Annotated in this window: 36 protein-coding genes and 1 tRNA gene (1 of these 37 cut by a window edge); 24 read left to right on the forward strand and 13 right to left on the reverse strand. The window is 48.6% G+C overall.

Annotated elements, in window-relative coordinates:
* Nucleotides 1-680: the 3' end of a Na+/H+ antiporter NhaC gene (gene nhaC / locus NO559_RS12190; RefSeq protein WP_258332122.1), read on the forward strand. The gene continues 829 nt to the left of window position 1, outside the view; the window shows 680 of its 1,509 coding nt (coding positions 830-1,509); the start codon falls outside the window, past its left edge; its stop codon occupies nt 678-680.
* Nucleotides 681-896: 216 nt separating this feature from the next.
* Here the strand turns inward: nhaC and NO559_RS12195 are convergent, their stop codons facing one another.
* The 9 genes from NO559_RS12195 to NO559_RS12235 all read right to left on the reverse strand — a co-directional run bounded on the left by NO559_RS12195 (nt 897) and on the right by NO559_RS12235 (nt 11,967).
* Entirely contained in the window at nt 897-2,153 is a 1,257-nt protein-coding gene (locus tag NO559_RS12195; protein ID WP_258332123.1) for an aromatic ring-hydroxylating dioxygenase subunit alpha, read from the reverse strand.
* A gap of 416 nt (nt 2,154-2,569) precedes the next feature.
* Nucleotides 2,570-3,325, reverse strand: a complete 756-nt coding sequence (locus NO559_RS12200) for an ABC transporter substrate-binding protein (RefSeq protein ID WP_258332124.1) — start codon at nt 3,323-3,325, stop codon at nt 2,570-2,572.
* Between the two features lie 42 nt (nt 3,326-3,367).
* Nucleotides 3,368-3,727, reverse strand: coding sequence for a diacylglycerol kinase (locus tag NO559_RS12205; RefSeq protein WP_258332125.1), 360 nt, complete (start codon nt 3,725-3,727; stop codon nt 3,368-3,370).
* 114 nt (nt 3,728-3,841) lie between these two features.
* The gene (locus NO559_RS12210; protein ID WP_258332126.1) at nt 3,842-6,778 is read right to left on the reverse strand and encodes an insulinase family protein; all 2,937 of its coding nucleotides are present in this window, start codon (nt 6,776-6,778) and stop codon (nt 3,842-3,844) included.
* 126 nt (nt 6,779-6,904) lie between these two features.
* Entirely contained in the window at nt 6,905-7,684 is a 780-nt protein-coding gene (locus NO559_RS12215; protein ID WP_258332127.1) for a glutaminyl-peptide cyclotransferase, read from the reverse strand.
* Nucleotides 7,685-7,767: 83 nt separating this feature from the next.
* On the reverse strand, nt 7,768-8,076 hold the full coding sequence (locus NO559_RS12220; RefSeq protein WP_258332128.1) for a late competence development ComFB family protein: 309 nt from the start codon (nt 8,074-8,076) through the stop codon (nt 7,768-7,770).
* 38 nt (nt 8,077-8,114) lie between these two features.
* Nucleotides 8,115-10,175, reverse strand: a complete 2,061-nt coding sequence (mnmC, locus tag NO559_RS12225) for a bifunctional tRNA (5-methylaminomethyl-2-thiouridine)(34)-methyltransferase MnmD/FAD-dependent 5-carboxymethylaminomethyl-2-thiouridine(34) oxidoreductase MnmC (RefSeq protein WP_258332129.1) — start codon at nt 10,173-10,175, stop codon at nt 8,115-8,117.
* 83 nt (nt 10,176-10,258) lie between these two features.
* Nucleotides 10,259-11,299: a hypothetical protein gene (locus tag NO559_RS12230; RefSeq protein WP_258332130.1), complete on the reverse strand. Its 1,041-nt coding sequence runs from the start codon at nt 11,297-11,299 to the stop codon at nt 10,259-10,261.
* A gap of 194 nt (nt 11,300-11,493) precedes the next feature.
* Complete coding sequence (locus NO559_RS12235) at nt 11,494-11,967, reverse strand: MaoC/PaaZ C-terminal domain-containing protein (RefSeq protein WP_258332131.1); 474 nt, start codon at nt 11,965-11,967, stop codon at nt 11,494-11,496.
* Nucleotides 11,968-12,184: 217 nt separating this feature from the next.
* Between NO559_RS12235 and NO559_RS12240 the strand changes: the two genes are divergently transcribed.
* The 7 genes from NO559_RS12240 to NO559_RS12270 all read left to right on the forward strand — a co-directional run bounded on the left by NO559_RS12240 (nt 12,185) and on the right by NO559_RS12270 (nt 22,073).
* Nucleotides 12,185-13,870 carry an AMP-binding protein gene (locus NO559_RS12240; RefSeq protein ID WP_258332132.1) on the forward strand — a complete coding sequence of 562 codons (1,686 nt, stop codon included), beginning with the start codon at nt 12,185-12,187 and terminating at the stop codon, nt 13,868-13,870.
* Nucleotides 13,871-14,040: 170 nt separating this feature from the next.
* The gene (gene hrpA / locus NO559_RS12245) at nt 14,041-17,949 is read left to right on the forward strand and encodes an ATP-dependent RNA helicase HrpA (RefSeq protein ID WP_258332133.1); all 3,909 of its coding nucleotides are present in this window, start codon (nt 14,041-14,043) and stop codon (nt 17,947-17,949) included.
* Nucleotides 17,950-18,021: 72 nt separating this feature from the next.
* The gene (locus NO559_RS12250; RefSeq protein WP_258332134.1) at nt 18,022-18,954 is read left to right on the forward strand and encodes an alpha/beta fold hydrolase; all 933 of its coding nucleotides are present in this window, start codon (nt 18,022-18,024) and stop codon (nt 18,952-18,954) included.
* Nucleotides 18,955-19,175: 221 nt separating this feature from the next.
* The gene (locus NO559_RS12255) at nt 19,176-19,553 is read left to right on the forward strand and encodes a hypothetical protein (protein ID WP_258332135.1); all 378 of its coding nucleotides are present in this window, start codon (nt 19,176-19,178) and stop codon (nt 19,551-19,553) included.
* A 16-nt stretch (nt 19,554-19,569) separates the two neighbouring features.
* Nucleotides 19,570-20,427, forward strand: coding sequence for a DUF692 domain-containing protein (locus NO559_RS12260; RefSeq protein WP_258332136.1), 858 nt, complete (start codon nt 19,570-19,572; stop codon nt 20,425-20,427).
* Entirely contained in the window at nt 20,427-21,224 is a 798-nt protein-coding gene (locus NO559_RS12265; protein WP_258332137.1) for a DUF2063 domain-containing protein, read from the forward strand. Before NO559_RS12260 ends, NO559_RS12265 begins: the two co-directional genes overlap by 1 nt.
* Nucleotides 21,225-21,338: 114 nt before the next feature.
* On the forward strand, nt 21,339-22,073 hold the full coding sequence (locus tag NO559_RS12270; protein ID WP_258332138.1) for a VacJ family lipoprotein: 735 nt from the start codon (nt 21,339-21,341) through the stop codon (nt 22,071-22,073).
* Between the two features lie 42 nt (nt 22,074-22,115).
* On the opposite strand, the gene NO559_RS12275 is transcribed toward NO559_RS12270, so the two are convergent.
* Nucleotides 22,116-22,415, reverse strand: a complete 300-nt coding sequence (locus NO559_RS12275) for a PilZ domain-containing protein (RefSeq protein ID WP_258332139.1) — start codon at nt 22,413-22,415, stop codon at nt 22,116-22,118.
* Nucleotides 22,416-22,692: 277 nt separating this feature from the next.
* Between NO559_RS12275 and NO559_RS12280 the strand changes: the two genes are divergently transcribed.
* Both NO559_RS12280 and NO559_RS12285 read left to right on the forward strand, forming a co-directional pair.
* Nucleotides 22,693-23,877, forward strand: coding sequence for a PP2C family protein-serine/threonine phosphatase (locus tag NO559_RS12280; protein WP_258332140.1), 1,185 nt, complete (start codon nt 22,693-22,695; stop codon nt 23,875-23,877).
* 31 nt (nt 23,878-23,908) lie between these two features.
* Nucleotides 23,909-24,403, forward strand: coding sequence for an STAS domain-containing protein (locus tag NO559_RS12285; protein ID WP_258332141.1), 495 nt, complete (start codon nt 23,909-23,911; stop codon nt 24,401-24,403).
* Nucleotides 24,404-24,415: 12 nt separating this feature from the next.
* Here the strand turns inward: NO559_RS12285 and NO559_RS12290 are convergent, their stop codons facing one another.
* From NO559_RS12290 to dusA, 3 genes are read right to left on the reverse strand one after another with little or no spacing between them, the layout of a single operon-like run.
* Nucleotides 24,416-24,868 carry a TerB family tellurite resistance protein gene (locus tag NO559_RS12290; protein ID WP_258332142.1) on the reverse strand — a complete coding sequence of 151 codons (453 nt, stop codon included), beginning with the start codon at nt 24,866-24,868 and terminating at the stop codon, nt 24,416-24,418.
* 6 nt (nt 24,869-24,874) lie between these two features.
* The gene (tal, locus tag NO559_RS12295; protein WP_258332143.1) at nt 24,875-25,825 is read right to left on the reverse strand and encodes a transaldolase; all 951 of its coding nucleotides are present in this window, start codon (nt 25,823-25,825) and stop codon (nt 24,875-24,877) included.
* An 18-nt stretch (nt 25,826-25,843) separates the two neighbouring features.
* On the reverse strand, nt 25,844-26,878 hold the full coding sequence (gene dusA / locus NO559_RS12300) for a tRNA dihydrouridine(20/20a) synthase DusA (protein WP_258332144.1): 1,035 nt from the start codon (nt 26,876-26,878) through the stop codon (nt 25,844-25,846).
* A 221-nt stretch (nt 26,879-27,099) separates the two neighbouring features.
* On the opposite strand from dusA, the gene NO559_RS12305 reads away from it, so the two are divergent.
* The 14 genes from NO559_RS12305 (at nt 27,100) to NO559_RS12370 (ending at nt 42,965) form a co-directional block, all read left to right on the forward strand.
* Nucleotides 27,100-27,309, forward strand: coding sequence for a hypothetical protein (locus tag NO559_RS12305; protein ID WP_258332145.1), 210 nt, complete (start codon nt 27,100-27,102; stop codon nt 27,307-27,309).
* Between the two features lie 83 nt (nt 27,310-27,392).
* A complete protein-coding gene (locus tag NO559_RS12310; RefSeq protein WP_258332146.1) occupies nt 27,393-27,761 on the forward strand; it encodes a hypothetical protein in 369 nt (122 codons plus the stop codon).
* 156 nt (nt 27,762-27,917) lie between these two features.
* Nucleotides 27,918-29,813, forward strand: coding sequence for a copper resistance system multicopper oxidase (locus tag NO559_RS12315; protein WP_258332147.1), 1,896 nt, complete (start codon nt 27,918-27,920; stop codon nt 29,811-29,813).
* 12 nt (nt 29,814-29,825) lie between these two features.
* Nucleotides 29,826-30,578: a copper resistance protein B gene (locus tag NO559_RS12320; RefSeq protein WP_258332148.1), complete on the forward strand. Its 753-nt coding sequence runs from the start codon at nt 29,826-29,828 to the stop codon at nt 30,576-30,578.
* Between the two features lie 125 nt (nt 30,579-30,703).
* Entirely contained in the window at nt 30,704-31,150 is a 447-nt protein-coding gene (locus NO559_RS12325) for a MerR family DNA-binding protein (protein WP_258332149.1), read from the forward strand.
* Between the two features lie 9 nt (nt 31,151-31,159).
* Nucleotides 31,160-33,421 (forward strand): heavy metal translocating P-type ATPase, encoded by a 2,262-nt coding sequence (locus NO559_RS12330; protein WP_258332150.1) that lies wholly within the window; start codon nt 31,160-31,162, stop codon nt 33,419-33,421.
* 12 nt (nt 33,422-33,433) lie between these two features.
* Nucleotides 33,434-33,790: a cupredoxin domain-containing protein gene (locus tag NO559_RS12335; RefSeq protein ID WP_258332151.1), complete on the forward strand. Its 357-nt coding sequence runs from the start codon at nt 33,434-33,436 to the stop codon at nt 33,788-33,790.
* 179 nt (nt 33,791-33,969) lie between these two features.
* Nucleotides 33,970-34,728, forward strand: coding sequence for a hypothetical protein (locus NO559_RS12340; RefSeq protein WP_258332152.1), 759 nt, complete (start codon nt 33,970-33,972; stop codon nt 34,726-34,728).
* A 567-nt stretch (nt 34,729-35,295) separates the two neighbouring features.
* Entirely contained in the window at nt 35,296-35,871 is a 576-nt protein-coding gene (locus NO559_RS12345; protein WP_258332153.1) for a phosphoribosyltransferase, read from the forward strand.
* A 105-nt stretch (nt 35,872-35,976) separates the two neighbouring features.
* Nucleotides 35,977-37,470: a glutamate--tRNA ligase gene (gene gltX, locus NO559_RS12350; protein WP_258332154.1), complete on the forward strand. Its 1,494-nt coding sequence runs from the start codon at nt 35,977-35,979 to the stop codon at nt 37,468-37,470.
* Nucleotides 37,471-37,688: 218 nt separating this feature from the next.
* Nucleotides 37,689-39,446 (forward strand): FimV family protein, encoded by a 1,758-nt coding sequence (locus NO559_RS12355; RefSeq protein WP_258332155.1) that lies wholly within the window; start codon nt 37,689-37,691, stop codon nt 39,444-39,446.
* Nucleotides 39,447-39,513: 67 nt separating this feature from the next.
* Nucleotides 39,514-39,589, forward strand: a tRNA-Ala gene (locus NO559_RS12360).
* Nucleotides 39,590-39,682: 93 nt separating this feature from the next.
* Nucleotides 39,683-41,311 (forward strand): site-specific integrase, encoded by a 1,629-nt coding sequence (locus NO559_RS12365; RefSeq protein ID WP_258332156.1) that lies wholly within the window; start codon nt 39,683-39,685, stop codon nt 41,309-41,311.
* Nucleotides 41,312-41,357: 46 nt separating this feature from the next.
* The gene (locus tag NO559_RS12370) at nt 41,358-42,965 is read left to right on the forward strand and encodes a hypothetical protein (protein WP_258332157.1); all 1,608 of its coding nucleotides are present in this window, start codon (nt 41,358-41,360) and stop codon (nt 42,963-42,965) included.
* Nucleotides 42,966-43,088 lie beyond the last annotated feature (123 nt).

A 43,088-nucleotide genomic window follows, 5' to 3' on the forward strand; every position in this document is an offset into this window, starting at 1 on the left:
CGTTGGTGTTTCAGCCCGATGTTATTTATCAATTGGCCGGTAATACTGATATCCCCTTAGCGCTGGCCTTGTTTAAAGGTGTGTGGATGGTATTGTTTGATGGTTATGTGGCTAACACTGGCCATGCGGCTATCGATGATTTGCTGACCCGCGGTGGTATGTCGTCTATGTTGAATACGGTGTGGTTGGTATTAATGGCGATGATCTTTGGCGCGGTGTTGGATAAGGTGGGTTTATTAGCCCGCCTGGTACAAGGCATATTAAGCTCGGTAAAATCTACCGGTAGTTTAATCGCTGTGACTATAGCCTCGTGTATGGGGGCTAATATTATTACCGCTGATCAGTATATCTCTATTGTGTTACCCGGCCGTATGTACCGTTTGGAATTTGAGCGCCGCGGTTTGGCCCCGCAAAATCTATCGCGGGTGTTAGAAGACTCCGCCACCATTACCTCACCCTTAATCCCCTGGAATACATGCGGTGCTTTTATGGCAGGTACTTTAGGGGTGGCGACTTTTGCTTATTTACCTTACTGCTTTTTTAATTTAATTAACCCGGTGATTTCTTTAATTTATGGTTTTACGGGTTTTAAGTTAACGCCTTTACAGCCAGCTGTTAAAACAGAGGGGGGGAGCAAGGAACTTGATAGCCAAGATGTGGAGCTAACTGCGGCTAATTAACCGCTATTTTTTGTTGGCTAGGGGTTTAGGTAATGGATAGATCTGCTGTCTTAGCAAAATCAGCCTTGCTTCTGAAGTATTGCGCTTCGAAGCAAGGATAATAACTTTAGATGCTTATTTACTGCCTAGCTTTAGCACTGCTGCTTTGGGTGCAGGGATGTACTAGCAGCTGTCTTGTAAACAGCTGCCAGCTGACAATGCCCTAAAGCATTACAATCACGCCGACATATTATCCAAATACCATTGCAAAAATTTCATCTGCAATTCTTCAAACTCTGGGTGCAAAGGCCCTGGCTCATAAAAGTCTGACAAGGCACCTTCGGCGTTGCGGCTGATGATATAGGCATCTTCCATGGTGGTGTCATGCCATAGCGCGGTGAGTTCGGCTTTGTTGTAGTCTTTGCCTTCTTCGGCATCGCCATTCACAAACCACACTACGTCCATATCGGTTTTATGCTGGCCGCGGGGGATAAAACGATACAGCACTGCATGGTCACAATAGTTGAGCATAAAGGTGAAGGGGCCGATTTGAAAATCGCCTGCGCCACCATCGTAGCCGCCTATATCGCCCATGAGTGGTGCAACTGGCTGGCCATCTTTGCTGCCGGTTAAGTAGCCTTCGTATAAGCCATAGCGGTCGTGCCATATATCGCAGCCAAACGCTTCGGCATCGGTATATTCTTTACTAACGGTTTCACAAAAAGCGCTGCCCAAGCCAGTAATAGCGGGGGAGTTTTTATGAACTTCCTCAACGCGCTGTTTAACGTTTTCCCATTTCTCGCGCAGGGTGTGAATTTTTGCATATTGCCTATGGGAGGTGGCGCAGTGATAACACTCTAAATAATTCTCTATTACAAATTTCCAGTTGGCGCCTACGGTATAAGTTTCGCGGTCGGCTATTTTGGCATTCTCTAAGCGGTAGGGGCCTAAGCTGGGTTCCAGCTGGGCTAGATGCTTGCCCAAGTCGGGAGCGTCGGCATTGAAGTTAATAAAAATCATGCCGTGAAAAATAGTGTGGCTAACGGGTTTTAACGGGTAATGATCACAGGAGAAATTTTCTAAAGCTTCCATTTCGCGGGCGCGTTTTAATGTGCCGTTAGTGTCATAGGCCCAGCCGTGGTAGGGGCAAACAAAGGCTTTTTTATTACCGCATTGTTCTTCGGCTACTCGGGCACCGCGGTGGCGGCAGACATTTAAAAAACTATGTATGCTGTTATCTTCGTGGCGGCAAATAATGGCGGAGTCGTTGCCCACATCACATAAAAAGTAATCGCCGCTATTTGGGATTTCGCTAATATGGCCCGCGTATATCCAGCTATTAAAAAAAAGTTTTTTTAATTCGCGTTTATAAATTACATCGGATTGGTAAAAGTAAGTGGGTAGGCTGGTACCTTGTTTACTTTTTTGTTGCTCCACCATGCTGTTGGCGACGATGCTTGAATCGTCTTGATCTGTTGCAAATACCGCGGTCATACATCACTCCTGCTGATTTCATTGGCCTTTATAGTGCTAGGCTTTATTGTTCATCTGCCCCTGTTACTGGGCATGTGAGTTAGTAAGGGAAAGTGCTCCTTACTAAAGTTTATCGCTGTGCCGGGTAGGCCTTGCGATAAAGAGCTTAAGGTTCTGTAACCTTAGGCTGTGAATCAGGTGTTGTTGTTATTGCTTGAGTTTGTAAGCTTGTCGTCGCCTACTGGGGCTAAGCCCGCTACCGTGTATGGATAAAGTTTATACCATACTGCTATTTGAATGCTTATACAATAAGACTAAATTAAACGATTGTCTGTCATTATTTGTGTCAATCTTGTAAAGAAATATAGTGTTTCCGAGGTGGGATAATAGCGGTGAAATTACTTTGTTATTGATAGGGGGGGGTAAGGCGCGGGGGCTTAATCTAAAGAATAGGACAAGCCCAGTAATTGCTTAAGTTCGCCCTGTTGTTTGAGTTGTTGTAGGGCTAGGTTAAATTGTTTGATAAAGGCTTGGTTGCTAAGGGTGGCATGGCAAACTATGCGCTCGGGATGTTTTTGCATAGATTGGCTGGCATCGTAGTGTAGTTTTGCTAGCTCTTTGCTGTTGAGCAGGTTCCATATGTCGGGGGTGTAGGCGGCAAATGCATCGATGCGTTTGGCGATTAGCTTACGATAATTTAAGGCGAGATCTCTGACCGGCTCTACCTCAAAGTAACCGCTGTTGCGCATTTGCTCAAACTCAGCACTAAATCTCATGCCGGTGCGCACCCCCACTTTTTTGCCTTTTAAAGCTTGTAGGTCGCTAATAATTGCATCGTCGTGGCGGGTGAATATATAAGCCATGGCGTAGTTAAAAGGTAGGCTTTGTATGGTGGGAAAGTTAAAAATAGTGCCGTCCTCATCGGAGGGCGCAATGCAGTCAGCCAGCTGGTGATTAAAATTATGCTTGGCCCTGACTATGGGGCTGTATTGCAGAGTAAAGTTAACGCCTAAGCTCTGTATACGGCTGAGTACTTTATTGTAGCTGCCGGTTTGTTGCTGGTTGATGAGGCCAGTAAGTTGGTAGACGGCGATTTGTGGCGTTTCGCTAACTGCTTTTGCGCTAAAGAGTAGTGTGCAAGCGTATAGCGTAACAGCGGCAGGGAAACATCGATTTTGATACCAGCTATACATCTTGCAGGGCGCCTAATTAAATACTGTTGTTATAGGATAGCGTTAAAATAAGGTTATGCCCCAAGTAAGTGCCACAATGACTACTGCTAAAAAGACGGCCGCAGAGCCCATATCTTTGGCTTTGCCACTGAGTTCATGGCGCTCTTGCCCTATGCGATCTATGGCGGCTTCCACCGCAGAGTTAAGTAGCTCCACAATTAACAATAACAGCACGCTGCCTATCATCAAGATGCGCTCTACACTGCTAACGTCTAATAAGCAGGCTAAGGGGATAAGCACGGCGGCCAGGTAGACCTCTTCTCTAAACGCGGCTTCGCCATGAAAGGCTTGGAGAAAGCCTTGGCGTGAATAGTTAGCGGCGTTGAGTAAGCGTTTCAGGCTGCTGGGTTGTCTTTCGGCCACGGAGTTTCCTTCTTATAAGTAAAAAAGTTTGTTTAATATGAATGGCACTTACTTAAGCCATTGCCTGCATTGTCATACCGGCGAATGCCGGTATCCATAGCAACACAAGCGTTTTTAAAGCGTAATAATGTCAGCTTGTTGTTGCTGAGCAAAATCTTTGAGCTGCTCGCTATTACCCTGGTGTGTCACTATGGCCAGGCTGGCTAGCTCCGGTTTTAAATAGTTTTGGGTCACCCGCTTTAAGTCCTCTAGGGAGACTTTTAGTACATTGGCTCTAAAGGCGCGGCGCTGGGCCGGGGTGCGATCGAACAAGTTGTTGTGGAAAGCAGTTTTGGCCTCACCAGCAGGTGAGCTGGGTTTATCTAAGCTGCTAATGACCCCCAGTATGGCCTGCTCTAAATGCTCGCTATCGTGTGTGTTGTTGAGCATCCAGTCTATGGCGGCATCGAAATCGGTCAGGGTTTCGACTATGCGTGGGTCGCGGTAGGAGTAAAACCTAAAGGCTGCAATATTATTATCCTGGCTGGCACCGCCGCCGTAGGCACCGCCTTGCTCGCGGATGACTCGGTGTAAATAACCGTTGCGTAAATAACCGCCCAATACCGTGAGTGCTGCCGCATCGGGGTGGTTAGAGGTAACTGTGGGGTAAGCCTTGGCACAGAAGTTGACTTGGGTATTGGCCACCCAGATTTGTTTGCGCTGGGCTCTAATGGCGGGTAATTGCAGTGCTGGCTGGCCGGGGTTGGCTTGCTGGCCCCAAAGCTGCTCTAAGGTTTGCTGGCATTCGGCCAGCTTGTCGGCCTCGGCGATCAGCAGTAATTGCTTTTTGCCTGCCAATATCTGCTGGTGCAGGCTTTGTAGCTGCTGGGCATAGGCTTTTAAGGTGGCCTCGTCTTGGTTGGCTTGGTCCAGGCCTTTAAGCGTTTGTATGCCCTGTAGGCCGCTGAGCTTATGGCTAAGCTCGGCTTGCGGGCTCATGCCGCTGCTGGCGGCTGTCATGGCCAGGCTGTGGCCGTTGTTGGTCACGGATTGATCGCGTCTGGCGCGCTGCTGACTCATCAGTTCGCGCAGGCGGGGCAGTTCGTCAAAGCGTACCTGTAGCAGTGTATCTTGCATAAGCTGGGCTTGAGCGGCCTGGTTGCGGGCCAGGGCCTTGGAAGACAATACAAAATAGCTTTTGACGGCCTGTTCGTCATCGGGGCTGCCGCGCAGGGTGCTGAAGGCATTAATGCTGCCGCATACGCTGGCTTGGCGTGATTGGGTAGCTAGGTAGTCTTGCTCGCCTATACCCAGCTCGGTGAGGTTGCTGGTGTAGTAGGGCATCAGTGCCAGTAGCTCATCGCTGAGTTGTGGCAGCTCTATGATTAATTGCTGGTACACCAGGCCATTAGTGCCTTGGGCATAGCTGCTTAAGGGCAGTTCGCCTATGTGGCTGTGCTCACCATCGACTATGTGTATGTCTGTGGGTACATCGCTTAGGCCTACCTTGGGCAGTATGGACTCGTCGTCTTTTTGTTGCTGCCTGTCGGCTAGCGCTTTGGCCTGGGCTATGACTTGTTGTTTTTGCTGCTCGTCCATGGCTGCTTTAATAGCGGCTAGTTTAGTGGCCTCGGCGGCTTCTTTGCGCTGCGCTAGTTGCTGATCGGGGGTCATGACTAGGGTGACGCGGTGTTGGTTATTGAGCAGTAAGTCTTGAGCCAGCTGTTTGATAAAGTTGGGGTCTTTAATATCTTCATGCAGCTGCTCTAATACTGGGTCTAGGTTGAGCAGGGCAATAGGGTCGCCGCGATGGGTGGCGCTGCCCATGGCGGTGAGTATCAATTGCAGACCAAAGGGGTAGCCGTCGCCGCCTACTTCGCGTTGGTGTAGCTCTAATTGGTGCAATACCGCCTCGACCTGCTCTTGCGGTACACCGTTGTCGGCAACCTCTTGCAGGGTGTTGAGTATCAGTTGCTCCACCGCTTCGGCGTGCTTGGCCTCGGTGCCTTCTAAGCCGCAAACAAAGGTGAGTTCGCGCATAGACTCTTCCAAACCGCATAGCGGTGAGGGGGCGCTGCCCAAGTCGGTGGTTTCCAAGGCTTGTTGCAGGGGCGAGGCGCTGTTATCCAGCAACACGCTGGCCAGCAGCTGGGCGCGCAGCATGCCTTGTAGGTCGGCGCTTTCGCCAAATAGCCAGCCCATCACCACATGGGTTTTGTTGTCACTGCTGCCTTCTTCATTAAAGGCGTAGCTCTCTTGCACCCGCAGCGGTGCTAGGTAGCGTTTTTCGGGGGGCACGTGTATGTGTATATCCAGCGCGTCGAAGCGTTTCAGGGCTTGCTCTTCAAAACGGGCGTGGTGCTCGGCAGCGGGGATGTCGCCAAAGGTCATAAAGATGGCGTTGCTGGGGTGGTAGTGGCTGCGGTAAAAGTCTGTTAGCTCTTGGTAGCTCAAATCGGGTATATCCGCTGGCTCGCCACCGCTGTTGTAGTGGTAGGTGGTGGTGGGGTAGAGGTATTTGCACAGGGTTTGCCACAGGGTGCTGGGCACCGAGCTCATCGCCCCTTTCATTTCGTTAAAGACCACACCTTTGTATACCAGATCGCTGTCGCTGTTTTCGGCTTCGGCAAACTCTACTCGGTGGCCTTCTTGGGCAAAGTCCAATTCATCCAGGCGCGAGAAAAACACCGCGTCTAAGTAGACCTCTAATAGGTTGTTAAAGTCTTTGCGGTTTTGGCTAGCAAAGGGGTAGGCGGTCCAGTCGGAGCTGGTAAAGGCATTCATAAAGGTGTTGAGTGAGCGCCGTATCATCATAAAGAAGGGATCGCGCACGGGGAATTTTTCGCTGCCGCACAAGGCGGTGTGTTCTAGTATGTGGGCCACACCGGTGGAGTCGTGGGGCACGGTGCGCAGCGCCACTAAAAATACATTTTCATCGTTGTCGGCGGCCATGTGATAGTGCACGGCGCCGGTTTTTTTGTGTTGGTATTCTTCTACGGTGATATTCAGTGAATCTATAACCTGGCTGCGTACCAGTTCAAAGGCGGGGTGTTGCGGTGAGTTTGTTGGCATGTGTGGGTCGCTTATGATGACGGTGAATGTGAAGCAGTGGTTGCCTATGCTGCAGCCATTGTAGCGTCAAAAGGGCGCGCGGGTACAGGTCGGTAACAGCCTGTTTATAAGCAAACTAAGCCGGGCTTAAGAACTGCTTGGGCTAATCCGTATGTGGTAAAGCCTGGGCCAGTTTTTACCGGTAACAAACAGGCGCTGTTGGTGGCTGTCGTAGGCTATGCCATTGAGTACATCGGTGTTGGCTTTGCGTAGCGAGTCGGGCAATAGGCCGCTTAAGTCTATACTGCCTTCTACTGCGCCGCTTTGGGGATTGATAATGATAATGCGTGAGCTCTGCCAGATATTGGCATAGATTTTCCCCTCTACCCATTCTAGCTCATTGAGGTTTATTACCGGCTGGCCGTGTTCGCTCACGGTGATGCTGTGGCTGGTGGTAAAATTTTCGGGGTTGATAAAATGCAGCTGCGCACTGCCATCGCTCATTATTAATTGTTGGCCGTTAGTACATAGGCCCCAGCCTTGGCCTTTGTAGCGGAATTGGCTAATGGGTTTTAAATTGTCTTGTTGGTACACCAATGCCAAACCTGCGCGCCAGGTGAGCTGGTAAATTTTTTGATTGAGCAGGGTAATGCCTTCAGCAAATAAATGCCTAGGCAGGGCATGTTGTTGTTCGGGGGCGTAGTGGTTGAGTGTGCGTACGCTTAGCCGCGAATGGCCGTAACGGCCAGCGCTCTCGTAGAGTTTACCCTGTGCAAAGGCCAAACCTTGGGTGAACAGCTGGGGGTTGTGAGGGTATTCGGCAACCACAGTATAGCGGTAGTGGCTAACGGCTTTGGCCTGCGCACTGTCAGCCCAGGTGGCAACAGGCCACCACCAGGCGCTTATTAATAATAAAAAAATGGGCATAATTAATTAAAAAGGTAATGAGCAAGCAATTAAAAATTTGATTGCTGAAAAATAAGTTTCGTTATTATTAGTGGCCGTTTTTTTTAATCTTCTTGGCGAGTTCTTTCATTAACATAGGCGATAGCATCACTTACCGCTTTGGTAACTTTATGGTTAATTTCGCTGCGCTCACCCGAGGAGAGATAAAACATCATATCAACGTCGTGGCGTATATAGCGTGGTGGTAAGTTGTTAAGCGCCACGCAAGAGACGTCGGCTATATATTCGCCGTCTACATCTTTGCCCACCAAGACTCTTTGTAACTCTTGTAGTACTAGGGTTTCGTAGTAGTTATGTATGCTATCTATATCGCTGGGGCTGCCGCCGCGAAAATTAAAACCTGAAAGTAGCATAGGGGGCTCCTGTTATTTATTCGGTCAATAGTGGCAGTTTAGCAGGCTGGTTTTATCTTGCCGCGAATTATATCGCGTATCAAAAATCGGCCCGGGTTTAGGGCCTCTACTAACTGCCTGGGCAGTGGCAGCGGCTCCTGGCATAACATGGCAGCGATCAGCTCTGCGCATAATGGGCTGGAGCTTAGGCCTTTAGAGCCATGTGCAACATTGATATACAGGCCGGGGTAGTAGCTGCCTGCGATGGCAATAGGCTTTTTGGCGTCTTTGCTCAGGGCTATGTAGTCGCGGATAAAATCATCGTTGTTGGCCACCGGCCCTACCAAGGGCAGATAGTCGGGGCTGTTACAGCGCAGGTTGGCACGGCCGCTAAAATCTTCGGGGTTGAGCTGCTGCGGGTCACTGGCTAAGAGTTGAGGCAGCGCTTGTTGCAGGCTGGTGAGGTTGCGTTGGTGGTCAGCGGGGCGCAGGGTTTTGTCGCTGTCGGCAATATCAAACGTAGCCCCAAAATTTAGGCTGTTGCCTATGGCTGGAGTGATATAGCCCTCGTGGCAAATTACGCTGCGTGGTAATTGTTGAAAATGTTGCAGTGCTAATGCAGTCACTTGCCCGCGTATGCTTTTTAACGGTAGTTGCTGGCATTGCTGAAATTGTTGGGCATCTAAGCTATTAGCAATAACAACAGCGTCGGCGTTAACCATTGTTTGTTGCTGTGAGTTAACAATTTGCCAGCCCGCGCTGTGCTGCTGTAAGTGCATGGCTTGCTGCTGCTTGATAACAGTGATATTAGCTTGGCGGCTGAGTTGCAGGCATAGTTGGGTGGGGGAAATCCAGCCTGAACCTTTTAAGAAATAACCGGGGTAAGGGCAGTCCACCCCACTAAGTTCCGAGGCCCGCTGCGGGCTGACTATCTCTACCCAATCACTATGCGTTGCAAAATGCGGGGCCAGCTGTGCTAACCACTGCTGCTGTTTGTCACTGCCGCACAGCTGCAGTAAGCCGCAAAAACTGACATCTTGCGCTGTTAACAAACCTTGTTGTTGTAGCTGCTGGTAGTAGCGCAGGGCGTAGTGATAGCTGCTAAGCCCAAATTGGCTAAGTTTACCCGCCTCGGTTGAGAGCTTGGTGTAGAGCATAGCCTGCGCATTACCCGAGGCCTCTTGTGCCAGCTCGCCGTGTCGCTCTATCAAGCTCACCTGTATGCCGCGGCTAGCCAGTGCATAGGCCGTGGTGCAGCCAGCAACGCCGCCACCAATTACCGCCACATGTTGCGGGCGGGGGGACAGCGGCGGCAGCGCCCAAGGTGTTGTTTTGTGCGCGCGGGGTTGTTGCTCGTTGTTAACGGCGTTAAAGACCCCGCTAAGCATCTCTCGTTTGTGGCCATAACCTTTGGTTTTGCTAACGCTAAAGCCTACCTCTTGTAAGCCGCGGCGCACTATACCGGCGGCGGTAAAAGTGGCTAGCGTGCTGCCCGGCCTGCTGAGTTTGGCCAGGGTTTGAAACAGCGCTTGGCTCCACATAGAGGGGTTTTTAGCGGGGGCAAAACCATCTAAAAACCAAGCGTCGACTTTGGCACCGTGGCTAGTTACAAAGTCGGGGTGTGGCGTTGCCAGGCATTGTTCAAAGCTACTGCTGGCTTCGCCCAGTAGCAGGTGCAGGCTTATGCCCTGCTCAAAATGCAATACATGTTGGCCGGGTAGCAGGGGGGGATATTGTGCTAGCAGCGGTTGGCTATACGTTGCTAGATCAGGCCAGGCACTGAGGGCGCGTTGTAAATCGGCTGGCCTCAGTGGGTGTTTTTCTACGCTAATAAAATGCAGTCGCCAAGTACTGGGGGCCAGTTGCTGCCAGAGCTGGCAGGCCGCTAAAAAGTTGAGGCCGGTGCCAAAGCCGGTTTCGGCTATGGTAAAAACGCCGGGTTGTTGCGGGTCTAGTTGCTGCCAGCGCTGAGCTAGTTGATTGTGTTGTAAAAACACATAGTCGGTTTCGGCTAAGCCATGCTGTTTGGAAAAGTAGATGTCGTCGTAGTGGCTGGAGCTGGGTAGCTGGTCTTCCTGCCAGCTGATTTCGGCCGTGTCGAGTTGAAAGGGGGAGGGCATTTCACAGTCTCTAGGAGTGAGTCTCTAGTCTCTAGATAAAAAGTGCTAGAGACTCGGTGCTAGCAGTGGCGTATGGATGAGGCTTATTGCTCGGCTTTTACGTAAAACACCATGTAGGGAGTTTCAGCGTCCGATAAATCTAGCAAAAACTCCATGCGCTGGTATTTGTATTCTTTGGGTATTTCCGCTTTCCAGCGGTAGTCGTCCAAGGAGAAAGTGGCATTGCCATAGGCTACCTTGCTATCACCCTGATACTGGTTACCGCCTACTGCGTGTAACTTTAGCGAGCGGGTAAGCTGGTCGGGTATACGTATGGTCAAGGTTTTTTGTTCGCCAATCTGGCTGCCGTCACCGGCTGAGGCCGCTGCTTTTAGGCGCTCTTGCTCGGCGGCTATGGCTGTAGGGTCAGTTAAAAAAGTAACGGGCTCACGCTGGCTGCGATCTATAGGCGCTGGGGCAGCTAAGGCGGCGGCTTCAGCTTCTGCTTGTTGTTGTGCCTGCTGCTGAGCAAGCAGCGCAGCGGCTTCGGCGGCAGCAGCTTGTTCAGCGAGTTGTAGTGCTTTTAAACGTTCGTTTTCAGCTTTTAAGCGCGCTAGTTCTTGGCGTTGTTTTTCTATACGAGCGGCTTCGTTAGCCGCTTGTTGTTGCTGTAATTTGGCGATCAGTTGGCTGTGGCCGTTAATATTGTTTTGTAGCTTGGCAATCAATGCTGTACTGCTGGCGATTTTTTGCTCTAGATTTTGTTTTTGATCATCCAGCTCTGCCAGTTGTTTATTCGACTTTTTATATTTGCGTTCGGCTAAGGTGAGCTTAAATTGGGCGTTATTAAGTTCGCCATCTTTGCTGGGATCTTGCGCCGCTTCTAGGCTTAATTTTGCCACTTCGGCCTGGGCGGCTTCATAGATGTCTTTTTCAGGTGAGGGGGCGTTAGCGGCCTGCACCAGTGCTAGCTCGGTGGTTTGTAGTTGTTGGTTATAAGCTGCAAGTTCTGCTTGGGTGGCGATAAGCTGGTTTTTAAAGCTATCGAGTTCGGCTTGGGCTGCGCTGAGTGATTTAGCGTAGCCGTTAAGGCTGAGCATAAGGCTGAAAACGAGAACAGATGCAGTAAAACACTTGGCAAACATGGATGATAATCTCACTTGAATTTTTGCTATATGAGCTGTAATTGACAGCTTAATCCGTTAATGGCGTCAAAAATACACAGGCTTAAACCCGAAACTATGACAGATTTATTACGCTTTTTCAAAATCAACCCAGTGTTTGGGCTGAGTACGGGCAGGCTATGTTGTTATCGATTTTAAGCCGCCCGTGTTAGTCCTTAGCCTATGCTAATGCTGGGTAGCACAGGTTTGGGGATGTTTAGTTTAGTGTCTGGCGCCATGACTGTCGCCTCGCCTTGCGCCACAATTTTGTTGTCTTGGTTGCGGGCTACGCACTTTATCACAACGGTGCGACGTTTATCCTGTTTGTCGGTGACTTCCAAGTTGACGGTGATTTGGTCACCTAGCATTACCGGCTTGCGAAAGGATAGGCTTTGCCCCAAGTAAATGCTGCCAGGGCCGGGCAGGTGTAAGGCGATAGCTGCAGAAACCAGTCCGCCCGTCCACATACCATGAGCAATGCGACCCTGAAAAGGGGTACTGGCAGCAAAGGCTTCGTCCAAGTGTACTGGGTTGGTATCTCCCGAGGTGGCGGCAAACATCACTATGTCTTGCTCGGTGAGGGTCTTGCTATATTCAGCCGTTTGACCAATGCTTATTTCGTCGTAGGTGAAATTGCTTAATTGGCTCACAGGTAATCCTTACAAAGAAAAATAAAATAGAATGGTGAAATTGGCGGCTATTGTAGACTATTTAAATGGCTATGCGAAAACCTCTGCGCTATAAATGTGAGTGAAATAATAATGAGATTAAAAGCTGTTTGTTTAATGAGCAGTAAGCTTGCGGCGCTGGCTTTTTTATAGCTAGCTTGTAAACGGCACTAATACTACTGGTTTTAAGGATGTAATAATGATTAACCCCGCCACGCTAGCGGCTATGCAGCAATTAGGCTTACCTACGCAAATTGATTACACGCGCTACGATAGTTTACTGGATGTATTCGAGCATGTGATTAAGGAACACGGCGATAAGCCGGCCTTTAGTTGTTTGGGGCACACCTTGAGCTTTAAACAATTTGGCGAGCAGGCAAAACAGTTTGCTGCCTATTTACAGCAACATACTGAGCTGCAAGCTGGCGATAGAGTGGCCATACAGCTGCCTAATATTTTGCAATATCCCGTGCTGTTGTTTGGTGTGTTGTTAGCGGATTTAGTGGTGGTTAACACCAACCCTTTGTATACCGCTAGGGAGTTAAAGCATCAGCTCAATGACTCCGGTGCCAAGCTGTTAATTGTACTTAAAAACGTGGCCAGCGCGGCGCAAGAGGTAGTGCCGGAAACCGCTGTAGAGCAAGTGTTGCTTACCGAGTTGGCAGATTTTCATCCCGCCCCTAAGCGGCTACTGATTAATGCTGTGGTCAAATATATTAAGCGGCTGGTGCCTAAACTAGATTTTGCTAAGTCCATATCATTGCGTGAGGCCATGGCCTTGGGTAAGCGCGCTAGCTATAAACCGGTACAGGTCAGCAATGATCACTTAGCGGTGCTGCAATACACCGGTGGTACTACCGGTTTGGCGAAAGGGGCCATGCTTAGCCACGGTAATATTTTGGCTAATATTTTACAGTGCGAAGCCCTGTTCGGTAGCTATGGCATGACCAAAGGCCAAGAGACCGTGGTAGTGCCTTTACCGCTGTATCATATTTATTCATTTACAGTTTGTATGGTGATGGTAGAAGAAGGCAGTCACTGCATACTGATTCCCAACCCCCGCGATTTGTCGTCCCTAGTGAAAGCGATTAAGCGTTATGGCATGACATTCTTTTGCGGCTTGAATACATTGTTTGTGGCTCTGTGTCATGACCAGGGATTTAAGCAGCTGGATTTTTCTAGACTAAAACTCACCCTGTCGGGCGGCATGGCGCTAACCGAGGCGGTGGCCAAGCTGTGGCAGCAAACCACAGGCTGTGAGGTGCATCAGGGTTATGGCTTAACCGAAACATCACCGGTGATTTCGGCCAACCCCGGTGGCGGCAATAAAACTAACACCATAGGCTTGCCCCTGGCCGATACTGAATTAGTAGTAATGTCTGAGCAGGGTGAAATCCTACCCATAGGGGAGCAAGGTGAGCTGTGCATGCGCGGGCCGCAATTGATGAAAGGCTATTGGCAGCAGCCAGAAGAAACCGCCAAAGTGATAGATGCTCAGGGCTGGTTTCACACCGGCGATATAGGGATATTAGACCCCGATGGCTACCATAGGGTGGTGGATCGCAAAAAAGATATGATACTGGTGTCCGGCTTTAACGTTTACCCCAATGAAATAGAGGCCGTGCTTAGCGAGCATCCCGGGGTGTTGGAATGTGCGGCCATAGGCATACCGGATGACACCAAGGGCGAGCGCATACAAATGTATGTGGTACTAAAGGATAAAAGCCTTAAGGGCGAGCAACTAAAGGGTTTTTGCAAATCCAAGTTGGCGGGTTATAAAGTGCCCAGTGAGTTTATTATTAGCGAGGAGCTACCTAAATCCGCAGTCGGTAAAATACTGCGCCGCGAACTACGCGATAAGGCCATCGCAGCCGCCACTGGCTAACTGGTATTACCGCCGCTTACAGCTTAAAGCTTGCCACTGCCGACCATGTCGGCACTGTGGGGGTGCTTATTCTGCTCATGATTCATTATAATGCTGGGCTTTTCACTTCTCCTCTGGTGCTGTTATGGTAGCTACGCTGGGGGTGATGCTTAGCTGGCGACTCAATTTCTGTGCAAAACACCCTTAACAAACTTTCTCAAGCTATAGACCAGTGCTTATTAAAAGATCAGCACAGCCTGCGCCGTAAACTGCGTGCGGCGCAACAGCGCGCTAAGCAAAATCAGCCGGCGGGCCGCATGGTGGATGAACTGGTGGCGCGTATAGAGGCTTCGCTACTGGCCTACCAGCAAAAAAGTGCCGCCCTGCCGAAAATAGAATTCCCCGAAGAGCTACCTATAGCTGAAAAGCGCCAGCAAATTGCTGAGGCTATACGCGATAACCAAGTAGTGGTGATAGCCGGTGAAACGGGGTCGGGTAAAACCACCCAGCTGCCCAAGATTTGCCTAGAGCTGGGCCGCGGCGTAAAAGGCTTAATTGGCCACACCCAGCCGCGCCGTTTAGCGGCTCGTACCGTGGCGCAGCGCATAGCTGATGAACTGCATACGCCGCTGGGTGAGGGCGTGGGCTATCAGGTGCGTTTTACCGATAACACATCTGACGGCAGTTATATCAAGCTGATGACTGACGGTATTCTGCTAGCCGAAATCCAGCGCGACCGTTATTTATCTCAATACGATACCTTGATTATTGATGAGGCCCACGAGCGCAGCCTCAATATTGATTTTTTATTGGGCTACTTAAAACAGCTGCTACCTAAACGCCCCGATTTAAAAATCATCATTACCTCGGCCACCATAGATTTAGAAAGTTTTTCCAAGCACTTTGGTGATGCCCCAGTAATCGAAGTATCGGGCCGTACCTACCCGGTAGAAACACGCTATCGCCCCTTAGAGGAGTTAACCGAAGAGGGCGGTTTAGCCGAAGGCATAGCCGCAGCGCTAGAAGAACTAATGAGCGGCGATGGCCGGCAGGGTGGCGACGTACTGGTGTTTTTAAGTGGCGAGGCCGACATACGCGAGGTGTCGCGCTATTTACGCGACCAGCACGGCGGCAATCAGCGCCTGTGGCAAAACGTAGAGGTGTTGCCGCTGTACGCAAGGCTAAGCAATGCCGAGCAAAACAAAATATTCCAAATAGACAAACGCCGTGGCCGCCGCGTAGTGCTGGCCACCAATGTGGCTGAAACTTCGCTGACTGTGCCGGGCATACGCTATGTGATAGACCCAGGCTTTGCACGCATTAGCCGCTATAGCTATCGCACCAAGGTGCAGCGTTTACCTATAGAGGCCATCTCCCAGGCCAGTGCCAACCAGCGCAAAGGTCGCTGTGGCCGGGTGGCCGAAGGTATTTGTATACGTCTGTATAGCGAGGACGATTTTAATAGTCGCCCCGAGTTTACCGACCCCGAAATTAAGCGCACCAATTTAGCCTCGGTGATTTTGCAAATGCTGGCCATGCGCATAGGTGAGGTGCAAAGCTTCCCCTTTGTAGACCCACCCGATAGCCGCATGATTAATGACGGCTTTAAATTATTGGAAGAGCTGGGGGCAGTACACAAGCAGCAGCTTACTGAAACGGGCAAATTACTCGCCAGGTTTCCGGTAGACCCGCGCATGTCGCGTATGTTGATAGCCGCTAGCCAGCAAGGCTGTTTAAGCGAAATGCTGATTATTTGCAGCGCCCTAAGCGTGCAAGATCCCCGTGAGCGCCCCGCCGACAAGCGCCAAGCCGCTGATGAAAAACACCGCCGTTTTTGGCATGAGGACTCCGACTTTTTAAGCTATGTAAACCTGTGGCAGCACTACGAAGAGCAGCGTCAGGAGCTAAGCCAAAATCAATTGCGCAAATATTGCCTGCGTAATTATTTATCGTTTATGAAAATGCGCGAATGGCGCGATATACACCACCAGCTCAAGTTAGTGGCGAAAGAGCTGGGCTACAAACAAAACAGCGAGCCCGCCAGCTACGAAGCCGTACACCGCAGCTTGCTAAGTGGCTTGCTTAGCCATATTGCCAATTTAGAATTAGATAAGGTTTACCTGGGCGCACGCAATCGCAAGTTGCATATCTTCCCCGGCTCAGCCCTGTTTAAGAAAACCCCTAAGTGGATAGCCGCAGCTGAAATTGCCGAGACCACGCAAGTCTACGCCCGTTGTTGTGCTCGCATACAGCCGGAGTGGGTGCTGGGTATTAACGATGCGTTATTTAAACACCGCTATAGCGAGCCGCATTGGCAGCAGCGCACGGGCAGGGTAATGGCCTTTGAAACCCTAAGCCTGTATGGCTTAGTGATTAAAGATAAAATCAAAGTGCACTACGGCCCTATCGATGCCGAGGTGGCACGGGAAATTTTTATACGCGCAGGTTTAGTCGAGGGGCGTTATAAAACCAAAGCCAAGTTTTACCAGCACAACCAAAAACTGCTGCATGAAATTACCGAGCTGGAAGCCAAGTCCAGACGCCGCGATATTTTAATCGACGATGAGCAGCTGTTTCAGTTTTATCACGAACGCCTGCCGCCGCATATCACTACCGCCAAGCAGTTTGAACACTGGTATAAAACCGCGCAACAACAAGACCCACAGTGCCTGATGCTAAGCAAGGCTTTGCTGATGCAGCACAGCGCCAGTGAGGTAACGGAAGCGCAGTTCCCTACGGTGTTTAATTATGCTGATATGCGTTTTGCTCTTAGCTATGTGTTTGAACCCGGCCAGCCCAATGACGGCGTGACAGTGACGGTACCGCTGGCCTTGCTCAACCGCATTACAAAAGAACCTTTTCAGTGGCTGGTGCCGGGCATGCTGCGAGATAAGTGCATAGCCTTGGTAAAAATGTTACCTAAGCAAGTGCGCAAGCAGTTTGTACCCGTGCCCGACTATGTAGATAAGGCGCTGGCGCGCATCAGCGATAAGCAGCAGGGCATATTAGAGGGCTTGGCCGAAGCGCTGTACCGCATTGCCGGGGTAGAAATAGATATTAACCAGTGGCAAACCGCCGAGCTGGATAATTTTTATCGCATGAATTTTAAAGTAGTGGATGGCGACGGCAAATTACTCGCGCAAAGCCGCGATCTAGATCAGCTATTAGAAGATTTTAAAGGCAAGGTCAGTGAAAGCGTACAGCAGCAAAGCCAGCCCCAGTTTCAGCAGCTGGATATTAAACGCTGGGATTTCGGCGAACTGCCTGCGCAATACCAGTTTAAACAGGCGGGAGTGACTATCACCAGTTATCCCGCCATCGTCGATAAAGGCGATAGCGTGGCGGTGGAGTTAATGGATTACCCGCAGGAAGCGCAGCTACAAACCCAGCAGGGTTTAGTGCGGTTGCTTATGTTGCAGCTGCCCCAGCAACTGAAAACTTTGCGCAAAGACTTATTAAGCGGCAATCAAATTAGCTTGCAGCTGGCAGGCCTGTCTGAGCAGCGTAAAGAATGGTTGGAAGATTTGCTGCAAGCGGTATTCAAACGCGTGTTTTTATCCGATGGTGAATTACCCTGCAGCGAACAGGCGTTTAAGCACTGCCTGGAGCAGCATAAGGGCCAGTTAATGAGCGTGGCGCTAGAGGCCGAAAAACTATTGTTGGCTATAGCTGAGGCTTATACCAAGGTGCGCAAGGCGATTAAAAAAGCCAACCAGCTCAGCTGGGCAACGGCAGTGGCCGATATCAACCAGCAGCTAAACCTGTTATTTGCTAAGGGGTTTATTGCCGATACTCCTTGGCAGCATTTGCAGCAATACCCACGCTACCTAGCGGCTATAGAACAGCGCATAGATAAATTGCGCGGCGGCCTGCCTCGCGATAGGCAGTTAATGACAGGCTTAAGTGAGCTTAGCCAGCCGCTTATTAAAGTGTGGCAGGGCAATCAGGCGGCTCAGCCTGAGTTGTTAAATTATCGTTGGTTGTTAGAGGAGTACAGGGTATCCTTGTTTGCACAGCCCTTGGGCACCTTGCAGCCAGTGTCTGAAAAGCGCTTGCGCAAACAATTGGCCGAGCTGCGCCAGCAGCAGCTAGTGAAATAGATTATCGGCTACCATGGGTAATAAGCAGCGGTTAACGATAAGTGAATAACAATAAACTGATATTGATTAGCAATGACTGTTAGCGCACTTAATTATCAATCTTTAACGGTTACCGTACCCTGCGGTGAGCAGGTGCACCTCACGCGTTTTTATAAAAACAAAAAGCAACTGGGCATGCCGGTATTTATGCTGCACGGTCTATTAGAAGATGGCACCGCTTTTTATGATGAAAACGGCAAGGGCTTGGCCTGTTATATGGCGCAGCAAGGCTATGATGTGTATGTGGCAGACCTGCGCGGCAAGGGCCACAGTTGGCCTGCAATACAGGCTAATAGCCAAGTGGGGGTGCATCAGCACATCACTGAAGATATACCCGCACTATTAAAAAAAATACAGAGCATACGGGGAAATGCTCCCCAGATTTGGCTGGGCCATGGTTGGGGCAGTGTGTTACTAACGGCCTATTATGCCCGCAATACTCATTGCTTAGCCCCGGTTGCGCAGATGCTGCACCTAGGGGCGCGCAGGCAAACGCTGTTGTCCACACCGCTAAAACGCTTTGTGTTTAATACCTTGTGGCGTCGTTTGGGTGGCCTAGGCATAAGCTTAAATGGCTATTTGCCCAGCCGGTTTTTATGCCTGGGGGATTGCAAAGAATCCAGTAGCGATTATCAGGATTATTTAAGCTGGAGTCTTAGCGACGCCTGGCTGGACCCCAAAGATGGCTTTGATTATGGCGCCGCTATCACTAACAAGACTTTGCCCCCCAGCCTTTATGTGGCTTCGGTAGGGGACGCTATTTACGGTGATGTGGTGGATGCCCGCAGTTTTATGCGGCAGCTGGGGCCACACGATGGTCGTATGTTAATACTGGATAAAAAAGCCGGCAGCTTAAATAACTATAAGCACAATGAGCTGCTTAAACATGCCGATGCCGAACAGGATCACTTCCCGCATATACTGGCTTGGTTAAATGAGTATCAGCAGTCGGCACTGGCTGGTTGAGTACTCAATTTTATGTGGGCTAATGAAACTTGTTGTTGACCCTTGGGTCATAAGCAGCACAGAGCTGTAATGACTGTGCAATTAATGAGCGAGTGGCTAGGCTCAGTAGTTGAGCTGCGGTGTAGATAAGCTACACTGTGGCAACGATTACCTATGCTAAGTCGTGCGTTAAATCTTTAGTGTTAATACTGACAACTAGAAACACAATACTAGGAGATACTATGTCTACTTCAAACAAAAAACCATTAGCGGCTGCACTAGGTGCGGCATTTCTAGCCACTGCGATTGCGCCTTTAGCCTCTGCCGAAGCCAATCCATTTGCCGCTAACCAACTAGCCAGCGGTTACGATTTAGCCAATTATGCCGATCACGAAGGCAAATGCGGCGAAGGTAAGTGCGGCGAGAAGGGTAAAAAAGAAGGTAAGTGCGGCGAAGGTAAGTGCGGCGAGAAAGGTAAAAAAGAAGGCAAATGCGGCGAAGGTAAGTGCGGCGAGAAAGCTAAAAAAGAAGGTAAGTGCGGCGAAGGTAAATGCGGCGAGAAAGCCAGAGAAGGTAAGTGTGGTGAAAAAACTAAAGAAGGCAAGTGTGGCGAGCACTAAGTGCTAGCCAGTATGGATGTCTTTAGTGAATAAAGCCGTAGCACTAGCGGGTTTAGGTTTGCGCAGGGATATTATGTCCTCTTTGCAAAGCTTGCCCGCTGGTGAGTTAGATTTTTTTGAGGTGGCTCCCGAAAACTGGATAGGTTTGGGTGGTCGCTTGGGTAAGCAGTTTCAGGCCTTGGCCGAACGCTACCCTATATACCTACATGGTTTATCACTCAATATAGGCGGCACCGCCCCTTTAGATATTGAGTTGATTAACAACATCAAGCAGTTTATTAATCGTTTTAACTGCCCGCTCTACTCGGAGCATCTCACCTATTGTGGCGACAACGGCCATTTATACGATTTAATGCCCATCCCTTTTACCGAAGAGGCGGTTAAGCATGTGGCGGCCAGAATACGTGAAGTACAGGATAGGCTAGAGCAAAAGCTGGTGTTAGAAAACGCCTCCTATTATTGCGCACCCGATCAGCAGATGAGCGAGAGCGAATTTATTAACGCCGTCATGGCTGAGGCCGATTGCGAATTGTTGCTAGACGTTAATAATATTTATGTAAACAGCATTAATCACGGTTATGATCCCTATCAATTTTTAAGCGAGCTGCCTTTGCAGCGCGCCAGCTATATACATGTAGCTGGCCACTATGAAGAGGCCGAAGACCTGCGGGTAGATACCCATGGCGCCGATGTCATAGACCCCGTGTGGGATTTATTAAAAGCGGCTTATCAGCAGGTGGGGGTGTTACCCACATTACTGGAGCGGGATTTTAATTTCCCTCCTATGGCTGAGCTTTTGGCTGAGGTGGCAACCATCAAGCAGCTGCAGGCATTAGCTCAAAAAAACAGTGCAGCTGTTAAGGCGGCTGGCTAATGCCCTCTTTGCAACATACCACCGATCAATTTACCGCCTTTATACGCAACCCCGAGCAGCAGCCTGCGCCCGCCAATATAGAGGCACGTCGTTTAAAGATTTACCGCGACTTGTTTTATAACAATATAGAGGGCTTTGTGAGTGGCGCCTTTCCGGTGTTGCGCAGCTTGATTGCGGAGCAGCCCTGGCATGCGCTAGTGCGTGATTTTATGGTGACTCATCGTTGCCAGAGCCCCTATTTTTTAGAGATCAGCCAAGAGTTTCAGCACTATTTAGCTGGCCAGCCAGCCATATTAGCGACTGGGGATTATCCCGTATTTATACAGGCCCTGACCCATTATGAATGGGTGGAGCTGGCACTGGATGTGGCGGAAGATGATTTAGCCCAGTTTAAGCGCGAGCAGGGTCTTGCAGAGTTAAAGCATGAGCAGCACTGCGATTGGCTGCAGCAGCGGCCGCTGGCTTCGCCCTTAGCATGGTCCTTGGCTTATCAATACCCGGTGCACTTAATTGGCTTAGACTACCAGCCGCAACAAGCCAGCGAGCAACCCAGCTATTTGCTGGTGTATCGCAATCTGCAAGATCAAGTAGGTTTTATGGAGGCTAATGCTGTAACGGCTAGGTTGCTGGAGTTGGTTAATAATAACCCGCAGCAACTCAATGGCGAGCAATTGCTACTGCAGCTAGCGCAAGAAATGCAGCATCCCAACCCTGAGCAAATTATCAGCAGTGGCTTGACTATATATCAGCAGCTCTATGAGCTGGATATTTTATTAGGCACGGTAGCCGTGAGCTAAGTGTTAAGTTGTTGTTCTAGTGGGCGGCTGTCTAGTAGGCGATAGACCGCTAGATTATTATTGTCGTTTCCATTAATGTTCACAGCTGAAATTACGACTATTAATGGAATGCTTATGCGCGGGCTAATCTATAGCTGTCTCATCTCTTTTCTCACTCATTACAGTTTGGCCGCTAATGCCCAAGCTTTGGATATAGAAAACCCTCGCGACCCTTGGGAGGGCTTAAATCGTAAGGTCTTTGTTTTTAACGATAATGCTGATCACTATGTGTTAGCACCTGTGGCCCGTGGCTACAGGGCGGTAACGCCTGACCCAGTGGAAACCGGCATACGCAATGTGTTCTCAAATCTATTAGAAATCACCACCATCGCTAACGATTTATTACAGTTGGAATTTGCCCAGGCAGGTGCTGATACTGGCCGCTTTCTGATCAACAGTACTGTAGGCCTATTAGGTATTTTTGATGTGGCCAGTAAAGTGGGTCTGGAAAAACATGATCAAGATTTTGGTTTAACCCTAGCTAGCTGGGGCTTGGGCTCTGGCCCCTATGTGGTGTTGCCTTTGGTGGGGCCCTCTACTTTGCGCGATAGTGCTGGGATTGTGGTTGATAGCGCCAGCAGTGACTATATGAATGAGCTGGAGCATGTGCCCACTAGAAACCAGGTTAAAGCTTTGCAGATTGTTAATGTGCGCGCCGGCTTGCTAAAGGCAGAAGAGCTGGTGTCGGGTGATCGCTACGTTTTTATACGCGATGCCTACTTGCAGCGCAGAGATGCAGCAGCAGGCGTGGAGCCGCAAGATGATGGCTTTGGCGATGAGGATTTCGAGTCCTTTGATGACTGGGATTGATGACTGGGATTAGCCTTATATTTCAATGCCCTGGCAACCAAGCTAGAGTATTTGCTTGATGCTAAAGCCTATTAAATACTGCTGGTCAGCGTCTTGTTCAACACGGGTGACGGTGGCCAGAGCATTAAAAGAGTGCTGTCCGTGTGCGGTTGGTGCAATGGCAACCTCACACTCAGCCCCCATGGCCAAAGGCTCAGCGCAGCTAATCCTTAACCCCGTGCCACTTAGGTCTACACAGACCCCCTCATACTGGCTGCCCTCGTGGCTGATGCTAATGGGGGAGTTGACCTGCATGCGAATAAAGTCGCGTTTCTCATCATAACTACGGTTGCTTGCCGTCATTGCATTGCCTCAAAGTTTTTATTGTCAGTCTTTATATAATACGCCTACTCATTACCGTCAATGTTAGCGTCTATAAATTTGGTTTTCTGCTATTGAAGTCCCACTATTATAAGAGTATGTTCTGGCCACCTTGAATAAGCCGTTTTAATTGAACTATCTTAATTGAACTATCTTAATTAAACATTGCGGGCTTAATTAAACAACCTGGGCTTGATTAAGCGCCTCGGGCACAAAATAGCAGGTATGCGCTAATTACCGTGAAAAATTGGGTTTTACAATGACATCGGAGCAATACAGCCTCTTGGTGGTTGATGATGATGAGCAGGCGCTGCGTACTATCGTCAATTATCTGCAAGCTCAGCACTATATAACCTACCAGGCGGTTACGGGTGACGAAGCCTTGGCGCTATACCGTCAGCATAAGCCCGATGTCATACTCTGCGATTTAAATGTGCCCTATCAGGGCGAGGGCAAGCTGCAGCAGCATATACAGGCCTTGGCCGAGTCTACCCCTGTAGTGGTGCTATCCGAGACTAACGAAGTCAGTGATGTGGTAGAGGCTTTGCGCTTTGGCGCTAGTGATTATCTGTTTAAACCTATAGTGGATGTCACTATATTGGGGCATGCGGTCAAGCGCAGCTTGGAGTACGGCCAATTACAGCGTGAAAATGAAACCTATAAGCAACAGCTGGAACAGGCCAACCTAGAGTTGAAAAATAGCTTGGCCCTGCTGGAGCAAGATCAAAAAGCCGGCCGCCAGGTGCAATTTAAAATGCTGCCCGCTTCACCTTACCAGTTGGGTGAGTATCACTTTAGCCATCGTATTTTCCCCTCGCTATATCTTAGTGGCGACTTTGTTGAATATATTAGTGTGGGCAAAGAGCATTGTGTGTTCTTTATCGCCGATGTGTCTGGCCATGGCGCTTCCTCGGCTTTTGTGACGGTATTGCTAAAAAACCTGTTTGCTCGCAAGCGCTCAGACTTGCTGCATAAGCAAGATCAATCCATACTCTCGCCCCTAAGCATGCTGGCGCTGGCCAATAGCGTGATTTTTGATACCGGTGTGGGTAAGCACCTCACCATGTGTGTGGGGGTGATACATATCCCCAGCGGCGAGCTGCGTTATAGTAATGCTGGCCATTTGCCACAGCCTATCTTAAGTACCGACGGCAGCAGCCAGTTTTTAGCCGGGCAGGGTATGCCGGTAGGTCTGTTTGATGAGCCTGAGTTTAGTGAGCAGCTGATTAACTTGCCCGATAAGTTTGTATTGACCTTGTTTTCTGATGGCATATTAGAGATATTGCCCCGTACCGGCCTTCGCGCCCAAGAGGCTTTTTTATTGGAGCGTTTACAGCAGCCACAATTATCGGTGGAGGCTCTGGCAGAAAGCTTGGAGTTACAGCAAATTGTTGAGTTTCCCGATGATATAGCGGTGTTACTAATTTCTAAGGGTTATCACTAAAGGGGTGGCGCGTAAGCACTGAGATCTATTTATGCAGTCAGGTAAAATGCTAGTTGCCGATCATCAAGGCACATACATGATTAAGCTTATAGGCGACGTACGCTTAACGCTGTGTAATACCATAGATGATTATATAGAGCAGATGTTTAGCGCCGATAATTTTGCCGGGGTCACTATAGACCTGGCCGAAACCCTGGGTATAGATAGCACGTCTTTAGGCTTGCTGGCCAAGCTGGCCATACAGGCTAAACAGCGCGGCTTTGATAGGCCTACTATATTGTCACCTAACCCCGATATTACTAGGCTATTGCAGAGTATGGGCTTTGCAAAAGTCTTTAATATCTATAGTGATGAAATTACCAATGCCGAGGATTTAAAAGAGCTTCCTGTTAGGTGTGGCAGCGAGACGCAGGTGCGTAACAAAGTGCTAGAGGCCCATAAGGTTTTAATGGGGTTAAACGAACAAAACCGCGCCGACTTTCACGACCTGGTTTGTGCGTTGGAAACCCCTAAAGCTTCGCAGTAATTTATTTGCTGTTTAGTTGTTGATTACCGCTAATTTACTTTTAATAAAGTCACTGTGTGGCGCATAAATCAAGTCGGCAATTTTTCGTATCAAATGATCTTCGTACTTACTGATCTCGCCATCGGCAACTGCCACCTGCCACAAAGCTTTGAGTAGCTCAAATTTCTGCTCTGGGGTATAGGCCTCATTAATATGGCGGGTGAACTCATACAACGAAGTTGCCTGTTGATTCTCTGCTTCGGCCAAGGCGATTAATTCATTGAGTTCAGTTTGAGCCAGCCCCAAGGTTTTAACTAGAGCTTGCTCTATGGCTTGTTGCTCAATACTGCTAATGTCGAAATCAGCGCGGCTCAACTCAATTAACAAGGCAGCCGCAGCTAAATCAACTTTATGCTGCTGCGTGCTGCTATCGTTATTAGAAAGCTCTAGATTATCTTTAAAAAACTGCTGTATCTTTTTTAACATCGGGCGTTATTGCTTTAGTAATTGCTCTAATTTGATTTGGTCGGCTGTAAAGTTTCGTATGCCCTCAGCTAATTTTTCCGTAGCCATGGCGTCCTCATTCATATGCCAGCGGAAGCTGCTTTCGCTTAAATCGATTTTGCTAATAGCTTCGCCGGTATTATCGCGGCTAAGCTTTTGGGTTAGCAGGCCGGTATCCAGGCTTAACTCTTCTAATAGCTGTGGGCTAATGGTTAAACGGTCACAGCCTGCAAGCTGTTCAATTTCGCCGGTGTTTCTAAAGCTGGCACCCATTACCACGGTGTTGTAGTTGTGCTGCTTATAAAAATTATAAATACGGCTAACCGATTGCACGCCGGGGTCGGTAACGGCGTTGTAGCTGTTACCTGTGCTGGCCTTATACCAATCTAAAATACGGCCTACAAAAGGCGAAATTAAAAACACCCCGGCATCGGCACAGGCGGCGGCTTGGGCAAAACCAAACAACAGCGTGAGGTTACAGTTTATGCCTTCTTTTTCTAAAATTTCGGCGGCGCGTATACCTTCCCAGGTTGAGGCGATTTTGATTAACACCCGCTCTTTGCTAACACCGGCAGCTTGGTAGTGCTCGATTAAGCTGCGCGCCTTGGCAACAGTGGCCTGTGTATCAAAGGAGAGGCGGGCGTCTACTTCGGTAGAAATGCGACCGGGGATAATATTTAAAATTTCACAGCCTATGGCAACTGCTAATTTGTCGCAGCACAGGGCCAATTGTTCGGCTTGGCTAGCGGGTTGCTGTAGGGCCCAATCTTTGGCTTCAGTGACCAGCTGGCTGTATTGGGGCAGCTGGGCAGCTTTTAGCAGTAGCGAAGGGTTGGTGGTGGCATCTAGGGGCTTAAAGCGGGCGATGGCTTCTATATCACCAGTATCGGCAACGACATCGGTCATGCTTTTAAGTTGTTCTAATTTATTACTGCTCATGGTAAATCCTTATTGTTGTTATAAGCCTTGTTGGCTTTGTTCCTGCAGCCTGTCTAGTTGGTATTGTTCTGCGCGTTCGCGCTCGTCCACTATGAGTTGAAAGGCTTGTTGTAAAACGTCTATACCGGCGCCTTTAAGGTGTGCGTGTTGGCTGAGGTGGCGGCGAAATAATTTTGCCCCGGGCTGGCCTTGAAACAAACCTAAGATATGACGGGTAATATGATTTAAGTGTGCGCCTAAGCTTAATTGTTCCTCAACATAGGGCAAAAAGTCTAGTAGCACTTGATCGCGGCTTTTTACCGCTGCCTTAGAATCGTAAAAGCGTTGATCTACATCGGCTAATAGATAAGGGTTTTGGTAAGCTGCTCGGCCCAGCATAACACCATCGACATGTTGTAAGGGGGTGTCACAGCTGTCTAAATCGACTAGGCCGCCGTTGAGAATAATTTCTAAATCGGGAAAGTCTTTTTTAAGTTGGTACACCATATCGTATTGCAGTGGTGGTATCTCGCGGTTTTCCTTGGGACTTAAACCCTGCAGCCAGGCTTTGCGGGCGTGTACGATAAAAGTCTTACAGCCGGTGGCGGCTATAGGCTCTACAAAGGCCACCATGTCGCGATAGTCTTCCATATCGTCTATGCCTATACGGTGCTTAACGGTTACCGGTATAGAACAATTATCCTGCATGCTTTTTATACAGTCGGCTACTAGCTGTGGCTGCGCCATTAGACAGGCACCAAACATGCCATTTTGTACCCGGTCGGAGGGGCAGCCACAATTAAGGTTAACCTCATCATAGCCCCAATCCTCAGCAATCTTGGCGCAGCGCCCTAAGTCTTGCGGGTTGCTACCGCCCAGCTGTAAGGCCAGCGGGTTCTCGTGGTGATGAAAGGCTAAGAAACGCTCTGGCCCAGCATGTAATATTGCGCCGGTGGTTACCATCTCGGTATAGAGCACCGCCTGTTGGCTGAGTTGGCGCCAAAAGTACCGGCAGTGTCTATCTGACCACTCCATCATGGGGGCAACGGTGAGGGTTCTATTTATTTCTTTCATTTAAACTAGCAAAATCAGGGGGTTATAAGAAAGGTGAAATTGGATTGGGGATTATATAACGTTTGCCGTCGCTAGTGTCATATTTAGCAGGCCGTAATAAGGCTAGTGTTAAGGTTATTGGCAGTTAGGCTTTCAGCCCTTGGGTTTTAAACTGCGAGCAGGATTGTTAGTATGGCCAGCGTTAGCAAGAAAATCATTTCAGTAATGAAACGGAGAGATCTATGGCTAAGAATTTTTTGATATTACCTATACTGCTTATAGCCGCACTATTAAGCGCTTGTGAACAAGAGGGTAGCGCTGAGCGTGCCGGGGCAAAGCTGGATGACGCTGCCGAAGCCTTACGTGAAAAATCGACTGAGCTAGGTAATAAGGTTGAAGATGCCTGCGAACAGTTAAAAGCCAAGGCTGGTGCCGAAGATACTGATTGTTAATCCAAGTAACAGAATTGAACTTAGTTAAACTGTTAGGGTCTGCTTGCTAGTTTAGTTAAAGCTCAACGAATTGCCCCATGCTTATGGCAAAATATAAAACCTTAATCGTCATGTTACTGCTGCTGAGTCTGTTCGGCCAGGCTGCTGCGTCTGTTAATAACTCTTGTCTAGGCTTTTCTTATGCTAACGCCGGTCAAGATCAAATGGCCACAGCTATGGTAGACCATTCCCAGCATGCGGCGATGATGGCGCTTATCACCGACGAGCAAAACAATACTGATAATTGCTGCGGTTGTGATTGCCGTTTTGATGGCTGCGGCACTATGGCCGTTATTGACGCTGCTGCCCAGACGCTAGCGTCAACTTGGCCAGCAGCTAAACCTTGCTATAACAACAATAAGCTTAGTCACAGCTTAGTTGCCTCACTATTTCGCCCTCCCATTACTTCATAGACGGGATAGCTGCGCCTAAAATTTGGCGCCTTGCATCCCTAATTTGTGCTTAGACCTTTAATATTTTTAAAAAGCCTTAACGATTGATACGCATAGTCTGGTTTAAATAACTCGCTTAGCTGTGTGAGTTGGGGCTTGAATGAAGAGAGCCGAGTAATGAGTAAGCAAACAACAGATATACAATTATTAACATCGCCGCTGATGACCCGTCGACATTTTGTTAGCGGCATGGCGGCAGGTTCAGCCTTGCTGGGCTTGGGTTTGGGCTTGGGCTTGGAAGTAAACGCAGGCAGCGTTAATGCATCAGTATTGCCGCGCACGGGGCCTAGCACTTTGCGGGGTAAACAGTTTGACCTCACCATAGGCTACCAAGATGTTAACTTTACCGGCACACCGCGCGTGGCTACCACGGTTAACGGTTCGCTACCGGCACCGGTATTGCGTTGGCGTGAAGGGGATAGAGTAACCCTGCGAGTCAAAAATAATTTGTCAGTCGACACATCAATACATTGGCACGGGATGATTTTGCCTACCGAAATGGATGGTGTGCCAGGCTTAAGTTTTGGCGGGATTAAGCCCGGCGAAATCTTTGAATATCAATTTGATGTTAAGCAAAGCGGCACTTACTGGTATCACAGCCATTCGGGTTTTCAAGAGCCCACGGGCCTGTATGGGGCGATTATTATAGACCCCAAACTGCCAGACCCGGTGAGTTACGATCGAGAACATGTGGTAGTGCTATCGGATTGGTCAGACGAATCCCCCCACGATATTTATGCCAAGCTAAAAAAACTCAGCCATTACTATAATTTTCGAGAACGCACCGCAATTGACCTGTGGCGTGATATCAAAGAAAAAGGCCTAGCCCAAACTTGGAATGAGCGCGCCATGTGGAACCAAATGCGCATGAGCGAAACTGACATTGCCGATGTTACCGGCTACACCTACATCCATTTAATGAACGGCGTAACCCCAGCTGAGGGTTGGGTAGGGTTGTTTAAGCGTGGTGAAAAAGTACGGCTGCGTTTTATTAATGCTTCATCCATGACTATTTTTGATTTACGCATACCCGGTTTAACAATGACGGTAGTGGCGGCCGATGGCCAAAACGTACAGCCGGTTAGCGTCGATGAATTTCGCATAGGTGTCGCTGAAACCTACGACGTAATCGTTGAGCCCAGCGCCGCCAGAGCCTACACCGTATTTGCACAAAGCATAGATCGCAGCGGCTACGCCCGCGGCACACTTACGCCCGATGTTGGGCTAACCGCCGCAGTGCCCGCCATGGATGAGGCACCCGTATTAGGCCATGGCGATATGGGTATGGCTATGAACCATGGTGACCATAGTATGCACGGTATGGATCATAGTCAGCATGCTATGGCTGATATGAGGGGAATGGATCACAGCCAACATGGCATGTTTGCTATGAAAGGCATGGATCATAGCCAGCACGGCATTGTTGAAACGCCAACTCAAAGCGAAACACAAAAACTAGGCAAGGCCGGTTTGGGCAGCACTCGTGAAATCACTCATGTAGCTAGCGAGCTAGGCCCGCATGTGGATATGCGCGCCGAGGCCCCGCAAAGCGGCTTAAACGACCCAGGCTTAGGTTTGCGTAATCATCAGCAATTACACGGCAGGCGGGTATTAACTTATGCCGACCTTAAAAACCTCACGCCCACATTAGAGAAACGCGAACCCAGCCGTGAAATAGAGTTACATCTAACCGGCAATATGAGCCGTTATATGTGGTCCATGAACGGCATTAAGTTTGCTGATGCCGAGCCATTGCAACTCAAATACGGTGAGCGCGTACGCATCACTCTGGTTAACGACACTATGATGACACATCCCATGCACCTGCACGGTTTATGGAGTGAGTTGGAAACCGGTGACCCCGATTACATCCCTCGTAAACACACCGTACTAGTGCAGCCGGGTGCCAAAATCAGCTACTTAGTTAGCGCTGATGCCATAGGCCGCTGGGCTTACCACTGCCATCTGGTTTACCACATGCCAGGTATGTTTCGCGAAGTGCGGGTGAGTTAAGGAGCGCCAGTTATGAAAAAAAAGATGAACGAAAAAATCAAACAAATAATAAAAAACAAACACCGCCGCTTGATAGCCTACACCTTACTAACGGTGTTAGGCCTAGCGCAGCCAGTACTGGCTGGCGGTAAGGATGACCCACTGCTTAGCAAAGTGATGATAGACCAGCTAGAGCTACGCGATGCCGACGATAGCAATCCGCTAGTGTTAGAAGGGCAGGCGTGGTTGGGGAAAGACTTGCACAAGCTATGGCTAAAAGCCGACGTGGAGCGAGTCGCTGGCGAAACCGAAGAGCTGGAATTACAGGCGCTATACAGCCAGGCGATTGCGCCTTACTGGGATTTACAAGTTGGCCTGCGCCAAGATAGCAAACCCACACCTAGCCGCAGTTGGGCGGTTCTTGGCTTGCAAGGCTTAGCGCCTTACTTCTTTGAAGTGGATAGTGCCTTGTTTATAGGGGAGGGCGGCCGTACCGCTTTGCGTGTGCAGGTGGAATACGAGCTGCTATTTACCCAGCAGCTAATCCTAAGCTCAGAGCTAGAGGCTAATTTTTACGGCCAAAACGATAGCAACTTAGGCATAGGCTCAGGTTTGTCCGACCTACAAGCTGGCCTGCGCCTGCGCTATGAAATTCGCCGCGAGTTTGCGCCTTACATAGGCATAAACTGGCAAAAAAGCTATGGCAATAGCGCGGGCTATGCGCGTAAGGCTGGCCATGATGTGCAAGATACTCAGTGGGTACTGGGTATACGTGCCTGGTTTTAAAGCTAGTAAAAAAACCTTGACCTAGGTGTAACACCTAGCTTGTAAACTATAGGCTATAGATAAAACTCACCCGCAAAAATCGTATATGGGATCCTTGCTGGTGATCTAACCTTGGGATAAACATTATGAAAACGGTTACTGAGCTTGCCCGCCAGTTTAAGGTAAGCGCTGACAGCATAAGGCACTACAGCAAACTGGGATTGCTCAAGCCGCAACGCAATGCACAAAATGCTTACCGGCTGTATGATGGCCAACAAGAGCAGCGTTTACGCTTTGTGCTCTCGGCAAAAAAGTTGGGCTTTAGCTTAAAAGACATAGAGCAAATTTTAGCGACAGCCACGACGGGTGATACTCCTTGCCCCTTAGTTAGACAGCTTATTGAAAATCGTATAGCGACTATACGAGCCGAAATGGCCGAAGCACAAAAACTAATGACGCGTATGGAGGCCGCCTTAGCTAGCTGGTGCGAATTACCTGACCATATACCCTCGGGTGCCAGCATTTGCCACCTTATTGAAAACAGCGAGCAGCTTAGCCAGCCAATTGATAGTAAAAGTAGCAGCAGAGCTTAGGAGCGAACCATGAGCAGTGTCCCCCAAAAAAATGTTGCTAAACATACTTCATACTTACAGATTGAAGGTGCCTCCTGTGCGAGTTGCGTAGGAAAAATTGAAGGCGCACTCATGCAGCTGCCAGAGGTAGAGAGCGCTGCTATGAACTTAGCGCAAAGCACCGTGGCCATTACCGGTGATGCGCCTATAGCAACATTAATTAAAGCCGTTAACGCCGCCGGTTACGAGGCCAAAAGCATAGTTGATAGTTCGGATCAGCAGCTGATGGATGATAAAGAACAAGCCGATCAACAATATTTCCAGCGCCTTAAACGCGAGATGTGGCTAGCGCTGGGTTTGGGTGTGCCACTTATGCTTTACGGCATGTTGGGCGGCGACATGATGGTGGTAACAGACTTACAGCGCGGCCTGTGGTTATTGGTGGGGCTGCTCACCTTGGCGGTAATGGTATTCGCGGGTAGGCACTTTTATGTAGGCGCATGGAAATCTTTTGCAAACCACAATGCCAATATGGATACCCTAATCGCGTTAGGCACCGGCACGGCATGGTTGTATTCCATGGTCGTAGCGTTGTTTCCTTTAGCAGTACCCGAAATGGCTAGGCATGTATATTTTGAAGCCACCGCCATGATTATAGGTTTAATTAATTTAGGCTTGGCCTTAGAGATAAAAGCCCGTGGCCGTACCTCAGAGGCCATTAAACGCTTAATCGGTTTGCAAGCCAAAACCGCACGCTTATTGCGCAACGGTGAAGAAGTGGATATTGCCATAGAGCAGATTCAGCAAGGCGATATTTTGCGCGTGCGCCCCGGCGAAAAAATTGCCGTAGATGGCGTGGTGCAAGAAGGCAGCAGTGCGGTAGATGAATCTATGCTGACTGGCGAACCCATGCCGGTGGCAAAAAACGAAGGTGATGAACTGGCCGCCGGTACGCTTAATAAAAGCGGCAGTTTACTTTATAAAGTGACTAGAGTAGGTAAAGAAACTGCTTTAGCGCGCATTATAGAAATGGTAAAACGCGCGCAAAACTCTAAGCCACCTATAGGGCGTTTGGCTGATGTGATCGCGGCCTATTTTGTACCGGCCATCATGATTATTGCCGTAGTCAGCGCCTTGCTATGGTTAAACTTTGGGCCCAGCCCGCAGTTGGCGTTTGCCATAGTCTCCGCTACCACCGTGTTGATTATTGCCTGTCCCTGCGCTTTGGGTTTGGCTACCCCTATGTCAGTGATGGTGGGTGTAGGCAAGGCTGCCGAAGCCGGAGTATTAATCCGCAACGGCGCGGCTTTGCAAACGGCCTCAAAAATCACCGCCATGGTGTTAGATAAAACCGGCACCATTACCCTGGGCCAACCTAAAGTCAGCGGAATTGTTTTGGCGCAGGCCAAAGATGAAAATGAAGTTTTGCAATTAACCGCCAGTTTAGAATCAGGCTCTGAACACCCCCTAGCCTTATCGATTTTAGCCAGCGCTAAAGAGCGCGGCTTAAGCTTGGCTAGCGTGCAAAACTTTAATGCTATAGCCGGTCATGGTGTGGCAGGGCAGGTTAATGGCCGCCACTTATTATTGGGCAATGAAAAACTAATGCGTGATAACGGCGTGGCTATAGCCGATTATATTAGCACTGCCCAAACTATGGCCCAACGCGCAGAAACCCCTATGTATTTTGCGGTAGATCAGCAGTTGGCAGCGATTATCGCCGTAGCCGACCCCATTAAAGAAGAGGCTATTGCCGCCATACAACGCCTGCAAAAAAATGGCCTGCGTATAGTGATGCTAACCGGCGACAATCGCGCGACTGCCGCAGCGGTTGCTAAAAAAGTAGGCATTAGCGAATACTTTGCCGAAGTTTTACCCCAGCAAAAATCCGCTAAAGTGGCCGAGTTGCAAGCTCAGGGTGAAATTGTAGGCATGACCGGCGATGGCATTAACGATGCCCCGGCCTTGGCTTTGGCCAATGTGGGTTTTGCTATAGGCACAGGCACCGATGTGGCCATAGAAAGTGCCGATATCACCTTGATGCGCGGTTCCTTACACGGCTTGGCGGATGCCATAGCCGTGAGTAAGGCGACTTTGCGCAATATTAAACAAAACTTGTTTGGTGCATTTATTTATAACATCGCCGGTGTGCCTATCGCGGCTGGCATATTATTTCCGTTTACCGGCATGTTATTAAGCCCGGTAATAGCTGGTGCTGCCATGGCCTTTTCATCACTTACCGTGGTAACTAACGCCAACCGCTTGCGCTTATTTAACTTGCGCCAACATTAAGAGGACGCTGACATGCTAATGATTAACATATTGGGCCTGTTGTGCATTGCACTTATTGTGTGGTGGTTTTGGTTGTATAAACCTACTGCAGTAGTAGCCGCAGAGCAGGGGCCTTTCACCGTGCTGGTAGCAAACGGCAGCTACCAACCGGCGCGTATACAGTTGCCCGCAGGGCAGGCCACAACTCTGCGCTTTATACGCAAAGATGCCTCACCCTGCGCAAAAATGCTGGTGTTTAACGATTTAGATATCAGCGCCGAGTTGGCACTTAATCAAACTACCGATATTAGTTTACCTGCTATGGCGCCAGGGCATTATGGCTTTAGCTGTCAAATGCAAATGTATAGGGGGGAGCTAATAGTGCAGTAAGGCTGCGTAATAAGCGCACATATCCACACAAGTTATTTTTCAAAAATTTTTAAGGCGCGGTGTTTACAGATTCAGCACTGCGCCCCAATCCCCGTTATCGATTATCGTAGCCCTTTATTGCTGATCAGCGAGTATGCATCTATATTCAATAAGTCTCACTGCCTATAAAAAGGGTCGGCATGAAAAATATTGTTAGCATTTTAGTTGCTGTTATTGCGGCAGCATACACGCCGTTAGGCTATAGCAAACAGCTATGGTCAGATTTTAGTATTAGTTATTTGCAGGGTAATGATTACCTCAACCCGTTTGCCGACTACGAGTACAGCAGTAAAGTGGTGACCTTAGAGCATGCCTCGGGCCACACTTGGGGTGGCACGTTTATGTTTATGGATAGGCTAACCAGCGATGATGGCAGTGCTGATGAAACCTATGGTGAGATAGGCGCTACTATGAGTATGCCTAAGCTAATGGGTAAGCAGCGCAAAGATAGCTTTATTAAAGATTATTATCTAACTGCACAGCTTGAGCACCAATCTAAAGATAGAGGCTTTAATAATTACTTGTATGGCCTTGGGGTAAGCCTAACAGTACCTGCAGCCAAATATTTTAATGTCATTGTTTACCGTAGAAATCAAGATGATTTTGGTATAGGCAAAGAGGACAATAACCAGCTAACAATCACTTGGTGTTTTGATTTTGCTGAAAACTGGCGTATAGATGGCTTTTGGGATATTACCGATAGCTACGACACTATCTTTGGCGAAGCTAAAGGCGAGTCACATTTTACTCCGCAGATAAAATATAACCTAGGGCCTGCCATGGGTATGGACACCGGTCGTTTTGATGTGGGTATAGAATATACCTACTGGAAAAATAAATTTGGTGTAGATGGTGCCGATCAAAAGTCTGTAGACATGTTAATTAAGTGGCATTTTTAAATCATTGCCAGTTGTACGAATGGCTTAAGGTAGGCAGTACCCGTTATTCCGGAAAGCGCAGTTCGCTTATCCGGAATCCACCGATTTTGTTGCTGGCTAGATACCGGGTCGTGGCCCAGTATGACCGTGGTTTGAATTTGACTAGTTTTAAAACACAAACTTCACACCCGACCAACGTCATTCAGGAAAGCGCAGTTTGCTTATCCAGAATCTACCGGTTTTAGTTGCTGGCTGGATACTGGGTCGTGGCCTGGTATGACCGTGGTTAGAATTTAACTAGTTTCAAAACACAAACTTCACACCCGACCAACGTCATTCCGGAAAGCGCAGTTTGCTTATCCGGAATCTACCGGTTTTAGTTGCTGGCTGGATACCGGGTCCTGGCCCGGTATGACTGTGGTTAGAATTTAACTAGTATAAAAACACAACCCGCACTCACGATACCCGTCATTCCGGAAAGTGCAGTTTGCTTATCCGGAATCCACCGGTTTTAGTTGCTGGCTAGATCCCAGCCTGTGAGCTCTGCTATTCTGGCTAAAAATCCCCCCAAACTTATGAGCAACCACTGTGCCCAACAAACACTACATCACCGCCCAGCAATTGCTGGATGATTCTTTTCAGCTAGGGCTCAACATCCTCGAGAGTGGCTACATCCCCAATTTTATTGTTGCCATATGGCGCGGCGGTACCCCAGTAGGTATAGCCGTGCAAGAGCTGCTGGACTACTGCGGCCACCATGCCGACCATATTGCCATCCGTACTTCGCTATATACCGGTATAGAACAGCGTGCCAGCAAGGTGGCGGTGCATGGCCTGGCCTATGTGGTAGAGCGCATGCGCGCCGATGATAAGCTACTGATTGTTGATGATGTGCACGACACCGGCCTTAGTGTGCAGCAGGTTGTTAGTGATCTGCGCGAGCAGGGCGGCGCCAATACTCCAGAGATACGCATAGCCATGCCTTATTACAAGCCCGCTAACAACAAAACCGGTCGCGTCCCTGATTATTATTTGCACGAAACTGAGCAGTGGCTGGTGTTCCCCCATGAGTTGGTGGGGCTGAGTGCGCAAGAAGTGCTCAGCGATAAACCCGGTATTGCCACGCTGCGCAATAAGCTGCAGGCACTAACGGATCAGCCTTAAAGCACTTTTTGCTGCTTTAATAGCCGTTTAAGCCTAGTTTTTTACTGTGCATGGGCGGCTATTCCACTATAATTCGCCCCTTTATTGACTAGCTTTGGAAGACTCATGACCGCTGTTCGTACTCGTATTGCGCCTTCGCCTACCGGCGACCCACACGTAGGCACTGCCTATGTTGCCCTGTTTAATCTTTGCTTTGCCAAAAAACTAGGCGGCAAATTTATACTACGCATAGAAGATACCGACCAAACGCGCTCTACCAGTGAATCTGAGCAAGCTATATTCGACTCATTGCGTTGGATGGGCATAGAGTGGGATGAAGGCCCAGACGTAGGCGGCGAATACGGCCCTTACCGCCAAAGCGAGCGCCGCGATATTTACGGCCAATATGCCCAAGAGCTAATCGACAAAGGCCACGCCTTTCGCTGCTACCGCACGCCCGAAGAGTTAGACGAATTACGCGCAGGCTTAAAAGAGCAGGGCATTAACCGCGCCTTAAAACCCTGCGACCTAGCGTTGCCTGCCAGTGAAGTGGCTGCCCGTGAGGCCGCTAACGCCCCCTATGTAGTGCGCATGAAAGTGCCGGAAGAGGGCCGGGTAGAAGTTAAAGACATGCTGCGCGGCACCATGGAGCTGGACTGGGCCTTAGTAGATGCGCAAATTTTGCTCAAGTCCGATGGTATGCCCACCTACCACTTAGCCAATGTGGTGGATGATCACCTGATGAAAATTACCCACGTACTGCGTGGTGAAGAGTGGATCAACTCCGCCCCCAAACACCAGTTATTATACGAATACTTTGGTTGGGACATGCCCGAGTTGTGTCACTTACCGCTATTGCGCAACCCTGATAAATCCAAGCTCAGCAAGCGTAAAAACCCCACCAGCATTTTGTATTACCAGCGCATGGGTTATTTACCCGAAGCCTTATTAAACTACCTGGGCCGTATGGGCTGGTCTATGCCTGACGAGAGCGAAAAGTTCAGCTTAGCGCAAATGTTAGAGCACTTTGATATACAGCGCGTGAGCTTAGGCGGGCCTATTTTTGACATCGCCAAACTCAGCTGGCTAAACGGCCTGTGGATACGTGAAGACTTAAACGTAGAGCAGTTAGCGCAGCGCTTGCAGCAGTGGGCGTTTAATAAAGATTACTTAATGCAGATTTTACCTCTGGCGCAGCAGCGCATGGATACCCTTAGTGATTTTGCACCGCTGGCGGCGTTTTTTGCCTCGGGGCAATTGGCAATTAAGGAGCAAGACTTTGCTGATTGTAAATTACAAGGTGACGAGCTAACCCAAGCCTTGCAGTTTAGCCTGTGGTCGCTAGAGGCATTGCGCGATTGGCAGCGCGATAACATCTTTGCCACCATGAAAGCCTTGGCCGACAGCATGGGCATTAAGGTTAAAGACTTTTTTGCGCCACTGTTTATTGCTATATCAGGCAGCACAGCCTCGGTTTCGGTGATAGATGCTATGGCAATATTAGGCCCCGATATGTCACGGGCTCGTATACGGTACGCGCTTAACACCGTGGCAGGGGAGCTAGGTAAGAAAAAACTGAAAAAGTTGGAAAAGGCCTATAATGCCATTAGCCAAGGCTAATGCTGTAAAAATAGGCATATTCGGTTGATTCGGCTAAACTTAGCGGCAAAATAATAGGGTAGCGGCGCAGGGCCTTACCCATAAAACTGTTTCAACACATAACAAAAATGGAAGATGAGACAGCATCAATGATGGGGCGCATTGCGTTGAGCAAAAATACCGACACACTGTTAACTAAGCAAACAGCTTTACCAAAATTTGTAAGCAAGCGGCTGCCTATGGCGCTGCTAGTAAGTGCATTAGGCTCGCAGGCTGCAGCCTTGGGCTTGGGGGAGTTAAGTTATAGCTCCTATCTAGGGCAGCCCCTAGATGCGCGCATAACCTTAATTAGCCCAGAAAAAGACTACGATACCAACGAATTAAAAGTACGCCAGCTCAGTGCTGAGCAAGCCGCCACTATGGGGGTAGAACTGCTTAGCTATTTTCAGCGCTTTGAAATAGAGCCAGTACTTAACAACGGCCAGCTGTATATTAAGCTGCACTCCGAAGACCCAGTAACCGAGCCCTTTATCAACTTTTTTATAGAGCTCAAATGGCCGCAAGGTAAGGTCTACAGGGAATATACCCTGCTGCTAGACCCACCCGCCGTAGCGCCAGCGCAGCTAGAGCAAGCTAGCCCGCAAGCACAACAACGCCCACAAGCGGCTACGCGCGCCAAAGTTAATCCTCGCCCGGCAGCTGCTACGCGCCCAGCGATGAGCTTATCGCAAGACCAATACCGGGTGCGCAGCGGCGATAGCCTATCGCGTATCGCGCAGCGCTTAAGCCAGGGCAGCCAATACCATTACAGCGATATCATGAACTGGTTACTAGCCAATAACCCGCAGGCGTTTATTAAAGGTGACCCTAATCGCCTAAAAGCCGCAGTGGTGCTTAATTTACCCAACGAGGCCAACTGGTCCACGGTAGCTAAGCCCGCCCCTAAAACGCTGGCAGAGCCAGCCAAGCCTGCGCAAAGCCCCGTGCGTAAACTGACTCCCTTGCCGGCAACTAAGCAGCAAGCGGTAAGTGTGGCGCAACAGCAGCCGCAAGCCGCTGAGCAAAATCTGAGCAGCGAGCCCCGTTTAAGCCTGCAAACCACCGCCACAACGGGGCAAGCAGAGACGGTAAATGACGTGGCGTTGCTTAACGAAGAGCAGCTGCGTGAGCGCATACGCCGCAGCAAAGAGCAAAACGACCAGCTGCAGCGCGAAAACAAGGCCATAGAGGCACGCTTAAAGCGTCTAGAGGGCTCTGACTATATAAAATCCCTAGAGCGCCTAGTGCAATTGCGCGAGCAAGAGTTGGCTGAGCTACGTGCCCTAAATCAAAATCAAGAGCTTCTTAAAAGCACCGCTATGGCAACGGCCAACCAAGCTGCTAGCGGCAACAAAGCCGCCCTTAATATTGACTCTAAGCTAAACCAAAATAAGCCTGCTGATACAGCAAATAGCGAGCCCGCAGCTGGCCCTAGCCGCTTGTGGTTATGGTTGCTACTACTAGCGGGGGTGGCGGGTAGTGTGTATTTTTTCATCACCTCGCGCCGCAAACAGCCCGAGTTGAATACAGAAACACCCGAGTTTGACGAAGGCGTAGAGCTGGCCCGCTTGGACGAGGCCCTGGCCAGCCAAGACCAATCCATAGGCTACGAAAGCGAGCAGGGCGATATTAACTTTAGCTCCCTATTTGACGAGTCTGGCCAGCCCACCGGTGGTGAGCATATAGGCAAATGGCGACCCGACCCCGAGCTCAGCAAAAAAATACAAGCTAAAACACAAAGCTATGTACCCGAATCGCCCAAGGGCTTTCACGTGGTGCATCATCACGAGCACGACAATGTCGACGACCTCATCTCCGATGCCTTAGCCTACTGTGCCCAAGGCTATTACGATAAGGCCGAGTCTATGCTAATGGCAGAAGAGGCCACCCGTGGTGCCGAGTCGCGCATTAGTACCGCTTTAGATTATGTGCGCAATTTAAAACAACAATCTGAATAAATTATAAATTTCTTCATGTTTATAGTTGACAAAAAAAACCGTCATCCCCATAATGCGCACCTCTTTCGGGGCCTTAGCTCAGCTGGGAGAGCGCAACACTGGCAGTGTTGAGGTCAGCGGTTCGATCCCGCTAGGCTCCACCAAAAATTTCAGAACCCTCTTGTAGCCCACAGCTTCAGAGGGTTTTGTCGTTTCTAAAGACTAGTTTTCTTAGTGTCACACATAATGGCACACATATGACTCAGTCTAGACATCAAAAAATACCCTATACCGTACGTCGTGACGGTACTTACTACTTCAATAAACGTTTTCCTAGTGGCACACTTCGTGTTTCGTTAAGTACGTCCAATCGTTTACAGGCGATGCATTTCGCTGGCGGTTTGGCTTCCTTTCTTTCACAACAACAGAGGTATCGAATGCGTCTCGCTGAGTTGAAGCTTCTCGCTGCAGATTGGTTGCGTTCACAACTAGATAAACATTACATACGCCGAGCACATGAATTTGCTGTGGATGATTATGAGTTACAAATGGAGTCTGAAGTTTACGGCGAGCAACGGGACTATTGGCAGCAATGTTATAAGGTTCGTGATTACCAAATGACCAAGCCTATTGCAGACATGGTAAAACAGAAGCACACAATTGAATTAGATAATACTGAGCAACTGACATTACAGCGTTTGTTAGTACAGGCCAGTGCGGAGCTTTATGAGCGTCTAGCGACCGATAGCTTCCCCAGTGTCTTAAACTCATTGAATGCAGTTGGGTCACTCGATTTAGAGGTCGAGCCTGCCCCAGTTGATGAGGGTGAGCTTGTATCTGTACTGTTTAATAAATACTCAGATTTAAAGATGGCCACAAAGGCCTGGAAGAATACACGGACTAAAAACGCAAACCATAATGCGTTTAAGGTTTTCCTTGAGTTAGCAGGAGACCTGCCTGTTAAACGCTTTACTAAAGAAGTAGCGCGCGATGTTGCTGCTGGTTTTGCTACATACCCTAAGAACCGATTAAAGGGTGTAAATGCGGGAAAAACGCTTAAGGAGCTGCTAAAAAGTAATGTCTCAGCAATTGACCCAACAACAGCATCAGGTCACTTCGTAAAGACATCAGCTTTTTTTAAGTGGCTTAGTGAGCAAGGGTACATCGACGCCAATGTATTTGATGGTCTAAACCCTGTTAAAGGTATCAAAAGGAGTACTATTAGGCGTCCTTGGGAGAAGGAAGACATACCACGCCTGTTTAACTCTAAAGAGTATTTAGAGGGTGATTTTGGCAGCGTAAAGGTCTCAAATCGAGCGGCCTACTATTGGGCCCCATTGATCGGTCTGTACACGGGGGCGAGGTTGGAAGAAATTTGCCAGTTGAAGGCGTCTGATTTACGACAGGACGAAGGTGTTCATTATTTCAACATTCAAGAGCATAGCGGTGACGAGGAGAGCAGCTTAAAAAATAGCTCTGCCTGGCGAAGAGTGCCAATCAATAGCCACTTAATCGAGCTTGGGTTGCTTGAATATGCTGCAGGTCGTGCGCCAGAGGATCGATTGTTTGACCTTACGTACCGCAATGATCGTTGGAGTCATAATGTAAGTATATGGTTCGGCGCATACAAAGAGCGGCAAGGGTTTAAAAAGGATAATAGTAAAGTCTTTCACTCCTTCCGTAACACAATGATACGATCATTAACTTCTGCTGATATTGAAGACTCCCGTATTATGGAAATAGTGGGGCATGAGCAAGTGAGTGAGACGCGCCGTACATACGATAGAGTTTTTCCGATTACGCAAATTAACAAAGCGATACAGCAGGTTGATTGGAGGGAGGAACTGGCGTTAATTAAATCATGGGGTGAGATTAATTATTGCTGATTTGTGTTTTAATTAGTTGCTGTTAATTTAAAAGGAGTTTCAGTGAGTGCCGTATAGTGAAAAAGCCACCAAAATTAGGTCGAACCTTTCTAGGTATTCAAAGCTGCATTTTTTTAATGAAATACTAGCTTATCTTCATGCGCCTGAGGATGGCCCGTACGCTACAGCTTCAAAAATGCCGTGGCTTTCATTTTTATTAATTGAGTGGCTTTTTCAGGTAGATGAGGTTTCGAGTCCTAGAGTGCCCTCTAGGGATAATGTTATTGCTGTATTGAATGAAATGTACGCTTTGCAGAGTGATGCTGTTTGTTTCGAGGATGCCTTGAGTTTAGATCTGGCACTTCGTAAGATGATGATATCGCAGTTGTGGGTGCAAAAAAATCAGATTTATCATTTGTTTTCTTTAATTCGTTTGTATGCTCTTCTCACTGGTAGAGATACCTCAGAAACGTTCGCGCTTGATTTTGAATCGGCAAATGGAATTTCTATAGATGACTTTTTCTCGCTCTGCCTTTGGTTAATGATTGCAATGGATAGGAGTAATGGTTTTATTCAATATAAAGATATTGTTCTTAAGTTGACCCCTGGGTTTGATGTTGATGTAATAGTGAGGTTTTTAAGTGTTGTTGGTATTCGTCTTGATTCAATGGAAGGGTTTTTACTGTCGAGTAAAATCTCTTCTGTCGAAAAGGAATCTTATTTTGATAGTTCAGTGCTATTTGAAAAGCCGCTAATTTTTATGGCGGACAGAGTGGTTACGCCGCATAAGAATTTATTGTCTAAGTCTATTTCTAATTATGTTCTAAATAGTTTGAAATCGTTAGATCATCAGCGATTTAAAAACAAGTTTACCAAAAGATTCGAGTGGTATGTAGGAAACTTGATAGAGGAGTTTGGCGTTGATTTTGTTAGAGAGGACGATATAAAGGAAGTGTATCGTAAGCATGGTGTCGGCGGTAAAGTGGTTGATTTCTTGATTTCAGAAGATGGTGCTAGTGTTTTTGTTGACGCAAAAGGTGTGGAACCAAGTCGAAATATTCATGTTTCAGATAACCCTCGAGTTATTAGAGATAGGTTAAAGACGAGCTTTATAAAAGGAATTAAACAATCTTTTGAATGCTCGAATATTTTATCTAAATTAGATGATCAGGATACGACTCTTAACACTGATAAGTATGTGTTGGTCGTTTCTCATCATGACTTTTATATATTGAACGGACGAAAGCTGCATGAAAATGTAGATCCAAATTTTTTTCCAAATTTGAACTTGACTTATGGAGAGGCTATACAAAAAGAAAATGTCTACTTTATATGTGTTGAAGATTTCGAGGGTATTCTTAATCTTTGCTCTAATATTAATAAAAGCTTGTCAAGTTTTTTGTGCTTTTGTGTGGAGCAAGACTCGAAATCTGAAACGAGAAAATTTGATGTCAGGCAGCATATAGCTGAATATTCAAAGATTAACGGACATAGTGAATCTACTCCTATAGGGTCTAATTATATTCTTGATAGGAAAAATGAAATATTTGAGACGATTGCTTCTAAGTTAAAAAATAACGAGTCTTATTGGAGGCGACTAGGTGCTAATGGGGTTGAGGAATATTGGGGTAAATATAAAGCAATTATTGGTGGCCTTGGAGGTGATTTAGAGTAAGCGCAGCACCAACCACAGGGTTTACTTCACATCAATTTGATATTACAAAAAATTATTTGCAAAGACCCACAAGTCAATTTACCGTATCGGCAGGTTCAGGATGAATCTACTGCAAGGAAGGTA

This window comes from Dasania sp. GY-MA-18 (assembly GCF_024734385.1).
Classification (GTDB): Bacteria; Pseudomonadota; Gammaproteobacteria; order Pseudomonadales; family Dasaniaceae; genus Dasania; species Dasania phycosphaerae.

Bases quoted from the DNA above. Each gene is read 5' to 3' on its own strand.
- NO559_RS12275 (WP_258332139.1), bottom strand. From the start codon at position 22,415: ATGACGGCAAGCAACCGTAGTTATGATGAGAAACGCGACTTTATTCGC.
- NO559_RS12365 (WP_258332156.1), top strand. From the start codon at position 39,683: ATGACTCAGTCTAGACATCAAAAAATACCCTATACCGTACGTCGTGAC.
- NO559_RS12320 (WP_258332148.1), top strand. From the start codon at position 29,826: ATGAAAAAAAAGATGAACGAAAAAATCAAACAAATAATAAAAAACAAA.
- gltX (WP_258332154.1), top strand. From the start codon at position 35,977: ATGACCGCTGTTCGTACTCGTATTGCGCCTTCGCCTACCGGCGACCCA.
- NO559_RS12335 (WP_258332151.1), top strand. From the start codon at position 33,434: ATGCTAATGATTAACATATTGGGCCTGTTGTGCATTGCACTTATTGTG.
- dusA (WP_258332144.1), bottom strand. From the start codon at position 26,878: ATGAAAGAAATAAATAGAACCCTCACCGTTGCCCCCATGATGGAGTGG.
- NO559_RS12210 (WP_258332126.1), bottom strand. From the start codon at position 6,778: ATGCCAACAAACTCACCGCAACACCCCGCCTTTGAACTGGTACGCAGC.
- NO559_RS12305 (WP_258332145.1), top strand. From the start codon at position 27,100: ATGGCTAAGAATTTTTTGATATTACCTATACTGCTTATAGCCGCACTA.
- NO559_RS12330 (WP_258332150.1), top strand. From the start codon at position 31,160: ATGAGCAGTGTCCCCCAAAAAAATGTTGCTAAACATACTTCATACTTA.
- NO559_RS12230 (WP_258332130.1), bottom strand. From the start codon at position 11,299: ATGTTTGCCAAGTGTTTTACTGCATCTGTTCTCGTTTTCAGCCTTATG.
- NO559_RS12255 (WP_258332135.1), top strand. From the start codon at position 19,176: ATGTCTACTTCAAACAAAAAACCATTAGCGGCTGCACTAGGTGCGGCA.
- NO559_RS12290 (WP_258332142.1), bottom strand. From the start codon at position 24,868: ATGTTAAAAAAGATACAGCAGTTTTTTAAAGATAATCTAGAGCTTTCT.
- NO559_RS12215 (WP_258332127.1), bottom strand. From the start codon at position 7,684: ATGCCCATTTTTTTATTATTAATAAGCGCCTGGTGGTGGCCTGTTGCC.
- NO559_RS12285 (WP_258332141.1), top strand. From the start codon at position 23,909: ATGCAGTCAGGTAAAATGCTAGTTGCCGATCATCAAGGCACATACATG.
- NO559_RS12250 (WP_258332134.1), top strand. From the start codon at position 18,022: ATGACTGTTAGCGCACTTAATTATCAATCTTTAACGGTTACCGTACCC.
- NO559_RS12260 (WP_258332136.1), top strand. From the start codon at position 19,570: ATGTCTTTAGTGAATAAAGCCGTAGCACTAGCGGGTTTAGGTTTGCGC.
- NO559_RS12325 (WP_258332149.1), top strand. From the start codon at position 30,704: ATGAAAACGGTTACTGAGCTTGCCCGCCAGTTTAAGGTAAGCGCTGAC.
- NO559_RS12195 (WP_258332123.1), bottom strand. From the start codon at position 2,153: ATGACCGCGGTATTTGCAACAGATCAAGACGATTCAAGCATCGTCGCC.
- NO559_RS12265 (WP_258332137.1), top strand. From the start codon at position 20,427: ATGCCCTCTTTGCAACATACCACCGATCAATTTACCGCCTTTATACGC.
- NO559_RS12340 (WP_258332152.1), top strand. From the start codon at position 33,970: ATGAAAAATATTGTTAGCATTTTAGTTGCTGTTATTGCGGCAGCATAC.
- NO559_RS12220 (WP_258332128.1), bottom strand. From the start codon at position 8,076: ATGCTACTTTCAGGTTTTAATTTTCGCGGCGGCAGCCCCAGCGATATA.
- NO559_RS12280 (WP_258332140.1), top strand. From the start codon at position 22,693: ATGACATCGGAGCAATACAGCCTCTTGGTGGTTGATGATGATGAGCAG.
- NO559_RS12355 (WP_258332155.1), top strand. From the start codon at position 37,689: ATGGCGCTGCTAGTAAGTGCATTAGGCTCGCAGGCTGCAGCCTTGGGC.
- NO559_RS12270 (WP_258332138.1), top strand. From the start codon at position 21,339: ATGCGCGGGCTAATCTATAGCTGTCTCATCTCTTTTCTCACTCATTAC.
- tal (WP_258332143.1), bottom strand. From the start codon at position 25,825: ATGAGCAGTAATAAATTAGAACAACTTAAAAGCATGACCGATGTCGTT.
- NO559_RS12310 (WP_258332146.1), top strand. From the start codon at position 27,393: ATGGCAAAATATAAAACCTTAATCGTCATGTTACTGCTGCTGAGTCTG.
- NO559_RS12200 (WP_258332124.1), bottom strand. From the start codon at position 3,325: ATGTATAGCTGGTATCAAAATCGATGTTTCCCTGCCGCTGTTACGCTA.
- NO559_RS12240 (WP_258332132.1), top strand. From the start codon at position 12,185: ATGATTAACCCCGCCACGCTAGCGGCTATGCAGCAATTAGGCTTACCT.
- mnmC (WP_258332129.1), bottom strand. From the start codon at position 10,175: ATGCCCTCCCCCTTTCAACTCGACACGGCCGAAATCAGCTGGCAGGAA.
- NO559_RS12315 (WP_258332147.1), top strand. From the start codon at position 27,918: ATGAGTAAGCAAACAACAGATATACAATTATTAACATCGCCGCTGATG.